This is a genomic window from Marinoscillum sp. (assembly GCF_965229915.1).
GTDB lineage: Bacteria > Bacteroidota > Bacteroidia > Cytophagales > Cyclobacteriaceae > Marinoscillum.
Map to the genome: position 1 here is coordinate 4,656,275 of NZ_CBDDJZ010000001.1, position 57,671 is coordinate 4,713,945.

General features: G+C 43.3%; 50 protein-coding genes (2 of these 50 running past the window's edge). 25 read left to right on the forward strand and 25 right to left on the reverse strand.

The window, feature by feature from the left end; translation table 11 throughout:
• The 12 genes from ACO067_RS19885 to ACO067_RS19940 all read right to left on the reverse strand — a co-directional run.
• A protein-coding gene (locus tag ACO067_RS19885) for a 7TM diverse intracellular signaling domain-containing protein (protein ID WP_421877427.1) crosses the window boundary here: on the reverse strand, positions 1 to 678 show its beginning. 879 nt of this gene lie to the left of the window's left edge; only the first 678 of its 1,557 coding nucleotides appear in the window; its start codon is at positions 676 to 678; its stop codon lies off the left edge, out of view.
• 149 nt (positions 679 to 827) lie between these two features.
• The gene (gene ispE, locus ACO067_RS19890) at positions 828 to 1,625 is read right to left on the reverse strand and encodes a 4-(cytidine 5'-diphospho)-2-C-methyl-D-erythritol kinase (protein WP_421877429.1); all 798 of its coding nucleotides are present in this window, start codon (positions 1,623 to 1,625) and stop codon (positions 828 to 830) included.
• A 106-nt stretch (positions 1,626 to 1,731) separates the two neighbouring features.
• Positions 1,732 to 2,544, reverse strand: coding sequence for an enoyl-ACP reductase FabI (locus tag ACO067_RS19895; protein WP_421877432.1), 813 nt, complete (start codon positions 2,542 to 2,544; stop codon positions 1,732 to 1,734).
• A 74-nt stretch (positions 2,545 to 2,618) separates the two neighbouring features.
• Positions 2,619 to 3,035: a type II toxin-antitoxin system VapC family toxin gene (locus tag ACO067_RS19900; protein WP_421877435.1), complete on the reverse strand. Its 417-nt coding sequence runs from the start codon at positions 3,033 to 3,035 to the stop codon at positions 2,619 to 2,621.
• On the reverse strand, positions 3,032 to 3,286 hold the full coding sequence (locus ACO067_RS19905) for a DUF6364 family protein (RefSeq protein WP_421877437.1): 255 nt from the start codon (positions 3,284 to 3,286) through the stop codon (positions 3,032 to 3,034). The genes ACO067_RS19900 and ACO067_RS19905 overlap by 4 nt, the downstream gene beginning before the upstream one ends.
• Before the next feature lie 53 nt (positions 3,287 to 3,339).
• Complete coding sequence (gene recN / locus ACO067_RS19910; RefSeq protein WP_421877439.1) at positions 3,340 to 4,989, reverse strand: DNA repair protein RecN; 1,650 nt, start codon at positions 4,987 to 4,989, stop codon at positions 3,340 to 3,342.
• Positions 4,986 to 5,210: a hypothetical protein gene (locus tag ACO067_RS19915; protein WP_421877441.1), complete on the reverse strand. Its 225-nt coding sequence runs from the start codon at positions 5,208 to 5,210 to the stop codon at positions 4,986 to 4,988. The genes recN and ACO067_RS19915 overlap by 4 nt, the downstream gene beginning before the upstream one ends.
• Before the next feature lie 2 nt (positions 5,211 to 5,212).
• Positions 5,213 to 6,112, reverse strand: a complete 900-nt coding sequence (locus ACO067_RS19920) for a DUF4835 family protein (protein WP_421877443.1) — start codon at positions 6,110 to 6,112, stop codon at positions 5,213 to 5,215.
• The gene (gene coaBC / locus ACO067_RS19925; protein ID WP_421877445.1) at positions 6,105 to 7,304 is read right to left on the reverse strand and encodes a bifunctional phosphopantothenoylcysteine decarboxylase/phosphopantothenate--cysteine ligase CoaBC; all 1,200 of its coding nucleotides are present in this window, start codon (positions 7,302 to 7,304) and stop codon (positions 6,105 to 6,107) included. Before coaBC ends, ACO067_RS19920 begins: the two co-directional genes overlap by 8 nt.
• A gap of 10 nt (positions 7,305 to 7,314) precedes the next feature.
• Positions 7,315 to 7,629 (reverse strand): DNA-directed RNA polymerase subunit omega, encoded by a 315-nt coding sequence (locus tag ACO067_RS19930; protein ID WP_421877447.1) that lies wholly within the window; start codon positions 7,627 to 7,629, stop codon positions 7,315 to 7,317.
• Between the two features lie 6 nt (positions 7,630 to 7,635).
• Positions 7,636 to 8,457, reverse strand: a complete 822-nt coding sequence (locus ACO067_RS19935) for an outer membrane protein assembly factor BamD (protein WP_421877449.1) — start codon at positions 8,455 to 8,457, stop codon at positions 7,636 to 7,638.
• A 44-nt stretch (positions 8,458 to 8,501) separates the two neighbouring features.
• Positions 8,502 to 10,238 (reverse strand): OstA-like protein, encoded by a 1,737-nt coding sequence (locus tag ACO067_RS19940; protein ID WP_421877452.1) that lies wholly within the window; start codon positions 10,236 to 10,238, stop codon positions 8,502 to 8,504.
• Between the two features lie 88 nt (positions 10,239 to 10,326).
• Between ACO067_RS19940 and tilS the strand changes: the two genes are divergently transcribed.
• The 5 genes from tilS to ACO067_RS19965 all read left to right on the forward strand — a co-directional run bounded on the left by tilS (position 10,327) and on the right by ACO067_RS19965 (position 15,906).
• Entirely contained in the window at positions 10,327 to 11,616 is a 1,290-nt protein-coding gene (gene tilS, locus ACO067_RS19945) for a tRNA lysidine(34) synthetase TilS (RefSeq protein ID WP_421877454.1), read from the forward strand.
• Complete coding sequence (locus tag ACO067_RS19950; RefSeq protein WP_421877457.1) at positions 11,609 to 12,136, forward strand: Crp/Fnr family transcriptional regulator; 528 nt, start codon at positions 11,609 to 11,611, stop codon at positions 12,134 to 12,136. Before tilS ends, ACO067_RS19950 begins: the two co-directional genes overlap by 8 nt.
• A 79-nt stretch (positions 12,137 to 12,215) precedes the next feature.
• A complete protein-coding gene (gene mdh / locus ACO067_RS19955) occupies positions 12,216 to 13,136 on the forward strand; it encodes a malate dehydrogenase (RefSeq protein ID WP_421877459.1) in 921 nt (306 codons plus the stop codon).
• Between the two features lie 161 nt (positions 13,137 to 13,297).
• Positions 13,298 to 15,403, forward strand: coding sequence for a polyphosphate kinase 1 (gene ppk1, locus ACO067_RS19960; RefSeq protein ID WP_421877461.1), 2,106 nt, complete (start codon positions 13,298 to 13,300; stop codon positions 15,401 to 15,403).
• A complete protein-coding gene (locus tag ACO067_RS19965) occupies positions 15,403 to 15,906 on the forward strand; it encodes a cupin domain-containing protein (RefSeq protein ID WP_421877463.1) in 504 nt (167 codons plus the stop codon). Before ppk1 ends, ACO067_RS19965 begins: the two co-directional genes overlap by 1 nt.
• A gap of 347 nt (positions 15,907 to 16,253) precedes the next feature.
• Here ACO067_RS19965 and ACO067_RS19970 read toward each other — a convergent pair whose 3' ends face one another.
• Positions 16,254 to 17,612: an alpha/beta hydrolase-fold protein gene (locus tag ACO067_RS19970; RefSeq protein WP_421877465.1), complete on the reverse strand. Its 1,359-nt coding sequence runs from the start codon at positions 17,610 to 17,612 to the stop codon at positions 16,254 to 16,256.
• Between the two features lie 351 nt (positions 17,613 to 17,963).
• Here ACO067_RS19970 and ACO067_RS19975 point away from each other — a divergent pair, with 351 nt between their 5' ends.
• The 9 genes from ACO067_RS19975 to ACO067_RS20015 are packed head-to-tail and all read left to right on the forward strand — an operon-like array spanning position 17,964 to position 32,443.
• Entirely contained in the window at positions 17,964 to 19,187 is a 1,224-nt protein-coding gene (locus ACO067_RS19975) for a nucleoside permease (RefSeq protein ID WP_421877467.1), read from the forward strand.
• 13 nt (positions 19,188 to 19,200) lie between these two features.
• Positions 19,201 to 20,337 (forward strand): Gfo/Idh/MocA family protein, encoded by a 1,137-nt coding sequence (locus ACO067_RS19980; protein ID WP_421877470.1) that lies wholly within the window; start codon positions 19,201 to 19,203, stop codon positions 20,335 to 20,337.
• A gap of 3 nt (positions 20,338 to 20,340) precedes the next feature.
• A complete protein-coding gene (locus ACO067_RS19985; protein ID WP_421877473.1) occupies positions 20,341 to 21,507 on the forward strand; it encodes a Gfo/Idh/MocA family protein in 1,167 nt (388 codons plus the stop codon).
• Positions 21,508 to 21,547: 40 nt separating this feature from the next.
• Complete coding sequence (locus tag ACO067_RS19990; protein ID WP_421877475.1) at positions 21,548 to 21,976, forward strand: four helix bundle protein; 429 nt, start codon at positions 21,548 to 21,550, stop codon at positions 21,974 to 21,976.
• A 51-nt stretch (positions 21,977 to 22,027) separates the two neighbouring features.
• A complete protein-coding gene (locus ACO067_RS19995) occupies positions 22,028 to 23,080 on the forward strand; it encodes a sugar phosphate isomerase/epimerase family protein (protein WP_421877478.1) in 1,053 nt (350 codons plus the stop codon).
• Between the two features lie 17 nt (positions 23,081 to 23,097).
• Positions 23,098 to 26,730, forward strand: a complete 3,633-nt coding sequence (locus ACO067_RS20000; RefSeq protein WP_421877480.1) for a family 16 glycoside hydrolase — start codon at positions 23,098 to 23,100, stop codon at positions 26,728 to 26,730.
• Position 26,731: 1 nt separating this feature from the next.
• Complete coding sequence (locus ACO067_RS20005; protein ID WP_421877482.1) at positions 26,732 to 29,338, forward strand: PQQ-dependent sugar dehydrogenase; 2,607 nt, start codon at positions 26,732 to 26,734, stop codon at positions 29,336 to 29,338.
• The gene (locus tag ACO067_RS20010) at positions 29,335 to 30,222 is read left to right on the forward strand and encodes a sugar phosphate isomerase/epimerase family protein (RefSeq protein ID WP_421877484.1); all 888 of its coding nucleotides are present in this window, start codon (positions 29,335 to 29,337) and stop codon (positions 30,220 to 30,222) included. Before ACO067_RS20005 ends, ACO067_RS20010 begins: the two co-directional genes overlap by 4 nt.
• A gap of 4 nt (positions 30,223 to 30,226) precedes the next feature.
• Complete coding sequence (locus tag ACO067_RS20015; protein WP_421877486.1) at positions 30,227 to 32,443, forward strand: TonB-dependent receptor; 2,217 nt, start codon at positions 30,227 to 30,229, stop codon at positions 32,441 to 32,443.
• Between the two features lie 9 nt (positions 32,444 to 32,452).
• Here ACO067_RS20015 and ACO067_RS20020 read toward each other — a convergent pair whose 3' ends face one another.
• The 3 genes from ACO067_RS20020 to ACO067_RS20030 are packed head-to-tail and all read right to left on the reverse strand — an operon-like array spanning position 32,453 to position 34,136.
• A complete protein-coding gene (locus tag ACO067_RS20020) occupies positions 32,453 to 32,959 on the reverse strand; it encodes a hypothetical protein (RefSeq protein ID WP_421877488.1) in 507 nt (168 codons plus the stop codon).
• Between the two features lie 51 nt (positions 32,960 to 33,010).
• Positions 33,011 to 33,640 carry a hypothetical protein gene (locus ACO067_RS20025; protein ID WP_421877492.1) on the reverse strand — a complete coding sequence of 210 codons (630 nt, stop codon included), beginning with the start codon at positions 33,638 to 33,640 and terminating at the stop codon, positions 33,011 to 33,013.
• A complete protein-coding gene (locus tag ACO067_RS20030; protein ID WP_421877494.1) occupies positions 33,633 to 34,136 on the reverse strand; it encodes a sigma-70 family RNA polymerase sigma factor in 504 nt (167 codons plus the stop codon). The genes ACO067_RS20025 and ACO067_RS20030 overlap by 8 nt, the downstream gene beginning before the upstream one ends.
• A 164-nt stretch (positions 34,137 to 34,300) precedes the next feature.
• On the opposite strand from ACO067_RS20030, the gene ACO067_RS20035 reads away from it, so the two are divergent.
• The 4 genes from ACO067_RS20035 (at position 34,301) to ACO067_RS20050 (ending at position 41,381) form a co-directional block, all read left to right on the forward strand.
• Positions 34,301 to 35,017 carry a LytR/AlgR family response regulator transcription factor gene (locus tag ACO067_RS20035; protein ID WP_421877498.1) on the forward strand — a complete coding sequence of 239 codons (717 nt, stop codon included), beginning with the start codon at positions 34,301 to 34,303 and terminating at the stop codon, positions 35,015 to 35,017.
• The gene (locus tag ACO067_RS20040) at positions 35,014 to 36,978 is read left to right on the forward strand and encodes a tetratricopeptide repeat-containing sensor histidine kinase (protein WP_421877501.1); all 1,965 of its coding nucleotides are present in this window, start codon (positions 35,014 to 35,016) and stop codon (positions 36,976 to 36,978) included. Before ACO067_RS20035 ends, ACO067_RS20040 begins: the two co-directional genes overlap by 4 nt.
• A gap of 109 nt (positions 36,979 to 37,087) precedes the next feature.
• A complete protein-coding gene (locus ACO067_RS20045) occupies positions 37,088 to 41,167 on the forward strand; it encodes a T9SS type A sorting domain-containing protein (protein ID WP_421877503.1) in 4,080 nt (1,359 codons plus the stop codon).
• Positions 41,168 to 41,207: 40 nt separating this feature from the next.
• Entirely contained in the window at positions 41,208 to 41,381 is a 174-nt protein-coding gene (locus ACO067_RS20050) for a PID-CTERM protein-sorting domain-containing protein (protein ID WP_421877505.1), read from the forward strand.
• Between the two features lie 206 nt (positions 41,382 to 41,587).
• On the opposite strand, the gene ACO067_RS20055 is transcribed toward ACO067_RS20050, so the two are convergent.
• The gene (locus ACO067_RS20055) at positions 41,588 to 41,881 is read right to left on the reverse strand and encodes a winged helix-turn-helix domain-containing protein (RefSeq protein ID WP_421877508.1); all 294 of its coding nucleotides are present in this window, start codon (positions 41,879 to 41,881) and stop codon (positions 41,588 to 41,590) included.
• A complete protein-coding gene (locus ACO067_RS20060; protein WP_421877510.1) occupies positions 41,878 to 42,486 on the reverse strand; it encodes a hypothetical protein in 609 nt (202 codons plus the stop codon). Before ACO067_RS20060 ends, ACO067_RS20055 begins: the two co-directional genes overlap by 4 nt.
• Before the next feature lie 118 nt (positions 42,487 to 42,604).
• Here ACO067_RS20060 and ACO067_RS20065 point away from each other — a divergent pair, with 118 nt between their 5' ends.
• A complete protein-coding gene (locus ACO067_RS20065) occupies positions 42,605 to 42,985 on the forward strand; it encodes a hypothetical protein (RefSeq protein ID WP_421877512.1) in 381 nt (126 codons plus the stop codon).
• A 38-nt stretch (positions 42,986 to 43,023) separates the two neighbouring features.
• Positions 43,024 to 44,496 (forward strand): CotH kinase family protein, encoded by a 1,473-nt coding sequence (locus ACO067_RS20070; RefSeq protein WP_421877514.1) that lies wholly within the window; start codon positions 43,024 to 43,026, stop codon positions 44,494 to 44,496.
• 95 nt (positions 44,497 to 44,591) lie between these two features.
• On the opposite strand, the gene ACO067_RS20075 is transcribed toward ACO067_RS20070, so the two are convergent.
• Entirely contained in the window at positions 44,592 to 45,689 is a 1,098-nt protein-coding gene (locus ACO067_RS20075) for a tetratricopeptide repeat protein (RefSeq protein ID WP_421877516.1), read from the reverse strand.
• Between the two features lie 70 nt (positions 45,690 to 45,759).
• On the opposite strand from ACO067_RS20075, the gene ACO067_RS20080 reads away from it, so the two are divergent.
• Positions 45,760 to 46,883, forward strand: a protein-coding gene (locus tag ACO067_RS20080) for an IS3 family transposase (RefSeq protein WP_421869815.1) whose coding sequence is annotated in 2 segments (ribosomal slippage) — positions 45,760 to 46,015 and positions 46,015 to 46,883 — 1,125 coding nt in all. Because the reading frame shifts where the segments join, the coding sequence is not laid out codon by codon here.
• 185 nt (positions 46,884 to 47,068) lie between these two features.
• Here the strand turns inward: ACO067_RS20080 and ACO067_RS20085 are convergent.
• The 4 genes from ACO067_RS20085 to ACO067_RS20100 form a co-directional block, all read right to left on the reverse strand.
• On the reverse strand, positions 47,069 to 47,998 hold the full coding sequence (locus tag ACO067_RS20085) for a hypothetical protein (protein WP_421877518.1): 930 nt from the start codon (positions 47,996 to 47,998) through the stop codon (positions 47,069 to 47,071).
• A 133-nt stretch (positions 47,999 to 48,131) separates the two neighbouring features.
• Positions 48,132 to 49,064, reverse strand: coding sequence for a hypothetical protein (locus ACO067_RS20090; RefSeq protein ID WP_421877520.1), 933 nt, complete (start codon positions 49,062 to 49,064; stop codon positions 48,132 to 48,134).
• Positions 49,065 to 49,263: 199 nt separating this feature from the next.
• A complete protein-coding gene (locus ACO067_RS20095; protein WP_421877522.1) occupies positions 49,264 to 49,845 on the reverse strand; it encodes a dihydrofolate reductase family protein in 582 nt (193 codons plus the stop codon).
• A gap of 37 nt (positions 49,846 to 49,882) precedes the next feature.
• Entirely contained in the window at positions 49,883 to 50,101 is a 219-nt protein-coding gene (locus tag ACO067_RS20100; RefSeq protein WP_421877524.1) for a DUF4287 domain-containing protein, read from the reverse strand.
• Positions 50,102 to 50,356: 255 nt separating this feature from the next.
• On the opposite strand from ACO067_RS20100, the gene ACO067_RS20105 reads away from it, so the two are divergent.
• Together ACO067_RS20105 and ACO067_RS20110 are read left to right on the forward strand one after the other, a co-directional pair.
• The gene (locus ACO067_RS20105; protein WP_421877526.1) at positions 50,357 to 50,830 is read left to right on the forward strand and encodes a T9SS type A sorting domain-containing protein; all 474 of its coding nucleotides are present in this window, start codon (positions 50,357 to 50,359) and stop codon (positions 50,828 to 50,830) included.
• A gap of 12 nt (positions 50,831 to 50,842) precedes the next feature.
• Positions 50,843 to 53,143 (forward strand): hypothetical protein, encoded by a 2,301-nt coding sequence (locus ACO067_RS20110; RefSeq protein ID WP_421877528.1) that lies wholly within the window; start codon positions 50,843 to 50,845, stop codon positions 53,141 to 53,143.
• A gap of 18 nt (positions 53,144 to 53,161) precedes the next feature.
• Here ACO067_RS20110 and ACO067_RS20115 read toward each other — a convergent pair whose 3' ends face one another.
• Positions 53,162 to 53,833: a response regulator transcription factor gene (locus ACO067_RS20115; RefSeq protein WP_421877530.1), complete on the reverse strand. Its 672-nt coding sequence runs from the start codon at positions 53,831 to 53,833 to the stop codon at positions 53,162 to 53,164.
• A gap of 259 nt (positions 53,834 to 54,092) precedes the next feature.
• Entirely contained in the window at positions 54,093 to 54,602 is a 510-nt protein-coding gene (locus tag ACO067_RS20120) for a DMP19 family protein (RefSeq protein WP_421877532.1), read from the reverse strand.
• Between the two features lie 628 nt (positions 54,603 to 55,230).
• Here ACO067_RS20120 and ACO067_RS20125 point away from each other — a divergent pair.
• Both ACO067_RS20125 and ACO067_RS20130 read left to right on the forward strand, forming a co-directional pair.
• The gene (locus ACO067_RS20125) at positions 55,231 to 55,557 is read left to right on the forward strand and encodes a PadR family transcriptional regulator (RefSeq protein ID WP_421877534.1); all 327 of its coding nucleotides are present in this window, start codon (positions 55,231 to 55,233) and stop codon (positions 55,555 to 55,557) included.
• A 1-nt stretch (position 55,558) separates the two neighbouring features.
• A protein-coding gene (locus ACO067_RS20130; protein ID WP_421877536.1) for an FtsX-like permease family protein crosses the window boundary here: on the forward strand, positions 55,559 to 57,671 show its 5' portion. The gene runs 551 nt beyond the window's last position; the window shows 2,113 of its 2,664 coding nt (coding positions 1-2,113); the start codon lies at positions 55,559 to 55,561; its stop codon lies beyond the right edge, outside the window.

Here is a 57,671-nt window from a genome sequence, read left to right on the forward strand (position 1 = left end):
TAAGAATTGATACGAATAGCCCAAACGAGTAAAAAGCCAAAGACCAAATGATAGCAGGTAAAGACTGTATATAGCAAAAGTGGCATTGCGTACTATGAAGCTTAACACGAGCGAGGTAATAGCTACTAGTAGAATGATTCCAAAGTAAATGCTATTGACAAGATTCGTTTTGAAATGAGCTCTTGTGTAGGCCTTGTCATTGTATAGATACATTGGAAACCGCATAGCCGACTTAAATTTCTCCAGATGTATCAGCAATTTACCCGACGTTGAGGTATTAAGTTGTAAAGGGAAGACATAGGTGTTGCTAATGACAGGCCGCTGTTCGAAAACGAATCGATCACCAGTGGTAAACAGTAGGCTAGTCGAATCATCTTTTATTTCAAAAACTTCAATAAAATCCAGCTGTGGGTAGGCAATCTCCAGAAAAAGATCCGCTGGTGTGTTGAAATCATTTTCGATTTCAAACTGCACCCAATAATGGTCCAGTGGGTGATCCATGCCCGGGTTGATCCGCTCGTCAGATTGATCCATCTGACCTGAGTTGATTAGTTCTATTGCTTCCTGCCCAGTTAGAGATTTTGGCGTATGAAAGACCTGGAGGTGTTCATTGATCAAATACGGGTTATCTAGTTTTGAAGTCAGAATCTGCTCTTGAGCGGCAAGCGCCATTGACATCAAAACGGAAGCTAAGAAGATTAGGGGCCTATAGCATACGGTCTTAGAACAGGGAATTTTCATCAAGCGTCTCTGGCAGGTTGGGTCACCACAGCAATGATAAGACAAACAGATCCTTTAAGAGAAATGTTTGCCAGACAAACTGAATCTTATGTAGTCAGAATGAGAATTTTGAACCGGTGCACGCTGGCAGGGAGTTTATCAAAGATTCCATAAACAGTAGATCCTGATCCGGTCATGGAGGCGTAAATGGCACCAAGTTGATAGAGTTCTTCCTTTATTGCTTTAATTTCAGGGTGTCTTGGAAAGACTGATTCCTCAAAATCGTTACTCAGGTCATGTTTCCATGCATTCATTGACCCGGTAATTATTTTTTCAATCGGACAATCAGGAGCTTTTGGCTTCACATTGGCATAGGCTTCTTTGGTGCCAATGTGTATTCCAGGATTAAGAATTAATAAATACTTGCCGTTTAACTGGATCGAACAATCGGAGAATTCATCACCTGTACCACGTACGACTACTGGTTTGTTCTCGATAAAAAATGGACAGTCACTACCTAGTCTGCCTGCGTAGTTTTGTAACTGCTCTGTTGTTAGACTCAACTCAAACAGCTCGTTGAGGGTTTTGAGCGTGAATGAGCCATCTGCTGATCCACCTCCGAGTCCCGCACCCATGGGAATCACTTTGTGCAAATGAATATGAACCGGAGCTAAATCAAAGTCTTTTTGGAGAAGCTGATACGCCTGGATACAGAGGTTGTTATCTGAGGCTCCGGGGATCTCCAATCCAGTTGTTGTGAATTTGAACTTATCGGCTTTTACTATTTCCAGAGCATCGGCCCATGGAATAGGATAGAAGCAGCTTTCAATGTTGTGATAACCGTCTGGCCTTTTAGAGGTAATTCTAAGGCCAATATTGATTTTAGCGTTGGGGAAAGCGAGCATGTTTAGTCAATAGTTTGTCAGTCAAATAGTCCATAGTCCACAGGTTAAATGCATACGGTGCCTCAGTTACCATGGACTATGAACTATAATTCTATGGACTAGTCAATTACTTACCCATTTGCTCGATGATCTCTTCTGAGATACCCGTGGATGAATAACCACCATCGTGATATAGGTTTTGCATGGTGATCATCCTGCTCAGGTCAGAAAACAAGAAGATGCAGTAATTGGCACAGTCACCAGCCAGAGCATTGCCTAGTGGAGACATTTTGTCTGCAAAATCAAAGAAAGAGTCAAAACCTCCGATGCCCGATCCAGCGGTGGTTTTCGTTGGAGACTGACTGATCGTGTTCACACGTACTTTTTTAGCCTTACCCAGTCGGTATCCATAACCTCGTGCAATGGACTCCAATACGGCTTTTGCATCGGCCATATCTGTGTAGAATGGATACGTTTTTTGGGCCGCTATATAAGAAAGACCAACTACCGATCCCCATTCGCTAAGTGCATCTTGCTTTTCAGCCACGTGCATCATTTTGTGAAATGAAAGCGCAGAAACATCCAGTGATTTCTGAAACCAGTCATAGTTTAGATCTCCATATGACCTTCCTTTTCTAATATTTGGAGACATCCCAATGGAATGCAACACAAAGTCAATTTTGCCACCCAATACTTCCTGTGACTTAGAAAAAAGGTTTTCCAATTCCTCCACAGATGTGGCATCAGCAGGAATGATTTCACTTCCCGTTTTTTCAGCCAACTCATTGATCGCACCCATACGCATAGCAATTGGCGCATTGGTCAATGTGAAGGTTGCTCCCTCTTCATGTGCACGCTCTGCAACATGCCATGCAATTGAATTTTGATCAAGAGCTCCAGAAATGATACCTCTTTTCCCTTTTAGTAAGTTATTAGCCATTCGTATGATATTTTTTGTTTCAAAAATAGGGATTATGAGCCGAATAGGAAATCTATTTTCTCATTGCTACTCACTTACCCCACTTCATTGAGGAGGAAATTCCTACAACTGGATAGTTGGATTTCACTAAAATGGAAATCGGATAGATTTTCTGTAACAATAAAGTCGCATCGGGATTGTTCAGCGCTGTAGTATTGGATTCCATCTTCCAGATCCTGAACCTTTGGGTTTTGGATTGCTTTTAGTGTGCTGTTCTCATCTACAGTAGTGAGGCGGATATGATCCAGCAGGATGGTTATCTTTTTCTTAGCATGCTTCTGACCACTTTTTTTGGAGGCAAAGTAAAAGGCAATAGCAATGCAGGTAGGAGAAGTGTAGAGCTCAAAACCAAAGCGATCACTCAAGCTGAGCAACTTGGCGGCATATGGATAAAGTGGGTATTCCTTATTCAGTACAGCTACCAGGATATTCGCATCTATGAATACCTTCACTTCTTGCGGGATTCGTAATAGTCCTGCTTTAGCGAGGTTTTCTTCTTGGGCTTATATTCCGCCTGTCCTTCAGCGACCATATTTACCCAATCAGCTACAGGTAGGTCTTCTATGGATGAATACTCATTCTCGGCTATTCTTCGGTAGAGTATTTCTGTGAGTCTGGATAAACTAATCCCCTGAGCACTGGCATATGCTTTGGCTTTTTTAATGACCTCTTCATCAAAACTTAGTGTGACTTTTGTATCCATAGCTTCATCTTTACGTACAAAAATAAATTTATTTACGTAGAGTTACAAATGTCTTACTTTAATAGCTCACGAGCACTTTGTATCGCGCTTTCTCCAGGCTTTTCTCCGCCGATCATTTGGGCAATGGCCATCACTCGATCCTCTGATTCGAGTTTCTTAATCTTACTCACAGACTTGGAGGCCGAGTGATCTTTGTAGACAAAATAGTGCGCATCACCTCCGGCAGCAAACTGAGGCAAATGGCTGATGGAAATCACCTGATGACTCTGAGCCATTTCCTTCATCATATTGACCATTTGAAGGGCTATTTCTCCAGAGACTCCCGTATCAATTTCGTCAAAGATGATTGTAGGCATGGCTGTTTTATCTGCCAGCAAGTATTTGATAGAAAAAATTAGTCGAGAAAACTCCCCACCAGAGGCCACACTTTTCAGTTCGCGAGGTTCTACGCCTTTATTAGCTGAGAATAACATTTCTACTAAATCCAGTCCGTTGGCACCTGGTTCGTCTGGACTGATTTTGATCTCAATAGATCCGTTTTCTATTCCGAGTTTTTTGATCAAATCCACAATAGCTTTGGCAAAAGGATTAGCATGCTTAGTACGGCTTTCTGTAAGTTTCTTACCAGCGTTTAACATTTCTACTTCGGCTGACTTGAGGGCTTTCTCCGCCTTTGCAATCTCCTCATCTATATTGAGTACGCCTTGTAATTCAGCTTCCAGTTGCTCTTTGATTTCTAGTAGCTCGTCGGTATCAGTGACCTGATGCTTTTGTTGAAGTTTGAAAAGTAGATCTATGCGTTCCTTCACGATTTGGAGCCTTTCTGGATCTAGCTCTACCCGGTCCTGCTCATTGGTAATATCTCTGGCGATATCTTCCAGTTCAATACTGGTGCTGTTAATCCGTTCGTAGAGCTCCTCCAGTTTTTTGGAGAATCCTCTAAGGCTTGATAGGAGCGGAAGGGATTGCTTCATTTGGTTGATCAAGGAGAACTCAGACTCGTCCAGGAGTTGGGTCAATTGTGCCAGATTCATTTTGATTTCCTCGGCGTTTTCTAACACTTCGAGTTCTTCTTCCAGTTCTGGGAGCTCACCTTTTACCAGCTTGGCTTCATCCAGTTCGTTGAAGAGAAACTGTTTGTAATCCTGATCTTTGGAGCTTTCCTGTGACTGTTTCTGTAGTTTTTTGTAGTTCGTCTGAGCCTTCTCAAATGCTTCAAATCTTTGTTGATACGCTACAAGCAAGTCTTGGTGACCAGCATAGATATCCAGAATTTCCAATTGATAAGTGTTGTCTCCCAGGTGAAGTGATTCATGCTGGGAGTGAATGTCCATCAAGTGTACTCCTATGGCTTTCAAGATGTCCAGTGTAACTGGAGTGTCATTGACAAACGCTCGAGATTTGCCCGATGGGCTGATCTCTCTACGAATAATGCATTCGTACTCAAAATCAAGTTCATTTTCCTCAAAAAGAGATTTGATCTGGTAGCTTTTGATGTCAAAGGTTCCCTCCACTACACATTTCTCCTCTTCTGTAAAGAGGGCTTTGGTATCCGCTCTGTTTCCCAGAAGCAAGCCTACCGCGCCAAGCATAATGGATTTTCCGGCTCCCGTTTCCCCCGTGATGATGTTGAGGTTTTTGGAGGGACTCATCTCCAGTTGTTGGATCAGTGCATAGTTTTTGATCGAAAGGGATTTGATCATGAATAGATTGCCTTTTCTTCACCCCAGATCTCCTCGATCTGAGTAATCGGCAAATCTAATATATGACCTTTACTATTCTTTACTTTTAGTACCTCCGATTTTAGGGATAGTGGAGTGGCAAAGTAAACTGCGTCATTCTTCAGGATAAAATTGTACATCCTCTGATTACCGACCAACTCTGAGAGCTGTGAAGACTCATAACGTATTTGACGCTTGGCCATGATTATTCGAGTATCTTTTTGAACGTATCAGACTTACTCGGGTCGATTTTCGATAGGATGTCGTAAGACTGTTTTTTCTGAGTAGGTGTTCCTTCCTTGAAGATTTGCGCAAGCTCTTCAGACTTGGCATCCAAAAAACTAATGGTGATGATGGATCTTGGTCTGGATTGATTAGCTGTTTGAATCGCTTTCAGTCCTTCCAGAATGTTGGCTCTGGCTGTTTCAGGGTCCTCACTAAAAATATCAAGTCCTTGGATGTGATACTTGTACAGTGCTTTTCTAAGTGGTTCGAAATTACTGTTTATCAGGTTTTCGTTTAGCCAGTAGCGGTTTCTTACGCTATTGAACTGTGACCAACCCTGGTAATTAGAGTTTTGTGCATTGAGCACAATTTGGTTGGCTATCTGATAATATCGGGTGCCACCGAGTTCTGAAAAGGAATCATAATCCAATCCTATAATGGTGTAAGCGTAATAAGCCAGTAAAGAAGTGATGTTATTGGTGAAGGAGTTTTCATTGAACTGAAGGGGCTGAGATTGAAGGTATTCAAACTGCCAGTCACGATCTGCAAAGTTGAATAAGACCGTCTCATAATCGGTATTGTAAACTGGTCTGGAAGACAGAATCTGTACAGAGGCTCCCCATCTCCCAGAACTTGGTACGGATTCGTTTGGGTCTAGGGTAATGATGATATTGCAATCAATGCGTTCTTCCTGTGTAAATTCGTCTTCGGTCCACTTACGATTATTGATGAATTGTGCAAAAGCTGTTTCCATGTCGGTGAAAACATTACGCTCTGTGGTTTGAATGCGGTCCGCATTGACCACCACACGACAGTTAAGCTCCTGTGAAAACACAGAGCTACTGATCATTAAACATAATCCGATGATCAACTTATTCATTGAGGGCCTTTTCCAGTAAGTCTACTAAATCTTTAGCTACTTCTGCTTTACTCTTCAACTCAAAATGAGACACATTATTATGTCGGTCGAAGATAGAAACTTTGTTGGTGTCATGTGCGAATCCAGCTCCTTCATGATTGAGTGAGTTCAAGACAATCATATCCAGGTTTTTCTTCTCAAGCTTGCTTACAGCATTAACTTCCTCTTCATCGGTTTCCAGAGCAAAACCAATAGTAAACTGGTGTTTTTTTACGGCACCAAGTTGTTTGGCAATGTCTGGATTAGGAGCCAATACAATATCCAGGTCACTTTCTTTCTTCTTAATCTTGGATTTGGCTACATTTTTCGGCTTGTAGTCTGCCACCGCTGCAGTAAAAATGGCTACATCAGATTCTGGGAAGTATGCTTTAGCAGCTTCAAACATCTCATCTGCAGAAGTAACTTTAGTGACTTGTATTTGCGCATGTTTGGGGTAATGTCCGGTTGGCCCGGATACAAACTGTACTTCTGCACCTCTTGCCACCAACTCCATGGCGATTGCTCTGCCCATTTTGCCGGTACTATGATTGCCTATGAACCGAACCGGATCGATGGCCTCATGAGTAGGTCCAGAAGTCATGAGTACTTGTTTTCCCTTTAGCGACTGGCTTTGTCTGAAGTGATTTTCTACATGTCGTAGGATGTGCTCAGGCTCAGCCATTCTTCCTTCTCCGTTCAGGCCACTGGCCAACTCACCATCTTCAGCATCAACGATGAGGTTTCCGTAATCCTTGAGCGTTTTCAGATTTTTGACAGTGGCCGGATGCTTGTACATATCCAGGTCCATGGCTGGACAGATCATGACAGGGCACCTGGCGGAGAGATAAACGGCTGATACCAGATTGTCACAGGCACCAGTAGCAAATTTGGATAAGGTGTTGGCACTAGCTGGAGCTACCACCATCAGGTCCGCCCACAACCCTAACTCCACATGGTTATTCCATTCGCCCATATCGTTCTTCTCAAAAGAGGAGAGGGCTGGTTTTTTCGAAAGGGTAGAAAGGGTGAGCGGAGTGATAAATGATTTGGCGCTTTCAGTCATGATGACCTGCACCTCGGCACCTGCTTTGATAAGTAAGCGCACAAAAAAAGCGGTCTTATAGGCTGCTATAGAGCCACAAACCGCTATTAATACTTTTTTACCGTCCAGCATTGCTGGTCAATTAAGCTTCTTCCTCTTCTTCCGGAGATCTGAATGACACTTTTCCATCTACAAACTCTTCGATAGCCACTGTAGAGGGTTTTGGCATTCTTTCGTAGAATTTAGAGATTTCAATCTGCTCTCTATTTTCAAAGATCTCTTCCAGGTTGTCAACAGAAGATGCGAATTCTGCTAGTTTTGAATTCAATTCTTCCTTTTGCTGAGCAGCGATCTGTCTAGCTCTTTTGCCAATTACTACGATGGATTCGTAGATGTTGCCACTAGGTTCAGCAATTTTCTCGTTATCTCTGGTAACAATAGATGCGTTTACAGCCATGTTCTTTTATTGATTCTGATTATTTTGATCGGCAAAGATAGTCAATTGTTTTAAGCTTTTGGTATAAAATTCCTCCGCCTGTCTTAAATATGGACTATCCGGGTATCGGTCTACCATTCGTTCATATCTGTCCACTGTATTTCTATACCGCTCTTCCTTCTTGGTGGGGATACTTACTTCTGCCAGATCAAATGCCGTTTGTACCGCTAGAAATGCTATTTCCGGATTGTATTTGGAGTCTGGATAATCCCTGGCAAAGTTGTCAAAAGCGATCAATGCTGCTTTATATCGTCTCAGTTGGAAATACAACTTGGCATTATCATAAGCCTTGGTTTCGAGCTTTATTTGCAACTCATCAATGAGACCCTCTGCTTTTTCAGCATATTTTGAAAACGGGTATTTGTTCAAGAAAATCTGCAATGCAGCAATGGCTTCATAGGTGCTGGTTTGGTCTAGGCTGGCTTGTGGTGACTGCATGTACAGCGAGTACGCATGCATGTACGCAGCTTCCTCTACATACTCACTACGTCCGTAGATTTCGGTAAATGTTTTGAAGTAGTGAGCACTGAGAATGTGCTGATTCTGATAAAAATAGGTGTAAGCATAAATGAAGTTTGCCTTCTCAGCTTCTTCAGTACCCCGGATGATAGGGAGGATTTCTTCCAGCAAAACGCTCGATCGGTAATAGTCTTTATCCTCATAATAGGCCAGTGCCGCCTCATACTTCTCCTTCCAGTCGGTGCTTTTTTGTAATTTTCTGAACTTGGTACAGGAAGCACCCACCAAAATCAGTGTAATCAATGCAATATTTCTAACAGTTGTCCTCATATCTCTCAATTGGTCGCAAACTTAGGTCAATCTTTGTTGCTTATTTATAATCCGTCATCTTTCTTCAACCCACCTTTACCATCACTACCCCTTACAGGTCTATTTGGTCGGTTGATTGTGGGCTTTTGCTGATTTCCATTCTGATCCATTCTCTTCCTTACAGAGTCAGGTAATCTCCTTTTCATCTCCTCATCACTGTCCTTTTTAGGCGCTTCTGCGGAAGGGCGATCCTCAATTTCTATCGGCTCCTGACCAGGTACATAATTGGGATTCAGGTAATAGGCCACATCAAAAAGCTCCGGTCGTTCGGTCTCACGCCACTGAAATCCTTCGAGTGTTTTTACGTCATTGGTTAGTTCATGTGGAGGGATGAATTGCGCCTCTGGCTTGGTATATACTGAAAAGCTAGATAGCTGCTGACCTTTGAATCTGATTTGCATGGAAGCACAGAAGATCTTATTCATTCCCATCAGTATCGAATCACCTTCTTCCAGGGCGTAGTAGAGAATTTCTCCATTCCCATTTACATCTATTCGGTCAATCTGATTGTCGAGGAAATACGCCTGCATTTGTCTCCCTTTTATCTGATTGTAGTTTTTGATGGTATCCTCCGAAACAAGGAATGAACGAGACATTAAGTTCATTTTCTTTAATTGTTCTTCCTTTATTTCCAGACTTATGGTGTCTGCTGTTATCTGGTTCTGCTCGTTCCACATGACCGGATCGTCGTAAAAAAACAAAGTAGAATCGCTGATGTAATAGGCCATTGAGTCGGCGATACCTTGCAAACCTTCCTTGTAGACGCGGATGTTGCTGTAAGCCAGAATTCTCTTAGCAGAGTCGTATTTACTCTCAATAGCCACCAATGTATCTGCTGCCAGATAAAAGGTATCAGCTTCTAAGATACGCTTCATCACTGGCTGTCCGTAGATTTTGCTAATACCTTTGCGACGATCGTAATAGCCTTCATTACCAATGATGATGACATCTTCATCTTTGGCAGTCATTTTCACATTGCGCACCGCTTTGTAGTAGCGTTCCAGATCATCAAAGTACAGTTCGTCACCTTCCAGGTAATAATCTTCCGTTTCTATCTGACCTTCTATGAAATCTGACTCTTCTTGTTCGGTTCGAAATTCACCCCCTTTTGAAAAGATGGTGCTACCATCTTCATCGATAATTTCGGTTGGCCCGTAGGTGTAGGCGATCTTGGTGGTAGTGTTGTATTTGAGTGTGTCGGTTTTGAGTGTGAAGTCGGGTGCTACCAGGACTACATTGGTATAGAACTGAGCGTAACTGTCTTTGGAGAAGTAATAACCTATTTTGCTCGTCAGGGTGTTAGTCGAGTCAATGAGTTTTCCTCCATTGAAGTAATGGGCAATTTCTCCATCCAGATCATAATCCAGAAACTCGGTATAGAGTCTTCGTTCATCTTCACGATAAATGACATTCTTTCTCAGTCGGGCCATTCTTACGTCACCTTCATAGACGAGTTCGTCAGATGTGATTACCGCTGGGTCATCTACAATCTTCACATGACCAAACGCTTCCATAAGATTTCGCTTGCTAAAAAATAGCGAACTATCACAGTAAACGGTTGTGTTTTCTTGAGTAAACACTACATTTTCGGTGAGTTTACGGAAAGATTCACCATCTCGCTTTCCGAATTCCAAAGCACCCTCAGCCTCATATCGGATTCGTTTCCCTTTTTGGGCCTGAACCGTGGTTACACTCACCAAAATGATGAGTAGGAATGTATAATATTGTAGTGTTTTCGACATTGAGCGTGCAAAGCTAATATTTATCAACGATTGCGACTCCCTATAGTATATGTACGAACGTTTTTTAACATTTATTAAATCTCATCAAATGATCGGAGCATCGGATCGGGTACTGGTCGCGGTGAGTGGGGGAGTGGATTCGATGGTTTTGCTTCACCTAATGCAGCAGGCAGAAGTGCAGCTGGGTGTTGCTCATGTTAATTATCATTTGAGAGGAGCGGATTCCGATCAAGATCAGAAACTCGTAGAGGAGTATTGTCAGGAGCACCGGATTCCATTGCACTTAAGAGAAGTTGATCAAGCAGAATACGCCGTGGGTGAGTCTATTCAGATGATAGCGCGAACGATTCGTTATGCATTCTTTGAGGAGCTGATGCAAGAACATCTCTACTCCAAAACAGCTACAGCTCATAATCTCAATGACAATCTGGAAACAGTCCTGCTCAATCTGACAAAAGGTACTGGAATTCATGGTTTGACGGGTATTGCACCTGTGAAAGATCAACACATCATCCGTCCATTACTCTTTGCCAGCAAGGAGGAGATTTATGCTTATGCTAAACAGGAAGGGCTGTCCTGGAGGGAGGATACCAGCAATCAGAAGAATGACTACCAACGAAACCGAATTCGCAATAGGGTGATTCCGGAGCTGAAGCAGATCAACCCAAACCTTGAAGCCACCTTTGCTACGACCAACTTGCGGATGAAAGGTGTTGCAGAACTGGTGGATCAGCAAGTTCAAGATATTCTGAAAGACCTGGAGGAGTCTAATGGAGTGCATCAACTATCGAGTATCTGGGTGTCCAATGATGCCAAGAGCCGAATGATACTGTCAGAAGTTTTGAAAGCTTACAATGTCTCTTTTGCTATGGCAATGGAAGTACATCAGGCGATTATTGATGCGTCTGTTGGAGCTCTGTTCGAAACGGACGAATGGACTATCAATGTAGACCGGGAGTCTCTGCTTATTCAAAGCAAGGGATCAAAGCATTTCTTTCAAGAAGAGATGAGTCAGGAGTCTGGCAGAGTAGAGGCCCCTGGAGGATATCTTGTATGGACCAAAGTGCAGGGAAATCAGTTGCCAAAACAGGTTTCACCCAACCAGGCCTATGTGGATTTTGACCTGGTAGAGTGGCCAATAAAACTCCGTCAATGGGAGCAAGGGGACTTCTTTTATCCGTTTGGTATGAGGGGTAAAAAAAAGGTGAGCGATTTTATGATTGATAGCAAAATTCCCGTAACATTGAAAGAACAGGTGATAGTGATGGAATCAGGTAAAAAGATCATGTGGTTGGTGGGCTGGCGAACTGATGATCGATTCAAAGTCACATCCGGTACCACTTCAATGCTCAAAATAGAATTTACAAATCATGCTTAGGTTTTTCAAGAAAAAGTACACCGAGGAGGATTTGTTGCTCTTTAACTTTCTTCGAAAAAACAGGTTTTTTGAAAAGCTGACGAATGAAGAACTATCCTACTTTGCACCTTACCTCTACTTGAGAAAATACCACGAAAATGAAGTGGTTTTTTTCACCAAAGACCCAAGTCAGGCGGTCTATATAGTGAAGAGTGGGATTGTGTCATTGAATCTGGACCTGAAGGATGGTTTTGAAAAACTGATGACACTTCGCAGTGGTCGCTTGTTTGGAGATAATGCGTTCATTTCAGGAACCAAAAGACTTTACTCGGCCATCGTGATGACTGAAGAAGCCGAAATCTACGTGATCCCAAAAGCCAACCTGATGGAGGTGATGAACAACCATCCAGAGGTGCGAGCTAAGGTGATGACAGCCTTTGCTGAACAGTACAATGAGTACACGAGTAACCTGTTTCAAACCTACAAGTCGTCATTGGGTTTCTTCGACCTAAATACGGTCTATAATGACCTAAACCTTTAGCCATCAAAGCTTTGCTATTCCCGCTTTGGATAGTAGCTTTGGCGAGACAAATTTTTCTCATTCAAATCCTTAAAAATAGATGAAAGTAACGGTTGTAGGCGCAGGTGCTGTAGGTGCAAGCTGCGCAGAATACATTGCGATTAAAGATTTCGCTTCTGAGGTTGTTTTGATAGATATCAAAGAAGGTTTTGCTGAAGGAAAGGCTATGGACCTGATGCAGTGTGCTTCTTTGAACAGCTTTGACACAAAGATCACTGGGACCACAAACGATTACTCCAAAACGGCCGGAAGTGATGTTGCCGTAATCACTTCAGGTATACCTCGAAAGCCGGGAATGACGCGTGAAGAGCTGATCTCTACCAATGCAGGTATCGTTAAATCTGTAGCGGAGAACTTAATCAAGCACTCACCAGATGTTATCATCATTGTGGTATCCAACCCAATGGACACCATGGCGTATCTGGCTCACAAAGCTACCGGTTTGCCAAAAAACCGAATCATTGGTATGGGTGGCGCATTGGATTCAGCACGATTCAAATACAGACTATCTGAGGCACTAGAATGCCCGGCATCTGATGTAGATGGAATGGTGATTGGTGGACATAGCGATACTGGCATGATCCCATTGACTAGATTGGCGACCAGAAACAGTGTGCCAGTATCTAAATTCTTGTCAGCTGACAAACTGGAGTACGTGAAAGAAGAAACCAAAGTTGGTGGAGCTACCTTGACCAAGCTTCTGGGTACTTCTGCATGGTATGCTCCAGGAGCAGCGGTTTCAGCGATGGTTCAGGCTATTGCTTGCGATACCAAGAAAATGTTCCCTTGCTCTTGCCTGCTAGAAGGTGAGTATGGCTTGTCTGATATCTCCATCGGGGTGCCAGCCATCATCGGCAGAAACGGTATCGAAAAGATCGTGGAAATCGAACTAGACGATGCAGAGAAAGCAAAGCTGCAAGAAAGTGCTGATGCCGTGAAGAAAACAAACGGACTATTGTAAGTCTTAAAGAAGAAGTAAAATTGATCAAACCCTGACAAGCTTGCTTCGTCAGGGTTTTTTGTTGGTGTTCACAACAAAGGATTAATCTAAGTAATTTGCGAATTCGTATGAACCTGTTGTATTTTGAGGCTCCTTAAGGAATTTGCTAAGAATCATACTCCATGATAGAAAAATACGATCATTTAATCGAACAAAGTGACTTAATCAGTCGTGATCTCAGCTGGTTGAGTTTCAACTACCGGGTGCTGGACCAGTCCATGAAGACCGGCCGTAGTTTGTTTGATAAGCTGAAGTTTGTTGCTATTACTGCTTCCAATGCAGATGAGTTTTTCATGATTCGGGTAGGAAGTTTGTACAACTATCTGGACTATGGTAAAGATCGTGTGGATTATTCCGGCTTGCGTGCAGTTCCATTCAAGCGTAAACTATTGCATGATTACAAGGGATTTGCTGCCACACAAAATGATGTGTTTATCAACCAGCTCAAGCCTGAGTTTTCCAAAAACAACTTTGAAATCCTCTCCTACGACAAGCTGCAAAAGAGAGAAAAGGAACGTGTGAGTAACTACTTTGAGAAGATGGTGTTCCCAATGCTTACACCAATGGTTTTCGATTCTTATCATTCATTCCCGATATTGATGAACAACATTCTGGTGTTTGGAGTAGTCACCAAGACGGAGGATAAGAAGGAAAAGAAGAAGATGTCGTTCATCCAGATCCCTCAAAACCTGCCTCGGTTTTACGAAATGGAGCGGAAAGAGAAAGTCATCTTCGTGCCAATAGAGGAAGTGGTGAGAGAACACATCGATGAAGTCTTTAAGAATGTTCAGATTTCATCCAAAACCCTTTTTCGAGTGACGAGAAACGGTGATTTTACACTGGAAGAGTCCGAAGATATGGATACCAACTTCATCGAGGAGATGAAGAAAAAACTAAAGACCAGAAAGACCGGACGTGTAGTAAGACTGGAAGTGGAAAGTAGCTACGATAAGTGGCTACTTCGTCAGCTAAAAAACAGGTATGAAATCGATGATGATAACATCATTCAGATACCTGAAGGAGGATTGATGGATTACACTGGACTTTGGCAGATTGTCAAGAATGATGAGTTCAAAGAGCAGATGGTTTCCTTGCCAAAACCAGTGCCACCGATCAGCATGTCCGAATATGAAGATCAGAACATGTTCAAAATCCTCAAAGATCGTGATATCCTGTTGCACCACCCGTACAATAGCATCGATCCACTACTGGATCTGCTCGATCAGGCGGCAGATGACCCGAACGTACTTTCTATCAAGCTGACGATCTACAGACTGGCCAAGAACTCGCGAATTGTCACGGCTTTGCTCAATGCCGCTGAAAATGGCAAACACGTATCAGTTCTCTTTGAAGTGAAGGCACGTTTTGATGAAGAAAACAACATGAAAGAAGCCCAGCGCCTTCAGCGAGCGGGTTGTTTTGTGATTTACGGAGTGGGCATGTTGAAAACCCATACCAAACTGTTGCTCATCGTTAGAAGAGAAGGTGAGAAGGTCAGACGCTTTGTGCATATGTCTTCTGGTAACTACAATGAAGATACCGCAAGGCTCTACACTGATATCGGATTGATGAGCTCCAACGAGGCCTACGCCAACGACGTGCAGGAATTCTTCAATGTAATCACCGGCCACTCGGTACCAGATCAGTATGAAAACCTGATTACAGCTCCACGAGAAATGCGCAACAAATTGATCGAGCTGATCAATAAGGAAGAAGAGAATGCTAAAAATGGCTTGCCGTCTGGGATAGTCATTAAAATCAATTCGCTTCAGGATAGTGACACGATCATGGCGCTATATGCTGCATCGAGAGCCGGAGTGAACATCAAGCTCATCGTCCGGGGGATCTGCTGTATTCGTCCTGGGCGTGAAGGTTTGAGTGAAAATATCACCGTCAAATCGATCGTCGGGGATTACCTGGAGCACAGCCGTATTTATTACTTTCATAACAATGGCAATCCATTGGTCTACAGTGGCAGTGCCGACATGATGGTGCGTTCATTTGATAGCCGGTTGGAATCCTTGTTTATGATCAATGATACACTCCTCAAGCAACAGGCCATCAACATTCTTTCTTTCAATCTGAAGGACAATGTGAACTCCTATGAAATGAACGAAGATGGTTCTTTCACACCTATCAACCGTGAGGATGAGAAGCCATTTAATATCCACAAAGAGTTTTACAGGGTGAAGCGAGAGGGTGTACTGGCAGCCAAACTATTTGACTGATGAGAGACAAGGAGTATTGGATACAACATCTGGAAATGGAGGCGCATCCAGAGGGTGGATATTACAAAGAAGTTTATCGCAATCCGAACACCATCCAGATTATGAGAGGTGGCGGTACCCGAAATCTGGCTACTTCCATTTATTTTTTGCTTGGCAAAGGAGATAAGTCACACTTTCATCAATTGACCTCAGATGAGCTCTGGTATTACCATGGAGGGGGAACTCTGGATGTCCACATTTTTGAGAATGGGGAATACCGTTTGGAGAAACTGGGTAACAAGCCAGATGACGGTGAGAGTTTGCAGGTCTTGCTGCCACGTCAGTCCATTTTCGCAGCGGAGCTTAGTGCTTTATCTCCAGAGGATTTTGCGCTAATTGGCTGCATGGTGAATCCTGGCTTTGACTTTAAGGATTTTCGGTTGGTTGGAAAAGAAGAGCTAATGAAAGATTATCAGGATCATGAAGAGTTGATCGATCATTTTACGCTGACGGATTTGATTTGAACCCAGCGTGGCAGGGTTTTCATCCAGTTAGAAGCTGAATCCTAATTTGATTCCCGCAGATAATCCATAGATGGTGAAAGGTCGATTGTCCGATATGGCGGGTGATTGAAAGTTGGGAGGAGCCAAGTAATCATTTAGACTTATTTTCAGGCGTGATCCAAATCGAAAATGTTAATCTAAATGGAAGCCTTTTTGACCTTGCTGCAAATGGGTAGAGTTAATAAGCAGGTTTCTGTTTTCTCTAACAGATAAATGTGACATCAAAATCCTGTTTAGGATCAATAATTCTTGAAATATACCCTGAGCATGAGGAGTTGGTGGAGCGGTTTACAATTGAGTGATCAATCCTACCTCACCCTCAACTTCAGAGTTTGTTTGTAGTTGCTGTTTGACAGATTAACGACAATGATGCCTTGCTCAATCTGGTCGATAGACACGGACTTCATGTTACTCACGGTATCTCGCAGCAACAACCTTCCGGATAAATCATAAAAAGTGGCTTGATATGCGTCATTGAAGGGTGATCGAATACCAAATTTTCCATCCTGAATAAAGCATTTCAATTCATTTTTTTGAATGTTCAGAACCTCGGGAAGGTCTTCCAGCCAGCTCATCACATCTGGGAAAATAGACCTCCAATAAGCTTCGTTGTGCTCGCGACCGGGATGCACTTCCTGTTTCAGTTCATCAAACCCCTTGCTTTCCAGTAAGTCATACACTTTGTTCATATTGGTTTCTACTGACTTAGGTTCATCCCCACCAGCACTCATGTATACTTTCACCTTTGCATCGGTTTGGATAGTATCTATAAAAGTGTAAATCTCTGGGTTGAACCAGAAGGCTGGAGATAATGCTCCAATTTTCCCAAACACTTCTGAATATTTCAATCCAGCGTAAATAGAGATGAGACCTCCCAGCGAACTTCCTACGAGTGAGGTGTTGGACCTGTCAGTCAATGTCCTGTAGTTTTCATCCACATATGGTTTCAACACTGTTACCAGGAATTCCGAATACGCGTTTCCTTCTCCACCACCGTATTGATTGTTGGCCCATGGAGAGTACTCAGCAATACGCTTTTCGCCACCATTGTCAATACCTACTACTATAAAGCCTTTTGCTGACTGTTCGAAAATCTCGTCCAGTGACTCATCTACTTCCCATTCCCCCGCAAAAGCCGTAGCATCGTCGAACAGGTTCTGTCCATCATGCATGTAAATCACCGGGTAATGGGTAGTGGTGAAATTATAGTCTGGAGGAAGGTAAATCCAGACCCTTCTTGATCGGTCCAGTTGAGGGATGTAAAAGTCATCAATGGTGGTGACATTGGCAGATTTTGAAGTTAGCTCAGCATGCTCCAGGTCTTTCCAGGTGACAATTTTCACAAACACTGTGTCGTGTCCAGCGCTGAAATGATGCCATCGGTTAGCTATATCCTTGCCCCATTCATCTGTCTCTACAGCGTTCCAGTTTCCCCTTGTAAACTTGAAGTCAATGTCCTTCTTGTCCGATTGAATGGTTATCGCATAGGTATCTCCTGTTTGTTTCAATTGATAGGCAGCACTGTCAGGCGTCCAATTATTGAAGTCTCCGGCGATGAAAATAGAAGAACCATCGTGGTTATCTGGTAAGTCATTGACAATAAAAGTGACCTGGCCGTGAATGGTCAGAGCTAAAAAATAGCTAAGGACTAAGGCTGGTAGTTTCATGGGTTGCTGTTTGGGTTAAAACTAAGCAAAGTCCGTCTAAATAAATTATGGATATCAAATGTGTAAAAAGTTGTCACCATCTGTTTAGACAGGCCGTGGAGATACAAACGTTTTCATTTCGATTTTAGAGGGTTTGTGTGCTTGTGACACATTCATTGGCGGTGGAGAAGTATTCCCAGGACCAAATCATTGTTTGTAAAAACTTCAATTTCATAGTAGTTTGAGGCTTTGTTTTTAACAGAATACCAATTTTAACCTACTTCCAAAGCTGATTTCTTAGTGAATTATGCTTACCTTAATCTGAAGGGTGCAGTGGGTAGAAACTGGCTCAAAACATCAATAACTTACGAAATGAAACAAATACACATTCGACTTAGCGTCATGATGTTCCTCCAATTTTTTATCTGGGGAGGATGGTTCGTCACACTTGGTACCTTTATGGACAACAATCTCAATGCTGCAGGAGGTGAAATCGCCATGGCATTCTCCACCCAATCCTGGGGAGCGATCATCGCACCATTTATCATTGGTTTGATTGCAGATAGGTATTTCAATGCAGAACGGATTTTAGGAATACTTCACATACTAGGAGCTGTGCTCATGTACCAGATGTATGTGGCTACTGATTTTGGGAGTTTTTATCCGTATGTGTTGGCATACATGATTGCCTACATGCCAACACTCGCTTTGGTCAACTCCGTTTCATTTCGTCAGATGACGGATCCATCCAAGGAATTCTCCAAAATCCGTGTTTTTGGAACAATTGGATGGATTGTGGCAGGACTGGTGATCAGCTATGTGTTCTCATGGGATGCACAAGAAGCGATCTCTGGAGGTATGCTTAAAAACACCTTTTTGATGACTGCTATCGCTTCACTTTTGCTTGGTATTTACAGCTTCACCCTTCCGAAAACACCTCCAGCAGTGGCTAAAGGTGAGAAGCTCACAGTCAGTGATATTCTGGGACTGGATGCTTTAAAGCTTTTGAACAATCGCAACTTTGCGGTATTCTTTGTTTCATCCATTCTCATCTGTATTCCATTAGCATTCTATTATCAAAACGCCAATCCATTTTTGGTGGAAGTAGGTGTAGCTAATGCTACAGGTAAAATGACCATTGGTCAGATCTCTGAAGTGCTCTTCATGCTCCTCTTGCCAGTTTTCCTCACCAAATATGGAATCAAGAAAACGTTACTTTTTGGTATGCTTGCCTGGGCTATTCGTTATGCATTGTTCGCATTTGGCAATGCTGATAGCCTGGTTTTCATGTTGTTATTAGGTATTGCTTTACATGGTATCTGCTATGACTTCTTTTTTGTGTCTGGACAGATTTATACTGATTCAAAAGCAGGAGAGAAATTTAAAAGTTCCGCTCAAGGCATGATTACACTGGCTACTTATGGAGTGGGAATGCTCATTGGCTTTTGGGTGGCCGGACAGATCACAGACTACTTTGTAGTGGATGGTGGTCATGCCTGGGAGAGTATTTGGATGTTCCCGGCAGGATTTGCGGTGCTGGTGTTCATTATATTCGGAATCGCATTTAAGAAAGAAGACATTTCATACGAAAAGTAAAATCACTTAACGAATGAGTAAAGGAAAAATACGATTAGGTCTGATTGGTGGAGGAGCCAATTCATTCATTGGTCCAGTTCACAGAATTGCAGCCTACATGGGCGAACGCTATCAGTTGGTCGGTGGTGTGTTTGATGTGGACTTTTCCGAGAGTAAAAAGTTTGCTGCGAAACTAGAGCTAGATACCGCTCGCACCTATGCCACGATCGAGGAGTTCATCGAAAAAGAAGCTGCCTTGCCTGCAGAGGAGCGAATTGAAGTGGTCTCAGTTTTGACACCAAACTTCCTACACTATCCCATGGCGGCTCAGCTAATCAAGGCTGGATTTCATGTGATTTGTGAAAAGCCTATCACCATGAAAGCATCGGAGGCTGTAGAGCTGGAGTCACTGGTCAAAGAACATGGAGTTGTGTTCTGTCTGACACACACCTACACGGGTTACCCGATGGTTCGTCAAATGAAGGCCATGATAGCAGAAGGAGTCATTGGTAAAATCCAAAAAGTGGATGCGCAGTATTACCAGGGATGGATCAACCCTTTCATCCATGAGAAGGAAAAGAGAGCTCAGGTATGGCGACTTGACCCGGCTAAATCTGGTCAGAGCTGCTGTTACGGAGACATTGGAGTACATGCCTTCAACCTTATCGAGTATACCTCAGGGTTGAAGGTGGAAAAAGTACTGGCTGATCTCAATACGATGTACGAAGACAATCCACTAGATGTGGACGGCACCACACTGATCCGTACCAAAGAGGGAATAAGAGGTGTGATCTGTGCAAGCCAGATTGCGACTGGTGAAGAGAACAATATAAAAGTGGCGGTCTATGGTGATAAAGGTGGATTAGTCTGGGAACAGGAACATCCAACTTATTTGACACACCTGATAGAAGGGGAGCCGGCCAGAACCTTGAAACCTGGTAATCCATACAATTCTGAATTCTCTCTGGAAAGCACCAAAATAGCTCCTGGTCATCCAGAGGGACTATTTGATGCTATGGGCAACATCTATGCAGGCACCGCTCAGGCCATTCGTGGTGAGGCTTACCGAGATGGCGCTTTCCCGAATGTGGAAGATGGAGTGCGTGGAATGAAATTTATTGAGGCCGTTTTGCTTTCAAGTAGGAATGGTCAAACCTGGGAAACAATATAAGCTATGAGTCATCGAAAGCTACGTATGGGTATGATTGGTGGTGGTCAGGGAGCCTTCATTGGCGGAGTGCATCGCATTGCTGCCAATATGGACGGTCAGATCGAGTTGGTCTGCGGTGCATTTAGTTCCAATCCACAGCGATCCAAAGATTCTGGTAGGGAACTGTACTTACCAGAACACCGATGCTATGGCAGCTTTCAGGAAATGATTCAAAAGGAGAAGGAGTTACCTGAAGGAGAGCGAATGGATTTTGTCTCCATTGTTACTCCGAATGTGATGCACTTCGATCCTGCCATGTTGGCTCTGGAGAATGATTTCCCAGTAATCATAGATAAGCCTTTGGCATTTACCCTAGAGCAAGCCAGAAAGCTTGAAGAAAAGGTAAAAGCTACCGGACTTCCTTTTGCAGTGACTTACACCTACACGGGCTACCCGATGGTCAAGCAAGCTATGGCCATGGTCAGAAATGGCGAAATTGGTACGGTACACAAAATCATGGTGGAGTATCCACAGGGCTGGCTCACCACCAAGGTGGAAGATACCGATCAGAAACAAGCTTCCTGGCGAGCTGATCCGGCATGTGCCGGAATCAGTAACTGCTTCGGAGATATCGGAACACATGCCGTGAATATGGTGGAGTATGTGACTGGTCTGAAGGTAACTGAGGTGCTTTCAGAGATTCGAGCCACGATGAATGGCAGAACGTTAGATGACGATGCAAATGTGCTCTTACATTTTGAGAATGGCGCCAATGGAGTGCTCAGTGCCTCCCAGGTGGCGAATGGAGACGAAAATGACCTCAAATTTCGGGTTTATGGTGACAAAGGAGGATTGGAGTGGTCTCAAAAAGACTTGAATACTTTAATCGTGAAGGATCATGGCAATCCAGATCGGATTTTCAGAACGGGAGCAGATCGAGGTGGCTACTTGTCTGAAGAGGCCATGTTGCATACAAGAACTCCATCGGGTCACCCAGAAGGATATTTAGAAGCATTTGCTAACATCTACCGAAACTATGCTCATGCATTGAGAGGGCATCTTTTTGGGGAAGTAGTGAATCCTAAAATGGATTTTCCCGGGATTGAAGAAGGAGTGATCGGAATGGCGATGATTGAGGCGGTAGTCGATTCGACCAAAAATGGTAATGTTTGGACGAAGGTGAACTATTAGGTTTTTGAGTTGAATGTTGAAAGTTTTAGGTTGAATTTCTATGGCAACAATAAGCGATTTTAAAGGATTGAAAGTTTGGCAGGCCTCAAGAGTCTTGAATCAGAAAGTCTTTATGGAAGTCCTTCAGAAGGAGAGTATACAAGATTATGCATTAAAGGATCAGTTGAATAGATCTGCTGGGTCGGTTATGGATAATGTCGCAGAGGGTTTCGGAAGAGGTGGAAATAAGGAATTCATCAATTTTCTGGGCTTTTCTCTTGGTTCTCTCAGTGAAGTGGAAAGTCAATTATTAAGAGGTTTTGACAGATCTTACCTTAATAACAGTCAGTTAGAGAAGTTTGAAAAAAGTATAAAAGAGTTAAGAGGGATGCTCATATCTTTTTCGAATTATTTGCGGAAGTCGGGCATTCGTGGGAGTAAATTCAAGGTTGAAGAACCTTCAGCTACCTATGGAAATCTTGACTCTTAAAACTTTGAACTAACCATAGAACCAAAAACTTAGAACTTAAAACTTAAAGAAATGAAAACAATCAAAGGACCAGCCATTTTTTTGGCGCAGTTTGCAGACGACAAGGCTCCATTTGATAATCTCAAAAATATATGTGAATGGGCAAAAGGTCTTGGCTATAAAGGAGTGCAGATTCCTGCGTGGGATGGACGACTCATTGACATCAAGAAAGCTGCAGATAGTAAGACTTATGCAGATGAGATCAAAGGCATCGTCAACGAGGCTGGCCTGGAGATTACCGAATTAGCTACACACCTTCAGGGTCAGTTGGTAGCGGTACACCCAGCCTACGATAGCATGTTTGATGCTTTCGCTCCAGATGAAGTCAAAGGCAATCCTAAAGATCGCAACGAATGGGCAATAGATCAGGTAAAGTCAGCAGCTACTGCCAGTAAAAACCTGGGTCTCAATGTGATGGCTAGTTTCTCTGGAGCATTACTCTGGCATACTGTTTATCCATGGCCTCAGCGTCCTGCAGGTTTGGTTGATCTTGGCTTTAAAGAATTGGCCAAAAAATGGATGCCGATTTTGGATCACGCTAAAGACAATGGAGTAGAAATCTGCTATGAGCTTCACCCAGGAGAAGACTTGCATGATGGCATCACCTATGAGCGTTTCTGGGAGGCAACTGGCAAACACAGTTCAGCCAAAATCCTCTATGATCCATCGCACTTTTTACTTCAGCAAATGGATTATCTCCAGTTCATCGATTTCTATCATGAAAACATCCGCATGTTCCATGTCAAGGATGCAGAGTTCAATCCGACAGGCAAAGCCGGAGTGTACGGGGGATACCAGGGTTGGGTAGAGCGACCAGGAAGATTCCGATCGCTTGGTGATGGTCAGGTTGATTTTAGTGGTATTTTCTCCAAACTCAGCCAATACGATTTTGATGGTTGGGCGGTACTGGAATGGGAGTGCTGCATTAAGTCTCCACAGCAGGGTGCTGCAGAAGGCGCACCATTCATTCAAAACCACATCATAGAGGTAACGGAAAAAGCATTTGATGATTTTGCCGGGGCCAAACCAGACGATGAAGCGAATAGAAAGATATTGGGATTGTAAAGAAGAATAACGACTATATGAATAAGTATTTGGTATTTGGCCTGGTTGCTTTGATTCTGGCTGCCTGCAAGGAAGAGAAAAAGGTAGAGCGACCTATTGAGGCCTGGGTTTTTCGGTCAGTTATGGATCAGAAGCCGAGAATGGTGACAGCAGCACTAAACGATGAGGTATGGGTGTCTTATGACGCACAGCGAGCTTCCCTTTACAAAGCGTGGAAAGGAGGAGTCAACTTTGATGGAGCGGTTTACACCACAGTGCATGGTCCTCAGCCGACTAGTAAAGGATATGCTTACCATACTGATGAGGATGAGGAAGATAATGAATGGTTTGTTGTCAAGGATGGTCAGGTATCGAAACCAACTATTCAATACGTGGGGCACCGGTTGACTAATGATCAGGTGCAGTTGATGTATGACTTAGTCGTTGATGGTCAGGTCATTCGGGTAGCTGAAACACCCGAGGCAGTCAAGCGTGGTAGCCAAAACGGTCTCTTTAGGAAGTTCGAGGTAGAAAATGCCGGTGAATACGCTGTTGGTCTAAATACAACTATTGGTTCGTTGCTCAATGAACGGGATATTACCACCAATGCTGATTTTCAAATCACCTCTACGGATGAAGTAGCTTATCCTGGTGGATCTGTTTTAAAGGTTTCAGGGAAGTTAATGCTCAACAACGACCAACCCACAGAGATCAAAGCATTCTATCACCAGGGCTTTGATTTGGCTGCTGGAAGTGCCACTGAAGATCAGCAAGAGGAGTTGGCTATTCCTGTTGGAGCCCAACTCATCGAGAGAAGTGATTGTAAGTCTTGCCACAATGAAGAGGTAAAAACTGTAGGACCAGCATATGTGGCTGTGGCCAGAAAGTACAACGATAGCGACGAAACCGTGGCGATGTTGGCGGGTAAAGTCATTAAAGGAGGAAGCGGAGTCTGGGGTGAAGCCCTAATGACGGCTCACACAGATTTAGCTGTAGAGGACGCTGAGAGTATGGTTAGATATATTCTGTCGCTGGATGATGATGACGGAGAATCTGACGCCAATGCGTGGCATTTGGGTGTGAAGACGGTAACCCCCGGTTTTAGAGACGACTTTTCTAAAATCACGGAGGAGACATCCGGTCTTGCAGCTTACTTGTATTTATACTCCGGTGATTCGCCAAATTTCAGTGTCTTACAGGGAGAAGCACCGTTCAAAGGTGCGGTGATTCCACAGCTACATATCCGTAGCAATACGGCATTTGGTGACCAGCGAGAAGACGTAGCTATGATAGCGAAAGGTTCCCTCATCATTCCCAAAACAGCGAGCTACAGCTTCAGAATTGTTTCAGATGATGGGAGTAAGGTCTATATCAATGGAGAGGAAATCATTGATAATGGAGGACCGCATGGTACGCGTGCACGTGACGGGGAAGTCTACCTCAAAGCTGGTAAGCATGACTTAGAAATACATTATTACAATGGTGCAGCGGATGGAGTCATTTCCTTCCAATGGTTCAACAAGGATTTGGGCAATTTTGAGGTGGTTCCTGAAAGCATGCTTTCGGTTGCGCCAGATGACTATCAGGAAGTTAAGCCTTATGTAGATGCACGTAAACTGGTCAAATCCATACCTGGTGATCAGCAATGGCTGGATGGTGTTCACCCTTCATTTGACCTCTTCCAGGCCAGACCAAATGACTTTCAACCTCGAGTGGGCGGGATCGATTTTCTCAATGAAGATCAGATGCTGGTTTGTACCTGGGATGCCTTAGGACCTGTTTATTTGGTAGAGAACTTCAGATCTGAGAATCCGGAAGAGATAACTGTCAAACGAATAGCCACAGGGTTGGCTGAGCCATTAGGGATCAAGGTAGTAGATGGAGAGATTTATGTGCTCCAAAAACAGGAGTTAACCAAGTTGGTGGATACAGACGGTGACATGATTATCGATGAGTATCTCACTGTCGCTGATGACTGGACTGTTTCTTCCAATTTCCACGAGTTCTCATTTGGTCTGGTGTATAAGGATGGTTACTTCTATGGGGCTTTGGCCACAGATATCCTGCCCGGCGGAGCATCTGCCGATCCACAACCGAAAGATCGAGGAAAGCTCGCGAAAATCTCCAAAGAAACAGGAGAAGTAGAATTCATTGCATCCGGTCTGAGAACGCCAAACGGAATAGGTATAGGTGTAGACGGTGAAATCTTTGTAGCTGATAATCAGGGAGATTGGTTGCCGGCTTCTAAGATCAATCACGTGCGAAAGGGTGCCTGGTTTGGGTCTCGCTCAGTGGATTATGAAGGTACTGAAGGGCTGGTGCAGGACGAACCTGTAGTATGGTTACCACAAGATGAAATTGGCAACTCCCCGAGTACACCACTCTACCTCGACAAGGGACCTTACGCCGGACAAATGATTCACTGCGAAGTGACTCATGGTGGCGTTAAACGAGTATTTGTGGAGAAAATCAATGATAATTACCAGGGAGTTGTGTTTAGGTTTTCTCAAGGGATCGAAGCGGGAGTTAATCGACTAGCCTGGGCCCCGGACGGCTCGTTGCTCGTAGGAGGAATCGGTGTATCCGGTAACTGGGGACAAACTGGTAAGCTCAATTACGGACTGCAGCGCATGGTTTACAATGGCGAGTCTACTTTCGAGATGCTAAAAGTAATGGCCAAATCAGATGGTTTTGAAATTGAATTTACCGAACCGATCAAAGCCGGACAGGTTATTTCTCCTGATAACTTCCAAATAGAGCAGTTCTATTTCAAGCCAACTAAAGAATACGGTGGACCGAAATTAGGTTTAGAAACCATGACTCCAACGGCATTTTCGCTATCGGAAGACCGAAAAACGGTGTCTTTTAGGTTGGATGGTTTGAAAGAAAAGCATGTGGTTTATTTCCGTGTGAAGCGCCCATTTGTAAGCGCAAAGGACCAGGAGCTCTGGACTACAGAAGCATGGTACACACTGACCAATATTCCTGAAAATAATCCAGTAAATATTCAGCCTTACAAGATTCCAAACAACCAATTGACGGAGACAGAGAAACAGGCTGGTTGGAAGTTGTTGTTTGATGGAAAGAGTACCACCGGATTGAGAAATTATAACAGCCAAACACTCAGCAATAAATGGCAGGTTGCTAACGGTTCTTTGGTATTTAATCCAGGAGCTTCGGGAGATGGTGGAGATGTGGTCATTACAGACAAACCTTATGAAAATTATGAACTATCACTTGATTGGAAGATTTCTGAAGGTGGGAATAGTGGTATTATCTATAATGTGGTGGAAGACGAGCAATATGCTTACCCGTGGCTGACAGGAATGGAGAATCAGATTCTGGACAACACTAAACACCCTGATGGCCAGATTGAAAAACATCGGGCAGGGGATCTCTATGATATGATAGAGACAAAATTTGTCACGGTCAATCCAGCTGGAGAATGGAATTCAGTAATCCTGAAAGTCAATAATGGACATGTAGAACATTGGCTCAATGGCTATAAAGTGGTAGAGTATGATTTGTGGGATGATACCTGGAATGCTCTGGTCGCAGGAAGTAAATTCAGCGAAATGCCTGATTTCGGAAAGGCAAAAGCAGGTCACATTACCTTGCAAGATCACGGTAATAGCGTGTGGTTTAGAAATATAAAAATAAGAGAATTATAACGTGAGAAATGTAGCATTAGGCGTACTGTTGGGGTTGGTTGGATTTGCCTGCAGTACGGAGCATCAGGAAGCGACGGTAGAGATGGCTCCCGAAGAAACTCGTTTCATTAAGGAGGTATTTGCATCGAACCTGTATGAGCCGACTGAACTAGCGGTTTTGCCGAAAGGAAAAATCCTGTTCACCCAGAGACGTGGGGGGATCAAACAGTACGACCTCAATACGGAAGAATTAACTAGTTATGATTCTCTGGCAGTCTTTTTTGAAAAAGAAGATGGACTGATGGGCATGGCTCTGGATCCAGACTTTGCACAAAATGACTGGATTTACTTTTACTACTCGCCGGTGGGGGATTTGAGTGTCAATCGCCTATCTCGATTTACTTATACAAGTAGTGGTCTTCGAAATGAAGTTACGGTTTTAGAAGTCCCTGTGCAGCGACAGGAGTGTTGTCATACCGGAGGATCTATTCAGTTTGGCGGAGATGGGTTATTGTACCTATCTACCGGAGACAATACCAATCCTTTTGCTTCTAATGGGTTTTCTCCATCAGATGAAACACCCGGCAGAGAAGCCTGGGATGCACAGCGATCTTCTTCGAATACCAACGATTTGCGTGGCAAGATCTTGAGAATAAAGCCAGAGCCTGATGGAACTTACTCCATACCAGAGGGCAACTTGTTTGTAGATGACGATCCAAAGACTCGCCCTGAGATTTATGTGATGGGCTGTAGAAATCCCTATCGAATCTCTATTGATTCGAAGCGCGGATGGCTTTTCTGGGGAGATGTAGGCCCAGATGCAGCCAACGACCAGGACGGAAGAGGTCCTCGAGGCTATGACGAATTCAATGTAGCCACTGCTCCCGGATATTTTGGTTGGCCGTTATTTGTAGGGAAGAATTTTGCTTACAATGAGTGGGATTTTCAGGCTGGAAGAGGTGGCGCCCCTTACGATCCCAACAAGCCAATCAACAATAGTCCGAACAATACTGGGTTGCAAGAGCTACCTCCGGCAAATCCTGCAAAGATTTACTATCCCTATGCGCGCTATGAAGTATTCCCACAGGTAAGTACAGGGGGACGCAATGCGATGGCTGGTCCTGTTTATTATAGTGATGAATACCAAGGGTTAGATAAATTTCCTTCTTACCTCGACGGACGAGTGATCTATTATGATTGGATGCGCGGGTTCATTTACTTCCTGGAACTGGATGATCAAGGTAACCCAACGGACTGGTATCCTTTCATGCCGAATACCGAATTCAACAACGTGATCGATATGGAGTTCGGCCAAGATGGACAGCTCTACATGATCGAATACGGTACCGGTTGGTTCACCCAAAATGAGAATGCCAGACTTTCCAGAATCAATTATATCAAAGGCAACAGGCCTCCGGTATTAAAAGCTTCACTTTCCAAAAATCGTGGCGCTTCGCCTTTAGAAGTCCTATTTGATGCATCTGCATCGGAGGACTATGATGGCGATGGCCTCACCTACAAATGGAAGATCGACGGAGAAGTGGTTACTGATTCAGCTTTCACTTATACCTTCTCCAAAGAAGGAGTGTATTACCCCGAGCTGTTGGTTTCCGATGGTCGGAGCACGGTCAGGGAGCAGTATGTAGTAGAGGTAGGGAATGAACCGCCTATGGTGCAAGTGAATGTGACTGGAAACAGCAGTTTTTTCTGGAGTGGTCGGAATGTGGCCTACGAAGTGAAAGTTTCTGATCTGGAAGATGACCAATCGGACAGCGGTGTTGATGAGCGTAACATCTCTTTTGATATTGCCCACTATCAGAGCAGTGATATGGCCGAAGCACTTGGCCATCAAAGTCCGGTAAGCGATGGATTAAGTATCATCGAATCGCTCGACTGCAAGTCTTGTCACAAGGTAGATGGTGAGTCCATTGGGCCATCTTACACGGCTGTTGCTAACCGCTACAGTAGTGACCGAAATGCGGTCAATTACCTTTCCAGAAAGATCATTAGCGGTGGTGGAGGCGTGTGGGGTGAGCAAGCCATGTCCGCACACCCCGACTTAAGCACCGAAGACGCTGAGAAAATCGTCAATTACATTTTATCGCTGGGACAGAGCAGCTCTTTTCCACTAAGTGGAACTTATCAAACCACCGAAGGTGCTGGTAAATACTTGCTCGCTGCGTCATATGAAGATGGAGGAAAAGATGCCTTGAAACCGATTACTGGTAGAGGAGAAGTGTGGTTGCGATACAACCGAATAGCCGCAGATCAGTTTGATGACTCACACGAAGTTCAGGCACGAGGAGGAGTGATCAATAGCCTTTTCCATGGAGCATGGGTGAGCTTTAATCAGGTTGATTTGACCGATATTGCTTCCATCCAGTTGACTCATCAACCACGACGCTTTAGGGGAGCAACTATTTCCGTGAGGCTGGGATCGGCCGATGGCAAGGAGATTGGTCAAGTGAGCGAGATGCCTTCCAGCATTTCCAGTTCCACCATCCAAATAGATCTGACACCTACCGAAGGTAAGTCCGACTTGTATTTTGTCTTCACTAATCCCGACGAGGAAAATGAATTAATTACCATCACCAATTTTGTATTTGTACCTAAATCTGATGCTTTATGAAAAACGATAGAAGAAATTTTTTGAGGACGACTGCAGTGGCTTCTGCCGCTGTGATGATCATGCCCTCGTGTGTAACTAAAGGATCCAAAGAAGCTGCTCAGGCGGTGGCTACAGCTGCAGACCCCGAAATTGGTCTTGGTTTGTTTACCCTTCGTGAGCAAATGGCTGCTGATCCCAGAGGTACATTAGAGAAAGTAGCAAAGATCGGGTACAAGAAAATTGAGCCGTTTGGATTTGATGGCAATACTGTTTTCGGTCTGGATGCTGTAAAAATGGATAAAATCTGTAAAGATCTGGGGCTGAAGATGGTTAGCGGACATATAAATCCGCCTACCTTCAGTGACAACTGGGAGGCCGCATTGGAGTACATGAATGTGGTAGGTCAGAAATATGCGGTGTGGCCATGGTTGCCGCCTGAAATGAGGAACCTTGAAACTTATAAACGTGTGGCCGAAACACTCAATACGGCCGCAGCGGCTGCCAATCAAGTAGGCATTCAGGTGTGTTACCACAACCATGATTTTGAATTTGAAGATCTGGGTGATGGTGTCACAGGCATGGACATTCTTGCTTCAGAGACCGATCCTGAACTGGTGCAGTTTGAGCTGGATCTTTATTGGGTAAACAAGGCAGGATTTGATGCCGTGGAGCAGTTCAAGCGATTTGAAAACCGCGTACCACTATGGCACGTGAAGGACATGGCTGACACTCCAGAGCAAGGATTTGCTGAAGTGGGTGAAGGAACCATCGATTACAAGGCTATCTTTGCGGCGAAAGAAACCTCAGGAATGAAGCACTTCTTCGTGGAGCAGGACCAGTCAGATGATCCAATGAAAAGCATTGAAATCTCTTATAAGAACTTAACTCAGAAAATTTTAGCATAACAAAATGAAGTATTGGTTGGGAGTGCTGGCGTTGGTCAACACGGTGATGTTGGAAGGGCAGACTCTGACAGGAGTGGTTTACGATCAGTTGAACAATGAACCGCTTGTTGGGGCTACGATTAGTGTGGATAAAACAAATACCGGCACGACTACCAATGCCAATGGGCGGTACTCCTTTGAGGAATTGGAGCCTGGTCGGATCTCGCTGGTTATTAGCTATGTGGGCTACCGGTCCGTGCTGGTAGAGAATGTCTGGCTCAAGGCCGGTAAGCTAACAGAGCAAGATGTCTATCTGGAACGAAGTGCTGATGATCTGGATGAAGTAGTAGTAACCGCTCCAAGACCGATGGTGGACCCTGGTCGGATTAGCATCACCGAGGAGCAAATCAACCGGATTGCTGCTACTTACTACGACCCAGCTCGACTGATCATAAGTTCTCCGGATGTTGCTGTTGCCAATGACCAAAACAATGCCATCTCGGTGAGGGGGCTATCACCTGCTTACAATGTCTGGAAACTAGAAGGGGCCGAGATCATCAATCCCAATCACTTATCCAATGCCGGTACCTTTCTTGATCAACCTACCGCCACTGGCGGTGGAGTAAACATGTTGAGTGCACAAATGCTGGATCAGTCTGAGTTTCTCTACAGCACATTTGACAACCGATATGGTAATAGCGTGGGTGGGATCTTTAACATGAACCTGAAAGAAGGTAATGACCAGGAGCGACAGTACACTGCACAGGCTTCATTGATCGGTTTTGATTTGGCAGCAGAAGGTCCCTTCCAACAGGGCGGTAAGGTCACCTATGCAGCCAACTACCGGTATTCGTTCACTGGTTTGCTTACTGGATTTGGGGTAGACTTTGGTGGTGAAAGCATAGGTTTTCAGGATCTGTCTTTTGATATAGCCACCCCAGTGGGAAACCGTTCCAAATTGAAAATCTTTGGAGTGGGAGGCTTGAGTTACAACAACTTTGATCACCAACCACTGGAAGAGTCTGAAGTGGAAAAGGATCGAAAGGACATTTATTACAATAACAAGACAGCCATCATCGGAGCCAATTGGGAAACAGGTTTCGATAAAGGGAAGTTGCGTGTAAGTGCGGCCTATAGTGTGGCGGATAATGACCGGGAGGAAACGGTATATGCCAATGACTCAGACGCTCAGGTGGACAGTGAGCGGGTTACGTCTAAAAGAGAAGTAGCGAGTCTGAACGCTGTGAGTACGCAAAAGCTGGGCAATGGAGAACTAGAGCTAGGACTGATGCAGAATTTTTATCAGAACCGATATGAAGGAATCAATCAACCCACAGCATTCCAGTCAGACGTTGACTTCAAACAGTGGCTCACACGACCTTATGTAAAACTGGAAGGTGCTTTGGGTCAACGGCTCGCTGGCACTGCAGGATTCGGAGCATCATTTACTGAAGGCGATTACGTACTCGAGCCACGTTTGGGCTTGAAGCTTGATGTTGGAGCCAAGAATCAAGTTTCCCTTGGAGTAGGTGTTTACTCCATGTTAATGAATCCATATAATTATTTTCACAATGCAGGCTACGGTGAGCTACAGCTATTTTCTGATCCTTCGGATTATGGATTGTTAACTAACTATCGGGGGACACTCGCTCATGACATTTTGGGCTCTGACTGGTCACTGCATTCGGAGTTTTTCTATTACCGCTTTCCAGAAGCCAACAGTGTGAGTTCTACACAAACAGAACTAGCATTTACAGGCGGACTTTCTACCAACTTCAAAAAAGACTTTGGGCGTTCAGCTTATTTGAATCTGGGGGGAAGCTGGTTCGATTCCGAAATAGACGTTTATGAAAGCTACTACAACACGCAGTATAGCTTCACGCTAAGCTCAGGCAAGGAGTGGGACCTATCCAATGAAGCAAAAAAAAGGAAGCTGTCCGTAGATTTGAGAGGGATGTACCAGGCCGGGTATCGACCGCACCTGGGAGCGCCGTATCTGGAATCGAACTTTACCACCATTCCGGCCAATTTTATAGACCAGCAACCTTACCTGCGATTTGACCTGCGTGTTGTGTGGAAGCGCTATCACGAGAACCGAACAACCTCCATAGCGCTGGATCTACAAAATGTAGCCAATATCGAAAACTTCGCTTATCAGTATTACGATACTTTTACTGATCAGTGGGAAACACAAAACCAACTAGGGTTGATCCCGATACTGGCCTATCGTGTGGAGTGGTAGTCAGGCATTTTACTTAATTGTTGAGGCCCTTTGCTCAAGTGCATTGAGTTGAGTCTCTGTTACTTTTTCAATGGAAGCAATTTGAATTTCGGCGAGCTTTTCTACACTATTTAGCTGAATCTCGTATAGTTTTTCAAGTCCGCTTAGTTGTGTTTCAAAGACCTTCCTTTTACCAGCAATGGTTTCATGGTGAAGCATTTCTATAGACTTTATTGCTTGAGCTTGCTCCTTTTCTGAAAGGCCTGCAATTTTTTCCTTTAGAGAGCGCATTTTATTCTCAAAATCTTTATTAACCTGAGTCAATTCTCTATTGGCTTGAGAACGTGCTGATGTGAGCTCTTTATTCGCCTCTTTTCGGATAGCCGTTATTTGGTCGGAAGCCTCCTTTCTGATAGTACCTACTTTTTTAGCTGCTTCATTTCTAATAGCGATGGCTTCATCCTCCAGTTCAGCTCTGGTTTGCCCAAATCCCAATAGGCTTGATGCCATTAAGGTCAGTAATAGTAAAGGTTTCATTAGCGCTCATTTTAAATTGAAAATAAAAGATAGCGGAATTGTTCTTTAATATCAACCATGATGTTCCAATTCAGCTTGAGTATGCTCAATTTCCCTGATTAAAGGCTCGTAATGATCTCGGCTTGCCTTTTTGTTGATCCAGGCGATATAGGCATAGAAGATAGCGAGTAGGCTGAGAATAACCACTTTTTCGATGATACCTTCTGGGAGGGCGCTCGCAAAGAAATTATCCCATTCGGAAGGATTCCCAGCACCCAGAAAGAAGATCACATTCATCACAAAGGGAGGTAGTACGTACCAGTAGACCGCCGTATCTAGCATGTGCGACTGCCCCTTTAGATACTCTTTGCGTTGCTCCAGCTGCTCTGTATATGGCAGGGTCACATCAGGCTCCTCGTTTTGGCGCTGTTTCTTCAGACGGTAGATGACGAATGCAAACCATGCCACAGCAATTCCACAAGCTACCTTACTCCAGAAGAAGGGGATGTCCCAGCCTAGCAGTACAAAAATGATGATCCCGATGATGCTCGCCACCGATTCTCTAATGTCTCGTTTTTTGATGTTGTTGTCGATCTCTTTCATTTTTTTATAGAGTTGAGTTAGTAATTGTTTTTTATTGATGGAAATATGCTCCATTCTGGATGGGTTCTTCCAAATGTCTTTTAGTTCCTGATCACGCATGTCCTTGCATTTTAGGTGTCATACATTCTGCCAGTTTGGCTTTGATTCGTTTCATTTTCACTGCTACATGATTCTCGGTGAGCCCGAGTACAGCTCCTATTTCCTTATATGGGAGTTCCTCCAGGAAAAGCACAATGATCGAGCGATCCGCCTCACCGAGCTGTTGGATACATGCTTTTAACCATTCAAATCGCTCTTGATCTTCTGAGGAGGTGTCCTCATTCAGCACTACCTGAATGGAATCAATACGTGATGTCAGGTCATTAGCTTTTGAATGCTTGCTCTTCAATTGCAAACAAACGTTCAATGCCACCCGGTAGATCCAGGTGCTTGCCTTGGACTTACCCTCGAATCGATCGTATGATTTCCATCCCTGAAATACCACCTCCTGAAAAAAGTCTTCAGGCTCATAGGGTGGAGTGGCGTAGATCTTACAAATCCGAAAAATCGATTGTTTATTGGCTTCTACTACTTCTTCAAATGGCTCTTTATTCATGCAAATAGGTGAGTCTGATGCATTTCTATAAGGTTAGTGTGAATCAATTTGAAAATATGACAGAACACAAAACAATTTTTCTTGAGAGGCGATTTTTTGACCATTCATTTCCATATAAGGTGGGTTTAAACCCATTTTAAGGTAGAGTTTATTATTTTGCCTTCATGCCCGCCCTGAGAATACTTGCTATTGAAGACGATCCAATCTTTGCTGAGAGCCTTAAAGCTCTGATCTCAGACATTGGATTTATATTGATAGATGTGGTGGATAACGTGGATGAGTTCAAAAGACTTGTTCGTGCCACGGTACCTGATGTGTTGCTATTGGATATTGACCTAGGGGAGTCCATATCGGGTATCGATCTTGCTGAAGAGGTAATGACTTTTCATAAGTGTCCGTTTATTTTTATCACTTCTCACAAAGATGTGGAGACTGTTCGTCAGGCCCTGGAAGTCGTGCCGGCATCCTATGTCACCAAGCCGTTAGATGCTGCTTCGCTATTAGCCGCCATTGAGTTGGCTAAGTCCAAAAAGAGCGAGCAGAATAACGTTGCCAATCCAACTGAAAAAGCGCTTTACTTGAAAGCAGGAGATGTCTTGAAAAAGATCAAGGAACAGGAAATCCAATTTGTAGAAATAAAGGGTCGGGTTTGTCATATTCAGACCGGTGAGGGTTCACATGAATTGTCCATCAGGTTAAAGGATCTATTGTCACAGCTCTCCTCCAATTTCTTACAAGTCCATCGATCTTATGTTATCAATTTGGAGCAGATCGATGAAGTGGGGAGTCAACTCCAGCACGTTCAGATTAGCAATCAACAGATTCCAGTGGGCAGAAATTACAAAGATGAGTTGTTAGTAAAAATCAATCGAATCGGGTGAGGTATTTAAGAGTCATCATATGGATCATTGTTTACTTCACCAGTGCCGGGCTATCTGCTAAAGAGGACTCGTTGATGAATGTATTTCTCAAAGCTACGGTGGAGATGGACTACAGTATCATGGAGCAGGTGTTCGCCCAATCGAAAGAGATATCAATACACGATTGGGTTACTTTTTTAGATAATGCCAATACTACACCAGAATCTCGTTTTGATGCATTGTATAACTTATCCATTTTCTATGAGAAAATAGATAGACAGGCTTTGTTGGATCTTCAAAGTGAGTTGTATGAGCGGTCCATTGAAATGAAGGATACTGCAAGGTTGGTGAATACTGTTTCTAGTTATTCCTTTTTATTGTTCCTCGATGGCAAATACCTGCAATCTCTGGATACCATGCAAGCCGTAGCGGATTACATCACTCCTCCGTATGATGAAGTTACGGGAGTAGCACGTGGTGAAGCGCTGTTTTTACAGTACTTGTGTTACAGTGAATTGGGAGACATTGAGACATCCATTAAGCTGATGATGGAATATCTGTCAATAGCTCAGGAACTATATGTAACAAATCCGGATATGCTGCCCAACGCCTATCATATCTTGTCGGGGATCTTCAATGAAAAGGGAATGTATGATAGTGCTATCTTTTACAATGAACGAGGTATAGAATCGGTGGATGCTAATTCAGTCCGTTGGGCGTATCTCCATGTAGATTTAGCAAATAGTTATCGGGAAATTGGTAGATATAGTGAAGCAGTAGAAGCCTTAAAACTAGCGCTACCCGTGCTTAATGGTGGTTCGGAAAATCATGGCTTGATGTCCGCCAATGCGCTGATTGCCTTGAATAAGTCGTATCTCGGAGATTCCGATAGCGTTTATCATTACCTCGATCGAGCTAGAAATTATGCGAATATTCTTGATGCTAGTTTGGGTCAATCAGCACTCCTAAATATTGAGCATAAAGCCTTTCGGAATATTGAGGATTTCGAAAAGGCTTATCAGTCCTTGTTGATACTCAACTCTTTAAACGACAGTCTCAATAATGTAGAAATAAAGAAGACAGCTAAAGAGATGAAAGAGAAGTACGAAACCACTCAAAAGGAAGCGGAAAACGTGGCGCTCAAAGCAGAAAACGATCAACAAAGGCTTTTGATCTTTATCGCGGTGATTTTTGCCGTATTGTTTGCTGGATTTGGTATTTACATCTACCGGACCAACCAAAAAACCAAAGCGCTCTACGCTCAGATATCCGCGCAGGCATTTGAGCTGAACAAAGCCAACAAAACCAAAGACCGGCTCTTTTCCATTATCGGACATGACCTAAGAGGGCCCATTACCTCTTTCGAAACGGCCAATGGGTTGATTAAGAATTACCTGGATAAGAAGGATTTGGATAAAGTCGACACCATGGTCCATCATGTGGATCAATCTACTAAAAGTCTAAAAATGCTACTGGACAATCTTCTCAATTGGTCGCTAGGGCAGCAGGGTGAGATAAGCATCAACATTGAACCTATGGAGGTGAGGCTAATCATCGATGAGTTATTCGAAGTTCTGGCTGATTCCACCAGGCTTAAGAACATCCACTTAGTGCATCAGCTGACCAATGAGCAAATTCTCGCTGACCGTGATACCATTACAACCGTTTTTAGAAATCTCCTATCCAATGCCATTAAGTTTAGTCCGCCGGGAGCGCAGATAACTGTGGCCCATAAGGTAGAGGGTAATTTTATAGAAGTGACCGTTCAGGATGAGGGCATCGGGATGGATCAAGATCAATTGACCAAACTATTCGAAATAGACAAATCGAAGGTTCGTAAAGGGACTGCCAAGGAGAAAGGAACGGGACTTGGGTTGGTGTTAGTCAAAGAATTTGTCGATATGAATCATGGCAAAATTTCAGTTGATAGTCGGCCCGGAAAAGGCTCCATGTTTGCCATCAAGCTCCCGCTTGCTTCGTAGTTCATGACGAGCATGTTGTCGTTTGTGACATGATTCCTGTAGTCCATGGCATTGTCGTTTAAATCCTAATCGAGCGATCTAATTTGGAACGATCATAAAAGTTTCAAAAATGGATAGTTCTAAAATTTTACAATTAAAATGTTGGGTTCCTCGTATCAGGTTGATAGTGGGTGCCCTGGTCTTCGTGATGGCCATCAGTGGCTCATCGCTTTTTGCCCAAACAACATGCGCTACGGCTACCTGGTTGGTTCCGGAAAAAAGTTATCAAAACGATTCTCGCACTTCTGCGGGTATTACCACGGATGAATTGGATGACATCATTAGTTCATCCTGTACCAATACGACTACCTTCAGTGAAGGTGAAAAAGTGATGTGGCATAAGGTGTTGGGAACTGGCGATGAGATTGCGCTAAGCTTCATTAATAATTCTTCTTACTCGACTTTTGATGCATTCAACTCCTTTTCATATGCGGTCTATACTGGAACATGCGGAGCATTGTCTTGTGTAGACATAGATGCGGTCTCAACGGGCAGCCGGTTTCTATCGGAAGACGGGGAAACGTACTTTATCGCGGTGAGGATTGATAATTCGCCACCTATGTCATCTGCCAGTCCGACTGCAGCCATGTATGATGCGCGAGTTCAGATTGTTCCTGATTTTGCCATCGCCGACCAAACTGTGAAGGTTTCTAAGTATGCATCTTTCGGTGAGGTGTTACTCAATGTCATGCCTAACTCAAACCTGGTGGATGTAGATGACTTCACGATCGTTTCTGGAAATGATGAAGGAATTTTTGGAATCAGTGGTGAGGAGATTTCGATTGCCAGTGAATCCGCTTTACAAAACACTACTGAAACAACCGTCACTCTACTCATCGAAGCAGAGGATACTGACCTGCCCCAGACCACACAGGGTACTATCACTATAGAAATAGTGGATAATCACGCACCAGAAGCTCCGATTGGTCCATTTGGATTGATGATTGATGAAAATGCAGCAGCTTATACCACAGTGGGAAGTGTAGCGGCCACAGATACGGAGGGTGATGCGCTGACCTATGAAATGGAAAATATTCTCTTACCATTTTACATTTCTTCTACAGGGAATATAATCACTAAACTACCCTTGAATTACGAAGATCAGTCTTCCTATACTTTCAACGTCATAGCCACCCAGGAAAGCCCGATCGAGCTTTCAACGACCTATGAGGTGACTGTGGATATCAATGACATAGATGAGACCGGAGATGTGGTGTTTCAGCAATATGTATTGGATATAAACGCTGGAAGCAACTATACCCTCGGTTCTTTCAGTGTTACTGATGAGGATGGATATGCCGATGCATTAACCATTACTGATGTGAGCCCTCAGGAGGATTTTGTAGACGGTGACGAGTTTGAAGTTAGCGGTACCAGCCTGGATGTTGTGGCCATTGACGATGTACGTGATTCTGGAGCAAAGACCTATCAACTCACTGTGGAAGGAGATGTAGGCGGAGTGAATGCCGGAACACTAAATGTTGTAAGACCAGGCAGTGGCATTCCGGCCATAGCGTATTACAACGGTCATCAGGTAGATGAAGATGCTACTTCGGGATACCTCACAGGTATTTCGGTGTATGACTCGGATGTTGCAGCTGGAGATTTAAGTTTGATTTTATCCACTATGGACGGATTGTTGACAAGTGATGAGTTAACCGATATTACCTTCAGCGTAGGTGATGGCGCGGATGATTCGGACATGACCATGACCGGTACAATGACTGCCTTGAATAATTTTCTAGCCAAGCTCAAGTTTACTCCAACTGCTGATTTTTCAGGAACAGCTGAAGTATCGATCACCGTAGAAGATGCCTCAACCAATTCCGCGTCAGAAACTTTCAGCATTGAGGTGACTCCTGTGAATGATCCGGTTTCCATAACCGCTCCGGCTTTTGTGTCAGTAAATGAAGATAGCAGCGGAGGTATTAATGCCTTAAGTAGCAGTATTTCCCTGAGCGATGCAGATGAGTCTACTAGTTTGATAACCGATCCCGCAGGTGGTTATTACGGAGAGATTGCGGTTGGTCACGGGGAGGTTCAGTTGCTGAGCGCCGGGGCCCTAAACTTTTTTCAGACATTCACTGGTAGAGGGCAATATATTTATTTCATGTCTTCCATCAATAACATAAACAATACATTGAGTAATCCGCTTGTGAGGTACTTACCCGAAGCAGACTATTCAGGCCCGGACTACATCGAGTTGACCTTTACCAACACCGCTGATGCCTCTGATGTAGCTACCGCCATCATCCCTGTTTATGTCACCAACGTGAACGACCAGCCATTCATATCTGCTGTGGGAGATGTAACTGAAGTTTCTGGGACTGATGTCATTGATCTAAATGACGGTGATGATCCTGTTGAGTTATCGGTGGACGAAGTGTCAGAACTCACATTTGTTGTCACGGCAGTAGATGATGACAATGACTTGTCCGAACTCACTTTTGATCTTGACCAGGCTTCCAAGGATGCAGGAATGCAGATCGATAACAGTGGCAATTTCTCCTGGACACCTGATGAAGCAGATGGCGATATTGATTTTGAGGTGACGATCTCTGTGTCTGATGGTAATCTGAGTGATGATGTGCCAGTGTTGATTGTGGTCAATGAAGTTCCCAATGTTTGGAACGGATCCGTATGGAGCGATGGAATTGCACCTGCAGCAGGTGAGGGGGCTCAACTAGATGGAGACTTTACGTTCTCCACAGATGGCACGTTCGAAGCAAATAATCTGGAAATATCTACTGGTGTAACCCTGACTGTTGACAATGAAAGTACATTGGTAGTTTCTGATGCACTGACCAATAATGGAAACATCGACATAGCATCTGGATCGTCTTTGATCACCTATGCCGCTGGATCGTTTACAGGCAATGATATCACTGTCCACCGAACCACTCGATACGCCGATGGGAAATACAGCTTCGTGGGTACTCCTGTTCAGCCAAGTGCATCCATTACCGAGGTGGACCTTGGAGATCATGTCTACATCTATGATGAGTCTGAAGCTTATGGAATGAATGATGGCTTGGAGCGCTGGAAACCTCATTCGGGAGAATTGGTGCCAGGAGTTGGATACACACAGGCAGGTCAGCAAGATTTGGAGTTTGTTGGAAAACCAAACGTCGGAACTATTTCATTTACAGGATCTTACACCGAAGATGTGGATGATGCGTATGAAGGATGGGCCTTTGTGGCAAACCCCTACACTGCAGCGATCAGTGTAGCTGATTTCCTTACCGAGAATACGAACATAGCCGGTGCAGTTTACATTTGGGATGATAATGGGTCTGATGCCGGGCGTGGGACGAATGCCGACTATATCGTGGCGAATGGAACCATGACTACCAATAGCATTCCTACTCCAGCTGGAGGAGAGAGCAGGTACAATCAGCACCTGGGATCGGCACAGGGCTTCTTCGTGAAGTTAAATGGCAACACCGATATACAAATCGATTTTACCGAAGCAATGCGTGAAGGTGGTCAGAATGCTGATGACAATTTCTTTAGAAAGTCGCCAATGCCCATTCTAAGAGTTAATCTGACAAATGAAGATGGCTTGTTTAAGCAAACCGTAATCGGGTTGACAGATGAAGGCAGTGAGTATGAACTCAATAGAACCTATGATGCACCTGCGTTTAACAACAAGTCGGAAAGTGGCATCTTCACCCAAAAGTTGGACCGGGTGCTTTCGCTGAATGGAATGCCTCATCACTGGGAATCAATTGATCTGCAGGTGAATACTGCTAGTGTAAAAGTTCATACGATATCACTAGAAAGCGAACATTTTAATGGTTCAGTATACCTCCGGGACAATCAACTAAATCACATCATAGACTTGGCTGCTGAGAGTTATCATTTCACTCCTACGGCTGGCATTTCTTCGGATCGGTTTCAACTCCTTTCCAGTCCCAATGCTGTACTAGAGATTGATGAAAAAAGTCCATTGATCTATGCTTATGAGCGCACACTGGTGATATGTGCTGAGGAAGGAGCGGAGGAGAACTATACCCTGGTCAATGTCAATGGACAAGTAGTGAAGCGCATTGCTACTACTGGCGGCTCAGAGATTGATCTATCAGCACTACCTGAGGGCGTTTACATAGTGCTCAGTGCCAATACGGCTACCAAGATCATGCTGAAATAAGCCCACAAAACAATTTCTAATACATTAAAAGAATAAAATCATGAATACATATAAAATCATATTTACAGTAATAGGTCTTTTGTTTTTCCTTCAGGCTTTCGCCCAACCGGGTGCTCCACCGGCCACTCCAATAGATGGCGGATTGAGCTTACTGCTGGCAGCAGGAGGTGCCTATGGAGCGAAAAAGCTTCTTGATAAAAGAAGGGAACATTAATCCTACTGTGTCATGTTCACCTGCCAATATAATGCTTGTCAGATTGAGGCTCTCGAAAGCCTTTTTCATCTAACGTTTCGAGACCCTCAACGTGACAACTAATCTAAGTTGACAAAGTAGGTATAAGTGAAATTCCATTTTTGAAACTTGTGGTTCGCTAACCATTTGAGTGGAATGACCTCATCCGTTTATCGGGTGAGGTTTTTTTATTTGCCCAGTAGCTTCTCTATTGCCTCAATGTGCTTTTTGAAAGCCTGGCGTCCTTTATCGGTGGCGTAGTATTTGGTGTTGGGTTTGCGGTCCAGAAATTCCTTTTTGAACTCGATGTACTTGCTTTTCTCCAGTGATTTGAGGTGGCTGGCCAGATTTCCATCGGTTACCTCCAGTAAGTTTTTCAATGTGGTATAGTCCAGGTAGTCATTGACATACAATGCTGACATGATCCCCAGGCGAATCTTGTTCTCAAAAGCTTTGTCCAGATTGCTCAGGATATCCTTCACGCTCTCTTCATTTGCATGATGGCACCATATACGATGTGAACCAATCCAAATCCGAATATCCACAGATAAAAACTCCATTCGATGAATTGAAGGCTCACCAACCCAAGAAGCATTTGTACTAACCCGAGCGACCGGATTTCACTTAACGTGTACTTACTGGCATGAAGTAGCGCGAGCCCGTAGAAGACTAACGAAAGAGCCATTAGCAAGCCTAGGTAGCCATTGACGAGTAGGTTCAGGCATACTACACCTCCAGTTACCAGCGGGATGGCCAGGTTCATCAACAGTCTTTTGGTTTGCATGTCCCAGATCTTTGTTTGCTGTTTCCTGGTTTCTCTGGTGGTAAATAGTATGCTGGTCATGATAGCAACCAGCAAAGTACCAGCAGCCAGGAACAGCAGCTTTGAAAATTGTGCATCGGTCAGCTCCGTACGATCATAGCTGAGGAGCAGGTCGCTAAAGATCGATTGATAGGCCAGGTATCCACCCAAACTTGCAGCCAGGCCAGCCGCAATTCCCGACCAGCCACTGAGTGAAATGAACCTTGAGGATCGGTTCATGATGTCTTTGATATCCTTTAAATCCTTGAGGTATTCGTCGTTCATGGAAAAGTACTTTGAAAATCGAAGCTGCTGAAAGTAAATGAATAATGCAAGAAATAAATACTTTACCACTGCATCAGCCGTTATCTAAACCATATGAATCACGCCTAAATTTCATGATATGAAACCTTTTCATGTGCTTCACCTCCTATTCACCTTTCTGATTTTGGTGGCATTGCAAACAGTGGCCCAAAAAGATCCTAAGATCAAGATGTATTTCGATGATCAACGTTTGGATACGGGTGAGGTGTATTTATCCAATCTGACTACCAAAGAGTTTCAATACACCGTAGAGGATGAGGAAGATATCACCGCCACCGTTTCCATGGTGATCGTTCGAAACGGGCTGGGCATTGCCAACTATGAAAAGAACAATTTGGCTGCTGGCCAGGTATGGGATATCGATGATCTCAAGGCCAATTTAAAGCCTGGAGACTCTCTCGTGATAACCATCAGCATTGGCGAAAAACCAACTATTAAGGTGCTGCAAGTGAAGGCCTAATGTGACGCAATCAGGGGATTAATGTGTACATTTAACATATGAAAATACGGCACACCCCATTTTGCTCCTTACTGATAGTGCTGTCACTGGTTGGCATAAGTTTGATTTCCTGCAATAAGGACAAAGATCCTTCTGATGACAATGAAGATTCTGGAGATGCCAATTTCGCCATAGATATTGGGGATAGTCAGATTCCTTATATAATTATAGAAACCTCCGAAGCTATTACGAATGAACCTAAAGTAAGTGCTGAGTTGGCCTTATATGCCAATCAACAATTGATTCAGTCTCAGCACATTGGAATAGAATACCGTGGGTCCACTTCATTTCGCTTATCTGATAAGAAATCTTATGGGATTGAAACCTGGGATGAAAATGGCGAGGATTTGGACGTCTCGTTCTTTGGTTGGCCGGAAGAGGAGGACTGGATCCTTACCGGGCAGGTGGTGAATCTGGAGGAAAATTATCAGTTTGACCCGACCTTGATGTATCACTTTCTGGCTTATGAAATTTCCCGCGAAATGGGTCGCTACGCCAGCCGGTGCAAGTTTGTGGAAGTGGAGCTCAATGGCGAGTACATGGGTATCTATGTGTTCATGGAAAAGCTCAAGCGCGATGGCGGACGAATAGATCTGGCCAAACTAAATCCGGAAGAGGTGAGTGGTGAAGATCTCACTGGTGGCTACATACTAAAGATCGATAAAACAACCGGAGGAGATGACAACATCGGTCAGCCGCTGGAGTATTTTCTAAATAACTGGGAGGATGATGCACGGTACACGGCCCGAAACAGCTTCCGATCCAACTATGACATCTTTGGGAGTGTGATTGATTTTGAGCCATATGGTGAACCATATCATGCCAATATGTACCTGGAAACCTACTTTCTCTACGAATACCCAGATGTTGATGAGATAGCACCAGAGCAGAAAACCTACATCCAGACGTACGTCAATGACTTTGAGCAAGCCTTGCTCAGCGATGATTTCTCCACGGATGTGCGGACGTACACCAACTACATGGATCCAGCCACTTTTGTGGATTATTTCCTGATCAATGAACTGTGCCGGAACGTAGACGCTTACAGGCTCAGCACTTTTTTAACCAAAGACAAAAATGGACTCCTGAACATGGGACCGGTTTGGGACATGAATATTGGGTTTTACACCGGAGATCGCATACCGCTGGATGACTGGGTGATCAACTACAACAATTACGTGTCAGGAGATGCCTGGATGATGCCGTTTTGGTGGCCGAGACTGATGGAGGATCCTCAGTTTAGAGCGCAGGTAAAAGCGCGCTGGCAAAGCCTGAGAGGGAATGTGCTAAGTACCAACAACCTGCACCTGTTAGTGGATCAAACCTCAGATTACCTGATCGACAATGGTGCGATCAAGCGCAATGAAACGGTCTGGTCGATTGGGATGGATTACAATCAAAGCATTCAGGACTTGAAAAACTATTTGTCTGAGCGCACTAGCTGGATGGATGGGGAGATAAGTGGGTTTTAGTTTGATCAGCATCCTCAAATGAGTATGCGGCTTAGATATTAGAAGAACAGAAGCTGTTTTTTATTATAGTCCTATCAACCCCTATAGATATCGGCTCAGTTCACATATTCATTTTTAGCATCTGTTAAGTTTCGCCATTTTTTTTTAGATCGTTCGTAGAGCGTTTTTTCGTCAATATCCAAAAGCTCCAAGTTATCCTCGACAAAATTCACATACTTTTCTGCCTTTTTATGTTCATTGAGTTCATGAAAAGCCAATCCGACATAAATGGATGCGGCCAGAGTCTGGCTATTAGGAAAATTAAAATCAACATCATTGATTAATAGGTTCTTTCCTTCCTCATATTTCCCTTTTTCTATTAAAACTGATGCTCTCGTTCCTCGGATGTGTTCTGTATTCTGATCGGCTTTATATGCTAATTCCGAATATTTGTCTGCTTCGTCTAATTTATTTAATAGCAAGTATTCCCAAGCAATACCGTTAAAAATGTAATTCTTTAACCATGCAAATCGCTCTTCATCAACTAATGGCAATAGTTCTTCCATTAGTTGAACAGCCTTTTCGTAGTTGCCTAGTTTCATGTGTGCTATGCTGAGGTTGATATTTGCTGTTTTTGATCCTTCTGTCTTAGCATGAAAGTTTTCATAAATAGCAATCGCTTCTCGATATTTCTTCGATTCGAAGAGGTCATAGGCATCAAGTAATTCATTCACTGAACTCAACTCAACCAAATTGGATTTTTTAAGAAACGGAATTCTAAGTAAGGATAATCCATCAGAGTAAAGCCTTAGACCTTGGTAACTCGAATAATGAGGAATCAAAACAGAAATTCCAGTCAGTAAATTTGCAAAGACAATAGCAGATGAAAATTGAATTCCATCGGAAGCGTCCGTCGAGAGATCAAATGCTAAAAACAGTATAGAGGCTATAAAAAAGTTCGTTAGAAATCCTCCAGAGGTGTAACTCAGAAGTCTTAACCGAATCAACTTCAGATTGTCAAAGGCCGCATATGCAAGCCCAGAGGTGAAATTGGAGTTCAAAATAATCTTAACCCCTTTGAACCTGGTTTCAGCTACCTTATGTCCCTTACCCAGTATCATTCGCCTTGGTGTTCCACCAACAAATTGAGCAAATAATAAATGTCCCATTTCGTGAATTAGAACCGCAAATTTTAGCCCAATTAGAAATATCAAGAGGTTGTAAGCTTCCCTAAAAATAGGACTGTTTGAAAGGCGACAAAAATTGTACATTTAAACAGTCAAGATGAAAAAGCGAAGAATATCAGAGGCGCAGATAGTCAAAGCGCTCAAGGAACATGAATCAGGCAGAGATCAAGAGAGCATCTGCCGTGAATATGGCATCCATAAGTCTACCCTCTATAACTGGAAAAAGAAATACGGAGGTATGGAAGCCAATGAGTTAAAGAAACTCAAGGAGTTGGAAGAGGAAAACAGACGCTTGAAACAGATGTTTGCCGACTTAAGTTTGGACCATCAAATACTGAAAGACGTACTGTCGGGAAAGATCTAAAGCCCTGCATTAAAAGGGAGAAGGCTGACATCATCAGAGAACGTTTTACTGTTGGTGTTGGCAGGGCTTGTAGGATACTGAGCCTATCCAAATCAATGTATTATTATCAGAGCAGAAAGGATGATCATGAGGTGATTGATGTCCTTAATCGATTAGCTGACAAACACCCTACAGAAGGGTTTTGGCAGCTGTTCGACAGGCTTAGGAAACAAGGTCACCCCTGGAATCACAAACGTGTATATCGAGTCTATAAATCGATCGGAATGAACTTGAAGCGAAAGCGTAAAAGAAGGCTTCCAGCGAGAGTTAAGCAACCATTGGAAGTTCCTGCATCACCTAACCATACATGGTCAGCAGATTTCGTTTCCGATAGCTTGATTACTGGACGGAAGTTTAGAGCTTTTAATCTCATTGATGATTTTAACCGTGAAATACTGGCCATTGAAATCGATACTTCTTTACCTGCTGAAAGGATCATTAGAGTCCTTGAAAAGACTATTTTCTGGAGAGGTAAACCACAACGAATCCGAACAGATAATGGCCCTGAGTTCATTTCCAACACACTGAAGAATTGGTGTCAGGAAAAGCATATTGAATTAGCTTATATCCAGCCTGGAAAACCGATGCAGAACAGCTATATAGAAAGGTTTAATGGAACTTACAGAAGAGATATACTGGATGCTTATTTATTTGATTCACTTGAATCGGTAAGGAAGAAGACCAGTGAATTTGCTGAAGACTATAACCTAGTCAGAGGGCATGATTCCCTGAGCAAACTATCTCCCGTTCAGTATCTGAAATACCAAACTAAGAATGAAAACTACCAGAATGAATTTTGTAAATATTTAGAGAATTAGTCTATTTGATCCCAGTCCTAATAATGGGGAGGTTACAAGGTTAATTCCAATGTTCGCAAGTTTTAAATATTCACCTCCAATGGCTGCAAATGAAATTGCTACCGCGAGGGTTATCCAATAACCTTTAGGAATGATCGTGAAGAGTATTTTCTTGTTCAAATTTGAAATTGTGCTATTTGGATATCTCAGTTCGTATGCTTAATCATTCGAATTTCTGTCAAAATGTTTTGATCAACTCCGGTTGATTTTACGTGTTTGTTCACAGTAACGGATGTTAAGAGTTTATCCTTGAAATCATACCTATATACCGAAGTTGTTTCCATATTAAATTCTGGAATTTTTGTTTCATCAAAGGGTTGACCTCCAGATTCAGCTACCTTCTTAAAGGTAGATTTCATCACCCTGTTAAGTTCTTTTTTTTCAATGGTTTCAGTGCCTTTTATAATAGCCATTGTCCCTTTGATTTCGTCATAAATAGTACTAGATGAAATTGGAAAAGGCTCGCCTCCAAATGGGTTGGTAGAATCATATGTTGCTTCCTGCCGTTCTCCCTTAATAAAGTAGCTTCCAAACGCATTGAAATAAATAGAAAGTTCAGGAAAGTAGGTATCTAGTAGCTTCTCCTCAGTATCATAAGTGACCAGAAGTTGTTGTTTTAGTTGATTAAATGTGCTCTCTTCGATTTTCGTACCCTGACTTTCATACATTTTGATCATTGCTTGTTCAAGTTGATTCTTGGTACTTTCGTAATTGGATAATCCGTAAAAGTTCCCTAATTCATCAACAATAATTGAAATCTTAATTCCATAATACAATTCTTGTTTTTTGTATTGCTCTGATACTTCAGGCGGAAGATTCTTGCCCTCAATTCGAGATTCTCCGTAGTTAAAAGTTACAATACGATTGTTACCTTGACCTTTTGTTACTTCCGCAATGGCAGAGGTTATCGTAAATATTTCCTTGCTTTGGGGACTCCTAGAATCTTCCTTTCCTCGCTTTATTTCATATTCATAACTTTCACCTATTCTAAAATTTTGATTCACAGATATTTCTTCCTGTGAAAATGCTGAAAAGTAAAAAAATAGGAGAATTGAAAGTAAGAAGAAGTATTTCATTGATGATTTATGATTCCTTACGCCTATGTATGGGGAGTGCGCTCACACTTTCCAATATGACTAAAGTGTCTAATTGCAAATACCGCTGAAGAAAGCTCGAAAGCGCATTCACTATACATTTTGTTATGATCTTTTATTCGCTTTTAAGAGCAGAAACCTCTTTTTCAAGTTGTTCATTCTTGGCTTTGAGTCCTGCCATTTCCTTGTTCATTTGGATCATGTAGAGAGTTAGTTCTTCAATCTTCTGAAGTAGTTTGGAGTCCATTTCTCCGAGATTGATTCCGTTCTCAGCGACCTCTGCTTCACTCGGAATTTCTGGTAGATGACCGTTTTCATTTATATGTTGTTCGACTTCTTCAAGTGTTCGAAGTTCATAATCGTTCTCGAAGACAAAGTCTGACCATCCACTTGCCTCGACTTTGATTTCCCTCGCTCCAATTGAGCCTTCGACGGCTAATTCATGTGAACCAGTTGTTTCTGTTCCGATCCCTAATTTTCCTTTAACAAAAGCATCACCAGAGTTATTAAGAGTGAGTGCAGCTTGATCATTGAATGAATCAAATACTAGTGTACCAGAAGGCGAAGGTCCCACATTTGTTGGGGTTTCATAAATTGTACAGTTATTAATACCGGATCCTTCGAACACTTTAACACTTGCACCTTTCCAACTATTAGATAGCAATGAGAAATAAACCTCAATACTCCCATTACTCTGTTCATATGCACGAATTCGTATGGACGAAAAAGCTGACCCATACTCTGTTCTTAAGTATGCTTTGAACCCATTCCGGTTTCCTAAATGCATTAATTGTTCAAAGGCTGCTCCACCGGAATATTGTCCGCCGAAAAGTTCAATTTGAATTTTATCACCAGTTCCTGTAGTACTAGCTGGAAGAGTTGCTATACGCCAATTCCGTTCAGTATTACCGTTACTTGCTCTATCATAAAAGAAAAGCTGTGCTGAGCCAGATGACGGAGAAGTTCTACTTAAATATGTCGATTGGGCATTAATTTTTTCAACTGTTGTCAGAAAGATTATGAGGATACAAATTTTTACTGGTTTCATATTTTGCTTTTATATAATTTTCAGGGATTGATCATAACGCTATGATGAGTGGGGATTAGAAAGCACTAACCTCTCAACTCGCACATAGCCACGCCTTATTTTAAAATTAAAACTTGTGGCGGACTTTCCAAGTGCCACCAAACTTTCCTGACCGATGAAGTCCCATTCATTCATAGCTTTTGTTGTGGTTCGTTGTTTACTATCGATTTGGCTCATAGTAGAACACTGTTGAACCTGACTTTAGTGATTTGGTCTTGATGAGTTTCAATTTAGTCCTACCTTTTATTTGGTCAAATAACTGCAAACCATTTCCTGCAATAACAGGCTGAATACAAAGTTGTAATTCATCAATTAAATTCAGGTTCATTAACTGTATAATTAAACTCCGACTGCCAATGAAAATGTCTTTACCGGATTGTTGCTTCAATTCATCAATAACTTCATCAATAGGATTAGTCGCAATTTTAGCAGACTCCCAATCTGTATTTTTGAGATTGCGAGAAAAAACGATTTTTGGAATTTTATCTATCGCTTTTGCAAAATCATCTGAAGCTTTTTCACCCGATGGGTTCTTAATCAGTGTTTGCCAATACTGCATTAACTCATAAGTTGTTCGTCCATAAAGGATTACACCTGCATTATTCAAAAGGTCAGTGTAGTGTTGATGCAACTCTTCATCCGCTATTCCCGCAGTGTGGTCGCAGTTTCCGTCAACAGTCATATTGAATGCTGCAATTACTTTTCTCATATCGTTTTCTTTAGCTTTCCTTGTGTTGTTCATGGAGTCACGTTAAGGTATGACCGCTAATTACTCCTAGTCATTCAGTTTTACCTTTGAATGTCGCAAAAATTGCCATTGCGTGTCCGTGCCCTAATTGAAATTCATCTTTCAACCAATTAGTAATTTCAGTCGCTTTAATGTTGGGATTAAGTTTTCCTTCAATGATGAAATTCTTTTCTTCTGCTAATTTCTTAAAATCACTGGGTGTTTTTCCTGTCTTAGTTTTGATGTTGTCTATGTATGCTTGAAATGACATATTGATTTATTTTTGGTGTAATTCTGTTTAAGATGTGGTTTTACAATTACCGCTAACGACCAGATATAGCACGTGCCTCTGGTCTTTCAAATATCGTTAAAGTTTCGGTTTCAGATCCGCTTTCAGACTGCTCAGTAGAGGTATGTGCTATATCGTCTGTTATGCTTATTGCTCTCTTTTCGTTCCATTGAAATCACGGAATTCCGTGATTGATCTGATCAAGATTTAGGAAGATTTTTGCGAAAATACTTCCTGATGAAATTAATAGCCGCATTCACTCTGGCCTTTTGTGCGCTCATTCTGGCGAATATTCCGGCATTCGGCCAGCATGGCTTTGTAACGACCGGAGCAATAGCTTCGAACGGTTCCAGTAACCTCACGTATGTGGTAGGTCAAATGACCAACCAAACTTCCGCTCAACTTCATTTTGGAGTTTTACAGGTGTTTGAAACCACGAATGAAGTTCTCGGCACATCGCATCTGAGCAATTTCAAGATCAGCGTATTTCCTAATCCAACTACACAATTCCTAGAAGTACGGAATGAAGCTGAAAATCTCACTTCTCTTAATTACCAAGTCATTGACCTTCAAGGACGTTTGATTTTGAGTGGACAGCTCAAGGAAATGGAACCAATGATAGATTTATCTAATCTGGCTCGTCATCAATATCAATTACTACTATTCAATGACAACAAACTGATCAAAACATTTAAAGTTATCAAAAATTAATCCTCTCTCGCCATGAAATCTTTATTTTCATTTATAGCCCTAATATGCATAATTGTACTCACTTATGCTCAAGCACCTCAAAAACTTAGTTATCAGGCCGTACTAAGAAATTCCACTAATGAACTTATTGTCAGCCAACAAGTGGGTATGCGAATTTCCATACTGAACGGTAGTGCAACGGGCTCAAGTGTTTATTCTGAAACAATATCACCAACTACCAATTCTTTTGGACTTGTGAGTATTGAGATTGGTGCAGCTAATCCTTCGAGTTTTAGTGCCATCGACTGGTCGGCCGGTACCTATTTCATCAAAACAGAAACTGATCCAAATGGTGGAAAGAATTACACCATCACAGCTACCAGCCAACTGTTGAGTGTGCCTTATGCTCTATATGCTGAAAGTGCCGGATCAGTAGAACTGACTCCCGACCAGGTCGCAGCATTAAAAGGTGAACAGGGTCTTCAGGGAGTAGCCGGGGCTACTGGTGCAGCAGGTGCCGATGGTCAGGATGGAGCTTCTGCTTATGAAGTGGCTGTATCTAATGGTTTTACAGGAACAGAAGCCGAATGGCTTGTTAGTCTTAATGGTACGGATGGCACTGACGGTGCACAAGGTCTTCAAGGAGAAACTGGAGCTACTGGTGTCGCAGGTGCTGATGGACGGGATGGTGCTTCTGCTTACGTAGTGGCTGTATCCAATGGCTTCACAGGAACTGAATCCGAATGGCTTGCCAGTCTTCAGGGTTCAGACGGACATTATGGAGCATCTGCCTATGAAGTAGCAGTATCGAATGGCTTTACAGGGACAGAAGCTCAATGGCTTGCTAGTCTTAAAGGATCGGATGGAACTGATGGGGCGCATGGTCTTCAGGGAGAAGCCGGGGCTACCGGGGATACCGGTGCAGCAGGTGCCGATGGTCAGGATGGAGCGTCAGCTTATGAGATAGCCATATCGAATGGCTTTGCCGGAACAGAATCAGAGTGGCTTGCAAGTCTGGAAGGAGCTGATGGAGCAACGGGTGCGCAAGGTATACAAGGTCTCAAAGGAGACAGGGGAGATAAAGGGGACACAGGTGCAGACGGGAGCGATGGTTCAGATGGAGCGTCAGCTTATGAGATAGCCGTATCGAATGGATTTGCTGGAACAGAATCGGAATGGCTTGCAAGTCTGGAAGGAGCTGATGGCGAGCAAGGTATTCAGGGACTCAAGGGAGATAAAGGTGATGCTGGAGCTGCGGGTAAAGATGGTTCAGACGGAGTTTCTGCTTATGAGATAGCAATATCAAATGGATTTGCTGGAACAGAATCAGAGTGGCTAGCAAGTCTGGAGGGAGCTGATGGAGCATCTGCTTATGAAGTAGCCGTATCGAATGGCTTTACAGGGACAGAAGCTCAATGGCTTGTTAGTCTTAAGGATGATTATACTGAAACCGATCCAGAGTTCGCAGCTTGGGACAAGTCAACAGGTATCATCATAACTGAAAGCCAAATCAGCGACTTGCAGGACTATCTGACTGAATACACCGAAACTGACCCAGAGTTCACCGCGTGGGATAAATCAACGGGTATCAGCATTGCAGGAAGCCAGATCAGCGACTTGCAGGATTATTTACATGGATCTGAAAGTGATCCTGATTTCAATGCGAGTCCTGCTGCTTCAATAACATCGAATGATTTGGTCAATCTTGGTAATCTGTCAGGTACAAATACCGGTGATCAAGACTTGAGCGGGATTGCGACTATATCTTCTGTTGAGTCATTGGCATCCGATATTGCCCAACTTCAAAGTGACTTAAATGCCTTGAATTTCAATGGATCAGAAACCAAGGTAAATGAGGGTGACCAGATTTCAGTAACAGGTGAGGGCACAACAGAATCGCCTTATATAATAAGCCTGGATCAAAATGAATTAGCGTTCCAAACGATTACGGCGATAAGCCAACTTAATTTCCTAACACCACCAAATATATGGAGGCAGGTAACGGACCTATCAATCACAATATTTCTCGATGAAGGTGCTGATGTGTTCATTTCGTATAATGTTTCTGCTTTTGCGCCGGCTTATTATGGTAATCCATATTTTGCAACCAGATTACTGATAGATAATCTAGATCAGGCCGGCATGCGGGTTATTACTTCTCCCTACAATGCCAGTCACTGCAATAATTCAATAAGTTCAATAATATCCCTCAGTTCTGGGACACATACAATTAAAGTTGAATATCGAACAAATTTAGTTGGCGATCAGTCAAATAACTGGCCGGGAAATAACGACTATCAAAGCAGGATGCTAACTGTACGGGAACTGAGATAGTTACATCTGATGGCATATTCATTCTAACTCAAATGCCCTTGCGTATTGGATAAAGTCGGAATTTTCTTTCACCCCGAGTTTTTTCTTAAGATTCTTTTTATGGGTGTCAATAGTGTCAATGGAAATAAAGAGTTTTTCTGCAATCGTTTTATTAGTGGTTCCCTTGGCAAACAGCAGTAGCAACTCTTTTTCCCGTTTGGTGAGGGTTCTGTAAATCGGGTAGTGATCTCGAAAGAAAGTACTTTCTTCAAGCAGTTGGTTAACTTTTTTAGACAGATGACGATTAGGGTCAATTTCAATAGCGTGGAAAAGTGCCAGAAGAGGATTTCCATCAAAATCCTGCATGAATATTTTGGTTGAAGTGAAATACCATTGAAAATCAGCCTCCTCCACTGATCTTACTTGCTGAAACAGTGTGAATGTTTGATCTACATCATTTTGAGCTAGAAGTGTTTCCACTTTCACCAAATAGTAGGACAAATCTTTCATATTGAAAAAGCGGCTATGGTAATCAGTTCCCATATTCTGTAATTCTTGCAGCGTCACACCGAGTACGTCAGTTCCGGATTTTGACATGAACTCGACACTAAATCCCTTTTGAATGTTAAGAATGATAACAATCCCAGGCATGATGTTGGCAAAGTCCTTGATTGCCTCAATTCTTTGTTCGATTGCCGTTTCTAAGTTCATTCCGAATAGAAGAGATTAAGCATAACCTCAGATATAGCGAGTGGCCACATCCGTCTGTAAAAAGCAGTAAAATAGTGAAACTGCCCAACACCTACAACGGCAAATACGAAGCACTGCGATCCGCAAGTCAAAATCCAGAAAGAAAAAAGTCACTAGAAGCACAAAAGATTTCAGAATGGGCAGGTTCACGGGCGAGTTGCAGATCAGTATCAGATAGGCAATTTGGCCATTCGCCATATCGCCTGTTACCAGCATTATTTTACTTCTGGGTGAATTCAGTCGGATGTTTCCTGATGTAGGCTATTCGCAGTTCATTCAGAGGTTCGGAGTTATACAGTTCATAGAACTCTTCATCAAGCGTGTTCAATGGGTTGTCTTTGTATGATTCGCTGAAACTCTCCATTGTTCCGTCATCAAATTCTTCCAAGCGTTCACGGTTTTCTTCATAAATCTTGTTAGCTCTTCTCATCAAGTTCGCAAACTTCGAAGCTCCAAAGAGTTCAAAACCATCTTCTGCCATCTCTGCATATTGTCCACTTGAGTTGAAATAAAATTGGTTAAACCCACCATTGTTTACCTCAGCCTCAACCCACCAAACCGAGAACATTGCTTGTTGCCCTTTCGTCAACTTTTGAACGTTGCTAAATTCCTTGTTGTAGTCATCTCCAACCTGTTTGTAAATGTTATCAATCACTGCTTGTTCTAGGTCATTATCATCAATGGAATCTATGATTTCAGTTGTTAATTCCTTGTAAATTGGTCGATTCATAAAATCGTCAACCGAGTTCAATATTTCTTGAGTTGTTGGGTCGTTCGTTTGCTTTTCGGATTGTCCTTTGCAACCGAAGAATTTAAGAATTCCGGAAAGCATCAGTATAATTATTAGTCTGTTAGTCATTTGAGAATTGCAGATATTGCTGGTAACGTTCGTATATGTTGCACGAGTGCAACATATACTACTTATAACTTACGGTTGTTTTTACTCATTAAATCATTGACAGTCAGTGTTCTATCCGTCGATAACCGTTTGTAGCTGGTTACAAACGGTACCAACTGTCACTAGCTATTTTTTCTAAACTAGCTCATTTTTCCCCTGGAAACAACCAAAACCATCAACTGGAAAGAAAATACCCTAAATGGGTACAGAGTGCGTTGTTTCTTTTTTTCTTACACCAAACTATATGCAGTGTCAATTACATACGGTCCCGTCGGTCTGAGGAACCTTATGTTTTGCTCCAAGGGACCGTATGTACAAGGTCATGGAACCGTATGTTTTTCTGTGCGGGTATGACCAAATAGCTATTCAATGGTTTTCACTTCTCTGTAACCATTACTACTGCAATTACGAATAATATAAAGTTTTGTATATTTACTGCAATTACGAATGAAATCAGTTTATGAAGAAGACGAAACTAGGGGAGTTTGAGGAGCTGGTGCTCCTGACCGTGCTGGCACTGCAGTCGGATGCCTATGGTGTGGCCATCAAGCGGGAGCTGGAAGAACGACTCCAGGAGACACTCAGTGTGGGTTCTGTGCAGTCAGCCCTCAAGCGCATGGAAGAGAAAGGATTCCTTACCTCGGAGTGGGGTGAAGCAGAAAAAGTGCGTGGCGGCAAGCGCAAGCGCATCTACCAGGCTACTCCTTATGCAGGGCAAGTCTTGCACGAAATGAAGGACATCCGTGCCGGACTCTGGTCCACCATCGTGAAAACGCAAAACATCTAACATGTCACATCAACCAATCGATCCACCGAAGTGGCCAGCAAGACTGCTGTCCTTTCTACTCAAACGGGAATACCTGGAGGAGATCGAGGGGGACATGATCGAGGAGTTCTACTACCATCAGCAGCGCTTCTCCATTCGTAAAGCCAGGTATCTATATTGTCGGGAGCTGTTCAAGCTACTCCGGCCCAATTTGATCAAAAACCTACTCAAAACTCAAAAACTCAATTACATGGGGACTATATCTAACTACACTAAGGTGGCTTTTCGAAACATTCGGAAGCACCGAACCTATTCAGCTATCAAGATCGGTGGTTTTTCCATCGGCATTGCCATCAGCTTGCTCATTAGCCTGTTTGTGCTGGATGAACTTGGGATCGATCAGCAGCTAAAAGAGGAATCGATCTACCGGATGGTGGTATCCAGCAGCAGACCGGACATGCAGTATCAAAGTACTTCTGTGCCGCCTATTTTGGGGCCTTCGCTCAAGCAAGACTATCCAGAACTAAAGCAAACGGGTCGTATCCTCATATTCGATGGTTTTGGAGATGCGGGTGGTAATCTTTTCAGGCCATCTGATCGTGAGACACGCGTATTCGAAGAGCGCTTTGGCTATGCCGACCCTTCCATACTCGAAATGCTGGAATTCAAATTTACTTATGGTAATGCGGCATCAGCACTCAGTGAGCCACGAAGTTTGATCCTATCAGCGTCCAAAGCCAACAAATACTTTCCCGATGAAGATCCGATTGGGAAAACCATCTTCATCAATGAAAACAAAGAGGAGCCCTATACCATCGGCGGTGTCTTCCAAGACCTGGATGGAACACACCTGAGTCATGTGGACTTTTTCTTTACGCTGGTAGGGAAGGAGTTTTGGGAAGGAGAGCAAACCAACTGGTGCTGCTATAACTATGTGACCTATTTTGAACTGAAGGACGGTGTGCCTCCACAGCAGTTCGAAGACAAACTCAAGAGCATTTATGATCGCTACTTCCTCGCTTATGCCATTGAAGAAGGTCATCAGGACATAGAAGACGAACGCAAATACATGACGCTGAAGATGCAGCACGTCTCGGATATCTACCTGCATTCGAGCGATATCTATGATTTTCGCAGCTTTGGAGACATCAAAATGGTGGCTGTGTTTGGTGCAATCGCCATTTTCATTTTGCTACTGGCGTGCATGAATTTCGTGAATCTCACCACGGCCAACAGTGCCCAGCGCTCCAAAGAAATTGGATTGCGCAAAGCAGTAGGATCAGGGAGAAAGGGAATCATGATGCAGTTTCTCATCGAGGCGATGGTGTTGACAGGTGTTTCGGTGGTGATCGGAACGGTGCTGGCGTTTTTGGTGATGCCGTTTTTCAATGCTGTGGCTGACAAGCACATCCTATTTCCGTGGGCAGATCCGTTGTTTTACCTACTTATTTTAGGTTTTACCTTGATTATAGGGATGGTATCAGGAGCTTACCCGGCGCTATACCTGTCCAGTATCAATACCATAGCCGTGTTGGGTGGGCAAATGAAATTGACAAGAAAAGGCAGAAACAGCCTGTTGCGAAGCGGATTGGTGGTTTTTCAGTTCATGATCTCTATGATTCTGATCGCCGGAGCACTGATCGTTTATCAGCAGATGAGTTTCATTCTCAACAAGGACCTTGGTTATGACAAAGAGCAGGTGCTAATGATCCATGGTGTGGGTACGATGGGAGAAAGCCTCAAAGCCTTCAAAGGCGAACTGGAGTCACTGCCTGAGGTGCAGAGTGCCACCGTGAGCAACTCACTACCGGTGGAGGGAACGCACCGAAATGGTAATGGATTTTGGCTGGCAGGTCAACGCGATGTAGGAACACGTGTAGGTGGCCAATTTTGGAGAGCGGACGAAGATTACCTGAAGACACTCGGACTGGAGCTGGTGGAAGGACGTATGTTTAGCAAGGATATGGTATCCGATTCCAATGCCGTGGTAGTCAACGAAGCGATGATCAAAGGGCTGAGTATCGATGACCCGCTCAATACCCGAATCCAAAACTGGGTAGAATGGAAGATCGTAGGAGTGGTGAAAGATTTTAACTATGACAACTTACGCGAGGAAATTCGTCCCCTAGTATTGG

Bases quoted from the DNA above. Each gene is read 5' to 3' on its own strand.
- ispE (WP_421877429.1), bottom strand. From the start codon at position 1,625: ATGCTCGCTTTCCCCAACGCTAAAATCAATATTGGCCTTAGAATTACC.
- ACO067_RS19895 (WP_421877432.1), bottom strand. From the start codon at position 2,544: ATGGCTAATAACTTACTAAAAGGGAAAAGAGGTATCATTTCTGGAGCT.
- ACO067_RS19905 (WP_421877437.1), bottom strand. From the start codon at position 3,286: ATGGATACAAAAGTCACACTAAGTTTTGATGAAGAGGTCATTAAAAAA.
- recN (WP_421877439.1), bottom strand. From the start codon at position 4,989: ATGATCAAATCCCTTTCGATCAAAAACTATGCACTGATCCAACAACTG.
- ACO067_RS19915 (WP_421877441.1), bottom strand. From the start codon at position 5,210: ATGGCCAAGCGTCAAATACGTTATGAGTCTTCACAGCTCTCAGAGTTG.
- ACO067_RS19920 (WP_421877443.1), bottom strand. From the start codon at position 6,112: ATGAATAAGTTGATCATCGGATTATGTTTAATGATCAGTAGCTCTGTG.
- coaBC (WP_421877445.1), bottom strand. From the start codon at position 7,304: ATGCTGGACGGTAAAAAAGTATTAATAGCGGTTTGTGGCTCTATAGCA.
- ACO067_RS19930 (WP_421877447.1), bottom strand. From the start codon at position 7,629: ATGGCTGTAAACGCATCTATTGTTACCAGAGATAACGAGAAAATTGCT.
- ACO067_RS19935 (WP_421877449.1), bottom strand. From the start codon at position 8,457: ATGAGGACAACTGTTAGAAATATTGCATTGATTACACTGATTTTGGTG.
- ACO067_RS19940 (WP_421877452.1), bottom strand. From the start codon at position 10,238: ATGTCGAAAACACTACAATATTATACATTCCTACTCATCATTTTGGTG.
- tilS (WP_421877454.1), top strand. From the start codon at position 10,327: ATGATCGGAGCATCGGATCGGGTACTGGTCGCGGTGAGTGGGGGAGTG.
- ACO067_RS19950 (WP_421877457.1), top strand. From the start codon at position 11,609: ATGCTTAGGTTTTTCAAGAAAAAGTACACCGAGGAGGATTTGTTGCTC.
- mdh (WP_421877459.1), top strand. From the start codon at position 12,216: ATGAAAGTAACGGTTGTAGGCGCAGGTGCTGTAGGTGCAAGCTGCGCA.
- ppk1 (WP_421877461.1), top strand. From the start codon at position 13,298: ATGATAGAAAAATACGATCATTTAATCGAACAAAGTGACTTAATCAGT.
- ACO067_RS19965 (WP_421877463.1), top strand. From the start codon at position 15,403: ATGAGAGACAAGGAGTATTGGATACAACATCTGGAAATGGAGGCGCAT.
- ACO067_RS19970 (WP_421877465.1), bottom strand. From the start codon at position 17,612: ATGAAACTACCAGCCTTAGTCCTTAGCTATTTTTTAGCTCTGACCATT.
- ACO067_RS19975 (WP_421877467.1), top strand. From the start codon at position 17,964: ATGAAACAAATACACATTCGACTTAGCGTCATGATGTTCCTCCAATTT.
- ACO067_RS19980 (WP_421877470.1), top strand. From the start codon at position 19,201: ATGAGTAAAGGAAAAATACGATTAGGTCTGATTGGTGGAGGAGCCAAT.
- ACO067_RS19985 (WP_421877473.1), top strand. From the start codon at position 20,341: ATGAGTCATCGAAAGCTACGTATGGGTATGATTGGTGGTGGTCAGGGA.
- ACO067_RS19990 (WP_421877475.1), top strand. From the start codon at position 21,548: ATGGCAACAATAAGCGATTTTAAAGGATTGAAAGTTTGGCAGGCCTCA.
- ACO067_RS19995 (WP_421877478.1), top strand. From the start codon at position 22,028: ATGAAAACAATCAAAGGACCAGCCATTTTTTTGGCGCAGTTTGCAGAC.
- ACO067_RS20000 (WP_421877480.1), top strand. From the start codon at position 23,098: ATGAATAAGTATTTGGTATTTGGCCTGGTTGCTTTGATTCTGGCTGCC.
- ACO067_RS20010 (WP_421877484.1), top strand. From the start codon at position 29,335: ATGAAAAACGATAGAAGAAATTTTTTGAGGACGACTGCAGTGGCTTCT.
- ACO067_RS20015 (WP_421877486.1), top strand. From the start codon at position 30,227: ATGAAGTATTGGTTGGGAGTGCTGGCGTTGGTCAACACGGTGATGTTG.
- ACO067_RS20020 (WP_421877488.1), bottom strand. From the start codon at position 32,959: ATGAAACCTTTACTATTACTGACCTTAATGGCATCAAGCCTATTGGGA.
- ACO067_RS20025 (WP_421877492.1), bottom strand. From the start codon at position 33,640: ATGCGTGATCAGGAACTAAAAGACATTTGGAAGAACCCATCCAGAATG.
- ACO067_RS20030 (WP_421877494.1), bottom strand. From the start codon at position 34,136: ATGAATAAAGAGCCATTTGAAGAAGTAGTAGAAGCCAATAAACAATCG.
- ACO067_RS20035 (WP_421877498.1), top strand. From the start codon at position 34,301: ATGCCCGCCCTGAGAATACTTGCTATTGAAGACGATCCAATCTTTGCT.
- ACO067_RS20045 (WP_421877503.1), top strand. From the start codon at position 37,088: ATGGATAGTTCTAAAATTTTACAATTAAAATGTTGGGTTCCTCGTATC.
- ACO067_RS20050 (WP_421877505.1), top strand. From the start codon at position 41,208: ATGAATACATATAAAATCATATTTACAGTAATAGGTCTTTTGTTTTTC.
- ACO067_RS20060 (WP_421877510.1), bottom strand. From the start codon at position 42,486: ATGAACGACGAATACCTCAAGGATTTAAAGGATATCAAAGACATCATG.
- ACO067_RS20065 (WP_421877512.1), top strand. From the start codon at position 42,605: ATGAAACCTTTTCATGTGCTTCACCTCCTATTCACCTTTCTGATTTTG.
- ACO067_RS20070 (WP_421877514.1), top strand. From the start codon at position 43,024: ATGAAAATACGGCACACCCCATTTTGCTCCTTACTGATAGTGCTGTCA.
- ACO067_RS20085 (WP_421877518.1), bottom strand. From the start codon at position 47,998: ATGAAATACTTCTTCTTACTTTCAATTCTCCTATTTTTTTACTTTTCA.
- ACO067_RS20090 (WP_421877520.1), bottom strand. From the start codon at position 49,064: ATGAAACCAGTAAAAATTTGTATCCTCATAATCTTTCTGACAACAGTT.
- ACO067_RS20095 (WP_421877522.1), bottom strand. From the start codon at position 49,845: ATGAACAACACAAGGAAAGCTAAAGAAAACGATATGAGAAAAGTAATT.
- ACO067_RS20100 (WP_421877524.1), bottom strand. From the start codon at position 50,101: ATGTCATTTCAAGCATACATAGACAACATCAAAACTAAGACAGGAAAA.
- ACO067_RS20105 (WP_421877526.1), top strand. From the start codon at position 50,357: ATGAAATTAATAGCCGCATTCACTCTGGCCTTTTGTGCGCTCATTCTG.
- ACO067_RS20110 (WP_421877528.1), top strand. From the start codon at position 50,843: ATGAAATCTTTATTTTCATTTATAGCCCTAATATGCATAATTGTACTC.
- ACO067_RS20115 (WP_421877530.1), bottom strand. From the start codon at position 53,833: ATGAACTTAGAAACGGCAATCGAACAAAGAATTGAGGCAATCAAGGAC.
- ACO067_RS20120 (WP_421877532.1), bottom strand. From the start codon at position 54,602: ATGAATCGACCAATTTACAAGGAATTAACAACTGAAATCATAGATTCC.
- ACO067_RS20125 (WP_421877534.1), top strand. From the start codon at position 55,231: ATGAAGAAGACGAAACTAGGGGAGTTTGAGGAGCTGGTGCTCCTGACC.